This window comes from Tissierella creatinophila DSM 6911, assembly GCF_001940565.1.
Taxonomy (GTDB): domain Bacteria; phylum Bacillota; class Clostridia; order Tissierellales; family Tissierellaceae; genus Tissierella_A; species Tissierella_A creatinophila.
Genome location: NZ_LTDM01000053.1, coordinates 1 through 57,671 on the forward strand (window position 1 = coordinate 1; position 57,671 = coordinate 57,671).

53 protein-coding genes (1 of these 53 running past the window's edge) are annotated in these 57,671 nt (G+C 31.0%); 7 read left to right on the forward strand and 46 right to left on the reverse strand.

Annotated elements, in window-relative coordinates; translation table 11 throughout:
* Window positions 1–820: serine/threonine protein kinase (locus tag TICRE_RS10055; RefSeq protein ID WP_075727683.1), on the reverse strand; the 820-nt coding region annotated here is incomplete at its 3' end.
* A gap of 518 nt (window positions 821–1,338) precedes the next feature.
* Between TICRE_RS10055 and arcA the strand changes: the two genes are divergently transcribed.
* The 3 genes from arcA to codB all read left to right on the forward strand — a co-directional run bounded on the left by arcA (window position 1,339) and on the right by codB (window position 5,202).
* On the forward strand, window positions 1,339–2,559 hold the full coding sequence (gene arcA / locus TICRE_RS10060; RefSeq protein ID WP_075727685.1) for an arginine deiminase: 1,221 nt from the start codon (window positions 1,339–1,341) through the stop codon (window positions 2,557–2,559).
* A gap of 480 nt (window positions 2,560–3,039) precedes the next feature.
* Window positions 3,040–3,816, forward strand: coding sequence for a creatininase (locus TICRE_RS10065; protein WP_075727687.1), 777 nt, complete (start codon window positions 3,040–3,042; stop codon window positions 3,814–3,816).
* 57 nt (window positions 3,817–3,873) lie between these two features.
* Window positions 3,874–5,202 carry a cytosine permease gene (codB, locus tag TICRE_RS10070; protein WP_075727689.1) on the forward strand — a complete coding sequence of 443 codons (1,329 nt, stop codon included), beginning with the start codon at window positions 3,874–3,876 and terminating at the stop codon, window positions 5,200–5,202.
* Between the two features lie 77 nt (window positions 5,203–5,279).
* Here the strand turns inward: codB and TICRE_RS10075 are convergent, their stop codons facing one another.
* From TICRE_RS10075 to TICRE_RS10105, 7 genes are all read right to left on the reverse strand, one after another.
* A complete protein-coding gene (locus tag TICRE_RS10075; RefSeq protein WP_075727691.1) occupies window positions 5,280–5,987 on the reverse strand; it encodes an ABC transporter ATP-binding protein in 708 nt (235 codons plus the stop codon).
* Between the two features lie 4 nt (window positions 5,988–5,991).
* Window positions 5,992–6,735 carry an ABC transporter permease gene (locus TICRE_RS10080; RefSeq protein ID WP_233120192.1) on the reverse strand — a complete coding sequence of 248 codons (744 nt, stop codon included), beginning with the start codon at window positions 6,733–6,735 and terminating at the stop codon, window positions 5,992–5,994.
* On the reverse strand, window positions 6,725–7,723 hold the full coding sequence (locus TICRE_RS10085; RefSeq protein ID WP_075727695.1) for an ABC transporter substrate-binding protein: 999 nt from the start codon (window positions 7,721–7,723) through the stop codon (window positions 6,725–6,727). The genes TICRE_RS10080 and TICRE_RS10085 overlap by 11 nt, the downstream gene beginning before the upstream one ends.
* Before the next feature lie 36 nt (window positions 7,724–7,759).
* The gene (locus TICRE_RS10090) at window positions 7,760–9,475 is read right to left on the reverse strand and encodes an NADH-dependent [FeFe] hydrogenase, group A6 (protein ID WP_075727697.1); all 1,716 of its coding nucleotides are present in this window, start codon (window positions 9,473–9,475) and stop codon (window positions 7,760–7,762) included.
* Window positions 9,469–11,301 (reverse strand): NAD(P)-binding protein, encoded by a 1,833-nt coding sequence (locus tag TICRE_RS10095; RefSeq protein WP_075727889.1) that lies wholly within the window; start codon window positions 11,299–11,301, stop codon window positions 9,469–9,471. The genes TICRE_RS10090 and TICRE_RS10095 overlap by 7 nt, the downstream gene beginning before the upstream one ends.
* Window positions 11,302–11,602: 301 nt before the next feature.
* Window positions 11,603–12,067, reverse strand: coding sequence for a CBS domain-containing protein (locus TICRE_RS10100; protein WP_198927545.1), 465 nt, complete (start codon window positions 12,065–12,067; stop codon window positions 11,603–11,605).
* 231 nt (window positions 12,068–12,298) lie between these two features.
* Window positions 12,299–13,570 carry a RidA family protein gene (locus TICRE_RS10105; RefSeq protein ID WP_075727699.1) on the reverse strand — a complete coding sequence of 424 codons (1,272 nt, stop codon included), beginning with the start codon at window positions 13,568–13,570 and terminating at the stop codon, window positions 12,299–12,301.
* Between the two features lie 267 nt (window positions 13,571–13,837).
* Here TICRE_RS10105 and TICRE_RS10110 point away from each other — a divergent pair, with 267 nt between their 5' ends.
* Window positions 13,838–14,998: an L-lactate MFS transporter gene (locus TICRE_RS10110; RefSeq protein WP_075727701.1), complete on the forward strand. Its 1,161-nt coding sequence runs from the start codon at window positions 13,838–13,840 to the stop codon at window positions 14,996–14,998.
* A 4-nt stretch (window positions 14,999–15,002) separates the two neighbouring features.
* Window positions 15,003–16,742, forward strand: coding sequence for an ATP-binding cassette domain-containing protein (locus tag TICRE_RS10115; RefSeq protein ID WP_075727703.1), 1,740 nt, complete (start codon window positions 15,003–15,005; stop codon window positions 16,740–16,742).
* Between the two features lie 133 nt (window positions 16,743–16,875).
* On the opposite strand, the gene TICRE_RS10120 is transcribed toward TICRE_RS10115, so the two are convergent.
* The 9 genes from TICRE_RS10120 to TICRE_RS10160 form a co-directional block, all read right to left on the reverse strand.
* Window positions 16,876–20,079: a DEAD/DEAH box helicase gene (locus TICRE_RS10120; protein ID WP_075727705.1), complete on the reverse strand. Its 3,204-nt coding sequence runs from the start codon at window positions 20,077–20,079 to the stop codon at window positions 16,876–16,878.
* Window positions 20,080–20,287: 208 nt separating this feature from the next.
* On the reverse strand, window positions 20,288–21,400 hold the full coding sequence (locus tag TICRE_RS10125; RefSeq protein WP_075727707.1) for an ATP-NAD kinase family protein: 1,113 nt from the start codon (window positions 21,398–21,400) through the stop codon (window positions 20,288–20,290).
* A 162-nt stretch (window positions 21,401–21,562) separates the two neighbouring features.
* Window positions 21,563–21,958, reverse strand: coding sequence for a nucleoside-diphosphate kinase (gene ndk / locus TICRE_RS10130; protein ID WP_075727709.1), 396 nt, complete (start codon window positions 21,956–21,958; stop codon window positions 21,563–21,565).
* Window positions 21,959–22,365: 407 nt separating this feature from the next.
* Window positions 22,366–22,842: an HD domain-containing protein gene (locus TICRE_RS10135; protein WP_075727711.1), complete on the reverse strand. Its 477-nt coding sequence runs from the start codon at window positions 22,840–22,842 to the stop codon at window positions 22,366–22,368.
* Window positions 22,842–23,315 (reverse strand): 2-amino-4-hydroxy-6-hydroxymethyldihydropteridine diphosphokinase, encoded by a 474-nt coding sequence (gene folK, locus TICRE_RS10140; RefSeq protein ID WP_075727713.1) that lies wholly within the window; start codon window positions 23,313–23,315, stop codon window positions 22,842–22,844. Before folK ends, TICRE_RS10135 begins: the two co-directional genes overlap by 1 nt.
* A complete protein-coding gene (gene folB, locus TICRE_RS10145) occupies window positions 23,308–23,679 on the reverse strand; it encodes a dihydroneopterin aldolase (protein ID WP_075727715.1) in 372 nt (123 codons plus the stop codon). The genes folK and folB overlap by 8 nt, the downstream gene beginning before the upstream one ends.
* 1 nt (window position 23,680) lies before the next feature.
* Window positions 23,681–24,520 (reverse strand): dihydropteroate synthase, encoded by an 840-nt coding sequence (folP, locus tag TICRE_RS10150; RefSeq protein WP_075727717.1) that lies wholly within the window; start codon window positions 24,518–24,520, stop codon window positions 23,681–23,683.
* 21 nt (window positions 24,521–24,541) lie between these two features.
* Window positions 24,542–25,102 carry a GTP cyclohydrolase I FolE gene (folE, locus tag TICRE_RS10155; RefSeq protein WP_075727719.1) on the reverse strand — a complete coding sequence of 187 codons (561 nt, stop codon included), beginning with the start codon at window positions 25,100–25,102 and terminating at the stop codon, window positions 24,542–24,544.
* A gap of 202 nt (window positions 25,103–25,304) precedes the next feature.
* Entirely contained in the window at window positions 25,305–26,720 is a 1,416-nt protein-coding gene (locus tag TICRE_RS10160) for an SLC13 family permease (RefSeq protein WP_075727893.1), read from the reverse strand.
* A 307-nt stretch (window positions 26,721–27,027) separates the two neighbouring features.
* Between TICRE_RS10160 and TICRE_RS10165 the strand changes: the two genes are divergently transcribed.
* On the forward strand, window positions 27,028–28,728 hold the full coding sequence (locus TICRE_RS10165) for a methyl-accepting chemotaxis protein (protein ID WP_075727721.1): 1,701 nt from the start codon (window positions 27,028–27,030) through the stop codon (window positions 28,726–28,728).
* 134 nt (window positions 28,729–28,862) lie between these two features.
* On the opposite strand, the gene yeiL is transcribed toward TICRE_RS10165, so the two are convergent.
* Window positions 28,863–29,540 carry a transcriptional regulator YeiL gene (yeiL, locus tag TICRE_RS10170; protein ID WP_075727723.1) on the reverse strand — a complete coding sequence of 226 codons (678 nt, stop codon included), beginning with the start codon at window positions 29,538–29,540 and terminating at the stop codon, window positions 28,863–28,865.
* Window positions 29,541–29,639: 99 nt separating this feature from the next.
* Between yeiL and rihB the strand changes: the two genes are divergently transcribed.
* Entirely contained in the window at window positions 29,640–30,572 is a 933-nt protein-coding gene (gene rihB / locus TICRE_RS10175; RefSeq protein WP_075727725.1) for a ribosylpyrimidine nucleosidase, read from the forward strand.
* 89 nt (window positions 30,573–30,661) lie between these two features.
* Here the strand turns inward: rihB and TICRE_RS10180 are convergent, their stop codons facing one another.
* From TICRE_RS10180 to TICRE_RS10300, 28 genes are all read right to left on the reverse strand, one after another.
* The gene (locus TICRE_RS10180; protein ID WP_075727727.1) at window positions 30,662–31,642 is read right to left on the reverse strand and encodes an NAD(P)H-quinone oxidoreductase; all 981 of its coding nucleotides are present in this window, start codon (window positions 31,640–31,642) and stop codon (window positions 30,662–30,664) included.
* A gap of 19 nt (window positions 31,643–31,661) precedes the next feature.
* Complete coding sequence (locus TICRE_RS10185; RefSeq protein WP_075727729.1) at window positions 31,662–33,035, reverse strand: MATE family efflux transporter; 1,374 nt, start codon at window positions 33,033–33,035, stop codon at window positions 31,662–31,664.
* A 22-nt stretch (window positions 33,036–33,057) separates the two neighbouring features.
* Window positions 33,058–33,507: a MarR family winged helix-turn-helix transcriptional regulator gene (locus TICRE_RS10190; protein WP_075727731.1), complete on the reverse strand. Its 450-nt coding sequence runs from the start codon at window positions 33,505–33,507 to the stop codon at window positions 33,058–33,060.
* A gap of 369 nt (window positions 33,508–33,876) precedes the next feature.
* Window positions 33,877–34,785 (reverse strand): DUF4300 family protein, encoded by a 909-nt coding sequence (locus TICRE_RS10195; protein ID WP_075727733.1) that lies wholly within the window; start codon window positions 34,783–34,785, stop codon window positions 33,877–33,879.
* A 138-nt stretch (window positions 34,786–34,923) separates the two neighbouring features.
* On the reverse strand, window positions 34,924–36,339 hold the full coding sequence (locus TICRE_RS10200) for a cryptochrome/photolyase family protein (RefSeq protein WP_075727735.1): 1,416 nt from the start codon (window positions 36,337–36,339) through the stop codon (window positions 34,924–34,926).
* A gap of 298 nt (window positions 36,340–36,637) precedes the next feature.
* Window positions 36,638–38,068 (reverse strand): phospholipase D-like domain-containing protein, encoded by a 1,431-nt coding sequence (locus tag TICRE_RS10205; protein WP_075727737.1) that lies wholly within the window; start codon window positions 38,066–38,068, stop codon window positions 36,638–36,640.
* Between the two features lie 22 nt (window positions 38,069–38,090).
* Entirely contained in the window at window positions 38,091–39,461 is a 1,371-nt protein-coding gene (locus TICRE_RS10210; protein ID WP_075727739.1) for an aldehyde dehydrogenase, read from the reverse strand.
* 139 nt (window positions 39,462–39,600) lie between these two features.
* The gene (locus TICRE_RS10215; RefSeq protein WP_075727741.1) at window positions 39,601–39,870 is read right to left on the reverse strand and encodes a hypothetical protein; all 270 of its coding nucleotides are present in this window, start codon (window positions 39,868–39,870) and stop codon (window positions 39,601–39,603) included.
* A gap of 516 nt (window positions 39,871–40,386) precedes the next feature.
* Window positions 40,387–40,713, reverse strand: coding sequence for a hypothetical protein (locus tag TICRE_RS10220; protein ID WP_143583147.1), 327 nt, complete (start codon window positions 40,711–40,713; stop codon window positions 40,387–40,389).
* 139 nt (window positions 40,714–40,852) lie between these two features.
* On the reverse strand, window positions 40,853–41,725 hold the full coding sequence (locus tag TICRE_RS10225) for a DegV family protein (RefSeq protein ID WP_075727745.1): 873 nt from the start codon (window positions 41,723–41,725) through the stop codon (window positions 40,853–40,855).
* A gap of 65 nt (window positions 41,726–41,790) precedes the next feature.
* Window positions 41,791–42,114 (reverse strand): zinc metallopeptidase, encoded by a 324-nt coding sequence (locus TICRE_RS13885; protein ID WP_269843997.1) that lies wholly within the window; start codon window positions 42,112–42,114, stop codon window positions 41,791–41,793.
* The gene (locus TICRE_RS13890; RefSeq protein ID WP_269843998.1) at window positions 42,107–42,499 is read right to left on the reverse strand and encodes a zinc metallopeptidase; all 393 of its coding nucleotides are present in this window, start codon (window positions 42,497–42,499) and stop codon (window positions 42,107–42,109) included. Before TICRE_RS13890 ends, TICRE_RS13885 begins: the two co-directional genes overlap by 8 nt.
* Window positions 42,500–42,536: 37 nt before the next feature.
* Window positions 42,537–42,743 carry a hypothetical protein gene (locus TICRE_RS13085; RefSeq protein ID WP_143583149.1) on the reverse strand — a complete coding sequence of 69 codons (207 nt, stop codon included), beginning with the start codon at window positions 42,741–42,743 and terminating at the stop codon, window positions 42,537–42,539.
* A 25-nt stretch (window positions 42,744–42,768) separates the two neighbouring features.
* Window positions 42,769–43,260: a MarR family winged helix-turn-helix transcriptional regulator gene (locus TICRE_RS10235; protein ID WP_075727747.1), complete on the reverse strand. Its 492-nt coding sequence runs from the start codon at window positions 43,258–43,260 to the stop codon at window positions 42,769–42,771.
* 326 nt (window positions 43,261–43,586) lie between these two features.
* Window positions 43,587–43,811, reverse strand: coding sequence for an HD-GYP domain-containing protein (locus TICRE_RS10240; RefSeq protein ID WP_084191929.1), 225 nt, complete (start codon window positions 43,809–43,811; stop codon window positions 43,587–43,589).
* Between the two features lie 75 nt (window positions 43,812–43,886).
* Window positions 43,887–45,323: a GGDEF domain-containing protein gene (locus TICRE_RS10245; RefSeq protein WP_075727751.1), complete on the reverse strand. Its 1,437-nt coding sequence runs from the start codon at window positions 45,321–45,323 to the stop codon at window positions 43,887–43,889.
* 355 nt (window positions 45,324–45,678) lie between these two features.
* A complete protein-coding gene (locus TICRE_RS10250) occupies window positions 45,679–45,900 on the reverse strand; it encodes a hypothetical protein (protein WP_075727753.1) in 222 nt (73 codons plus the stop codon).
* Window positions 45,887–46,363 carry a PIN domain-containing protein gene (locus TICRE_RS10255; RefSeq protein WP_075727755.1) on the reverse strand — a complete coding sequence of 159 codons (477 nt, stop codon included), beginning with the start codon at window positions 46,361–46,363 and terminating at the stop codon, window positions 45,887–45,889. The genes TICRE_RS10250 and TICRE_RS10255 overlap by 14 nt, the downstream gene beginning before the upstream one ends.
* A 571-nt stretch (window positions 46,364–46,934) precedes the next feature.
* Window positions 46,935–47,855, reverse strand: coding sequence for a Fic family protein (locus tag TICRE_RS10260; RefSeq protein WP_075727757.1), 921 nt, complete (start codon window positions 47,853–47,855; stop codon window positions 46,935–46,937).
* Window positions 47,856–48,131: 276 nt separating this feature from the next.
* Window positions 48,132–48,416 carry a hypothetical protein gene (locus TICRE_RS10265; RefSeq protein ID WP_075727759.1) on the reverse strand — a complete coding sequence of 95 codons (285 nt, stop codon included), beginning with the start codon at window positions 48,414–48,416 and terminating at the stop codon, window positions 48,132–48,134.
* Between the two features lie 276 nt (window positions 48,417–48,692).
* A complete protein-coding gene (locus tag TICRE_RS10270; RefSeq protein WP_075727761.1) occupies window positions 48,693–49,592 on the reverse strand; it encodes a nucleotidyl transferase AbiEii/AbiGii toxin family protein in 900 nt (299 codons plus the stop codon).
* Window positions 49,592–50,185, reverse strand: a complete 594-nt coding sequence (locus TICRE_RS10275) for a type IV toxin-antitoxin system AbiEi family antitoxin domain-containing protein (RefSeq protein ID WP_075727763.1) — start codon at window positions 50,183–50,185, stop codon at window positions 49,592–49,594. The genes TICRE_RS10270 and TICRE_RS10275 overlap by 1 nt, the downstream gene beginning before the upstream one ends.
* A 470-nt stretch (window positions 50,186–50,655) precedes the next feature.
* A complete protein-coding gene (locus tag TICRE_RS13090) occupies window positions 50,656–50,829 on the reverse strand; it encodes a glycine zipper family protein (protein ID WP_143583151.1) in 174 nt (57 codons plus the stop codon).
* A 66-nt stretch (window positions 50,830–50,895) separates the two neighbouring features.
* Complete coding sequence (locus tag TICRE_RS10280; RefSeq protein ID WP_075727765.1) at window positions 50,896–51,480, reverse strand: helix-turn-helix domain-containing protein; 585 nt, start codon at window positions 51,478–51,480, stop codon at window positions 50,896–50,898.
* 802 nt (window positions 51,481–52,282) lie between these two features.
* Window positions 52,283–52,960 (reverse strand): hypothetical protein, encoded by a 678-nt coding sequence (locus tag TICRE_RS10285; protein ID WP_233120193.1) that lies wholly within the window; start codon window positions 52,958–52,960, stop codon window positions 52,283–52,285.
* A gap of 497 nt (window positions 52,961–53,457) precedes the next feature.
* Window positions 53,458–55,221: a hypothetical protein gene (locus TICRE_RS10290; RefSeq protein ID WP_075727769.1), complete on the reverse strand. Its 1,764-nt coding sequence runs from the start codon at window positions 55,219–55,221 to the stop codon at window positions 53,458–53,460.
* A gap of 121 nt (window positions 55,222–55,342) precedes the next feature.
* Complete coding sequence (locus TICRE_RS10295; RefSeq protein ID WP_075727771.1) at window positions 55,343–55,888, reverse strand: super-infection exclusion protein B; 546 nt, start codon at window positions 55,886–55,888, stop codon at window positions 55,343–55,345.
* Window positions 55,889–56,168: 280 nt separating this feature from the next.
* Window positions 56,169–57,671 carry the 3' end of a metallophosphoesterase gene (locus tag TICRE_RS10300; protein ID WP_075727773.1) on the reverse strand. Its footprint extends 1,515 nt past the window's final position, so the window shows 1,503 of its 3,018 coding nt (coding positions 1,516–3,018); its start codon lies off the right edge, out of view; it ends in the stop codon at window positions 56,169–56,171.

Sequence of the window (57,671 nt, forward strand, 5' to 3'; positions counted from 1 at the left end):
CAAAGATTGCTCTTTGTGCTTGTGGTAAACGTCTATGTGGGTTGTTGATTATAGTTCCTGGTTTTAATGGTGTAAATGTTGCATCTATGTGTATTGGGTATGGGTCTCCAGGGAAGTTTACAGCGTGTACTCTTAGTTCTGGATACATACGTCTAAACCAATCCATAGCTTTTCTGTTTGTAGTTAATCCGTGTTGTATAAATAAGTCTTTACCTAAACGTAATACATCCGCCGCATCAAATAGAATTTCATGCTCAGTTGTAACCATATCTAGGTTTGCAGTACGCTCTAATAGAGTTTCTTCAGTAACTTCTCCATCATAGTAGTCTTTTTTATAGCTTGCTTCTCCTAGTTCTGGACGAGGACCTGCAATCCATCTAAAGTCTGGATCTTGGTCAAAGTATTCACGTAGGTTTTTATTGTATGCTAGGTACTCGAAGAATCTTGATCTAAATGACATTGAAGCCATTATCATGTCGCTACCAATTGTTAATAGAACGTCTCTTGGTGGCATTGTTCCAAACATGCTTCCTGTCATGAAGTGTGGTGTAACAACTGCTTGATTCCATTGCATAACTTCTGGTCTATCAACTTTTACTCCACGATCTTCTAATATTTTTACTAGACCATCAAGTTGCTCATTAGCTGCTTCAACTGTATCTGTTGGACGAGGTCCAGTCATACCACGCATTGGACTATCTAAAGGAACTTTAGATTCAGATGCTGGTTCAGTTGGTGGTATACAAGTGTTATCTGCTCTACCAACTATTACGTGTTTTAACGGGTCAAAATCATTCCATGAATTTACTACTTTTGCCATTCATACCCCTCCTAAAATTTTGGTTTATAGTCAACTGCATTTATTTAAAGTTAATAAAACAATGCAGAGCTACAAAATAATTTAATGTTTAAATATGAAATTTATATAGGTAAGATGAGTTATGTATCAAATCACATTATTAATTATAATACATATCGATAATGTCTCAAAATAATACTGTGTGGTTTTTTATCGTTCCCTTACCTGCTTAATTCCATTATAAATCCAATAAACTAATAAGTCAAGCTCAAAATACAATATGTTTATAGTTGAAATACTTTGTTGTTTTGTGTATAATACTATGTAAAGGAATTATATTTTAATATATAAGTCCTTTTTATCAATAAAATAAAGTTGAATAATTATTTCAATATATGGTATAAATACTAATGTATTGAAACAGTAAGTTTTGGTTTATTTGGTTATAATGAGGCTTGCCTCAAACAAATAAAATAAATACAAAGTATAGACGTGTTTATAAAGTATTATATCTATACTAAATATTAGGAGGGTAAAATATGTCAGCAATTAATGTAACAAGTGAAATTGGTAAATTAAAAAAAGTTCTTGTTCACCGTCCAGGTAAAGAGATGGAAAACTTGATGCCAGACTATTTAGATAGACTATTATTTGACGATATACCATATCTTGAAGGAGCTCAACGCGAGCACGATAATTTCGTTAAAGAAATGGAAAAAGAAGGTGTTGAAGTAGTTTATTTAGAAAAATTAGCTACTGAAGCAATCGATGCAGGAGATGCAAAAGAAGAATTTGTTGATCAATGGATTTCAGAATCTGGTATTGTTTCAGAAAGTGTTAAAACTATTGTAAAAGAACAATTATTAGCAATGGATACTTTTGAAATGGTTCTTAAAACAATGGAAGGATTCAGAAGAACAGAAATTAACAGCGAAAACTTTGCTTCTTCATTAGCCGACTTAATGGAAAGTGACTATCCTTTCTTAGTTGATCCAATGCCTAACCTATATTTTTCACGTGATCCATTCGCAACAATGGGCAATGGCGTAAGTATTAACAAAATGTTTGCAGAAACACGTAACCGTGAAACTATTTACGGCCACTATATCTTTAAATATCACCCAGAATATAAAGAAAATGTAGACAAGTTTTATTCTCGTGATGATGAAAACCGTATTGAAGGTGGAGATGAGTTAGTACTTTCTAAAGACGTTCTTGCTATTGGTATTTCTGAACGTACAGACTCTCGTGCAATCGAAATATTAGCAAAACGTGTATTTGAAAAAGGTGCTTTCAAAGAAGTACTAGCATTTGATATAGGTGAGCACAGAAAATTCATGCACTTAGATACTGTATTTACAATGGTTGACTATGACAAATTTACTATTCACCCAGAAATCGAAGGAGGATTACGTGTGTTTTCATTAACTCCAGGTGAAAACGGTGAAGTTAAAATTGTTGAAAAAGAAAGCCATAAATTAAGTGAAGTCTTAGCACAATCATTAGGTTTAGATTCAGTAACATTAATTCCTTGTGCTGGTGGTGGACTTGTAGACTCTGCTCGTGAGCAATGGAACGATGGATCAAACACATTAACAATCGCACCTGGTGTTGTTGTAGTGTATGACCGTAACCCAATAACTAACGATTTATTAGAAAAACATGGATTAAGATTAATTAAAGTTCCAGGAAGTGAATTAGTACGTGGCCGTGGAGGCCCAAGATGTATGACAATGCCTCTTGTAAGAGAAGATTTATAAAAGAATTCTTCAATAAAAACAATTAAATAATTTGATTTTATCTTAGCCTAAGCTATTTAATTAAATAGCTTAGGCTATAATTTTAACCAATTGTTTAGGAATGATTTATGAAAAAATAGCCAGGGAATTATAGTTCCCTGGCTATTTTTTTATATTAATCTTTAAAATCTAAGACAGATTCTCTAATTAAACATAACTATCTTTTCTTACGATAATACCTCATTAAATTTATTTATAATTCTATAGTAAATAAAATATTATAAATAAATAAAAAAAGTTAGACTTATTTATAATATTGATTCATATGATTGTTATATATCGTTTATTGTGAAAACATTTTCCTAATTATAAAAAAGACATTATTTTAACTTATATTTTTAGATGGCATAGAGTCTATTTTAAAATCAAAATTTCACTATATTTATATTGAAATTTTAATTTAATATTATATAGCATTTTATAAATGAAAGGGGATTAAATATGAAAAGTCTATTTATTGAAAATCTAACTTGGGAAGAATATGCTGATATAACTGAGGATAACGTTCTCATAATTCCTATTGGTGCTACTGAACAACATAGTTTACATCTGCCACTTAGTGTGGACAATGTTATATCTGTAAACTTTGCTCAAAGGCTTGCAAAAGAATTAAATGGGTTTATAGCTCCTGCTCTCTCTTATGGATATAAGTCAAATCCAACTAGCGGTGGAGGTCCATTGTTTCCTGGAACAATTGATTTAAATGGTAACACTCTTACAATACTAGTTCAAGATATCTTAAATGAATTTTTAAAAGATGGTTGGAAAAAGATAATTTTATTAAATAGTCACTATGAAAATCAAGCCTTTTTATCAGAAGCAGCAGATTTAGTGATTAAAGATCAACAAGAAGAATTCCCTAAAATCGTTCTTGCAAGTTGGTGGGATAATATTTCAGAAGATGTTATGCCTCAAATCTTTAATGAAAGACCATTTAGAGGTTGGGACTTAGAGCATGCTGCTATAACTGAAACATCCCTAATGATGTATTTTGAGCCTCACTTAGTTAGATACGAATTGTTATCTGAGGAAGGTCTGGAAAACGTTCCCAAATACCAAAGATACCCAGTTTCTAAAACTTTAATTCCGAGTTCAGGCAACCTATATACTTCTATCTCAAGTAGCCCTGAAAAAGGTAAGATTATTGTAGATAATGTTATCGAGAACTTCTTAGTATTTTTTAAAGAAGAATTTATGATAGAACAGTTAGTTTTTTAAAGAAATGATTTTTATATTTTAACTGGTTTTAAATAAAAATAAAAAGGAGTGTTTTTCATGAGTGAAGACAAGACTAAAAAAACCATAGCATCAGATGATAACCCATTAGGGGAACTTCCCGAAGGCGATAAGCAAGGTATGTTTTCTATGATGGTAGTACTATTAGGTTTTACATTCTTTACCTCTACTATGTTTGCTGGAGGTCAAATAGGAGCTCATTATAAGTTTTTCCCAGATCTTATGTATGTTATAGTTATTGGTAACTTATTACTTGGGCTATATGTTGCAGCTCTAGGTTATATAGCACAAAGAACAGGCTATAATTCCGTAGTTTTATCTAGATATAGTTTTGGTGACAAAGGTAGTAAACTAGTAGATCTTCTCTTTGCATTTACTCAAATAGGTTGGTATGCTTGGGGAACAGCAACTATTGCTATGGTATTTGTTAAAATGATGAATCTTAATCCAGCTTGGACGATTCCATTGATGATTATATTTGGTTATGGATTTAGTTTAACTTCATATATTGGATATAAAGGAATTGCAATGCTATCTAATATAGCTGTTCCTGCCATGGCTTTACTTATATTTTGGAGCTTTGGAATTGGATTTAAAGATATAGGAGGATTTGCTGGATTTGCTAAAACTCCTGAAGTGCCTATGACCTTTACTGCCGCTTTAACTTTAGTATTTGGTACCTTTGTAAGTGGGGGTACTCAGTCTACAAACTGGACTCGTTTTGCTAAAACACCTAAGGTTGCTATTGTAGCTAGTATAGTTGCTTTCTTTTTAGGAAATGGTTTAATGGTATTAACAGGTGCTTTTGGAGGTTATGTTTATAATCAGCCAGATGTTGTTGAGGTATTGTTATTACAAGGATTGCAGATACCGGCTATAATAATGCTGTTTCTAAATATTTGGACCACTCAAGATAATACTATTTACAGTGTATCAGTTGCTGGATGTAACTTCTTTAGAACAGAGAAAAGACGTTTAATGAACTTCTTAGGTTGTACTGTAGCTACATTATTAGCTATAGCAGGAATGTACAATTGGTTAATACCTTTTGTAGTCCTAATGAGTACTATAATACCTCCTATAGGTGGAGTTATTATGGCAGATTACTATATAAAGCAGAAAAGAAAACTTCCTAAATTAGCAGAAGTAGAAATGAAAAGCTTTAACTACACAGGTTTAATTGCATATGCAATCGGTGCACTTTTAGCTTATGCCAGCCCAGGAGTAGCTCCAATAAATGGTATAGTAGCTTCTTTCATTGCATTTCCAATAATTGATAAGATATTTTCTTCTATAGGTAAGCCACAAGAAAATTTAGTTTTATCTGAGGCTACTTTATCTGATGCTGCTTTATCTAGTGAAAAATAATTTGAATAAGGCATAAAAATAAAAGTCTACCATAAACAAATCCTAAGATTATAATAATCTTAGGATTTGTTTTAAATTTATATATTTCTTATCATTTTTCCTTCAATAACTTTTTTTAGTTTACTCTTGTTCTCATCATTTTCATCTAAAATAGATGAATTATCAATAATAACATTTACTCTTGTTGGTTTATTTGAAAGAATAACAATTTTATCTCCCAATGTAATAGCTTCTTCTACATCATGTGTTACTAGGATACATGTTTTTTTTTCAACAGTTTTAAGTTTTTTAAATAGTTCTATTACTATTTGTTTATTGTTGATATCTAGAGATTTAAAGGGTTCATCCATAATAAGTATCCTTGAAGGATAGATAAAAGCTCTCAATATACTAATTCTTTGTCTCATTCCCCCACTAAGATCCTTAGGATAGAAATATTTATATTCTTCTAGATTTACTAATTTTAAATATTTATCTATAAGATTTTCTATCTCTATCTTTTTAATTTTCTTTTGTAGAACAAAGCTTATATTGTCTTTTACATTTTTCCATTCAATAAGTCTGTCTTCTTGAAAGACAAAACTACTAACTTCATCTCCAAATCCAATTATATCACCAGTATCTTTATCTGTAATTCCAGCTATTATATTTAATAACGTGGTTTTACCTACTCCTGATTCTCCTAAAATACATGTAGTTTTATATTCTTCAAAATCAATACTTATATTATCCAAAATTTTTAAATCTTTATAGCTTTTGTTTATATTTTTAACTCCATACTTCAAATCATCACTTCCATTTATTTATCCCAAAAAGATATCTTAAAGCCTTAACCATATAGTCAAACATCGCCGAAATAAATAATATTATTATAATCCATGCAAAAACTCCAGAAGTATTTAGATACATTCTTTCTAGCTGAATTTTACTTCCAATAGAATATTTAGGTTGCGCTAGCACTTCACCTGCAATTACCATTTTTAAATTGATTCCCAAGGCACTGTTAAATATCGTACTTAGGTTATAAAAAATATTTGGAATATAAATATTTTTTATAATTTCTATCTTGTTTACCCTATATAGATAGGCCATTTGTATAATATTCTTATCTATATTTAATATACTCTGTAAAACTGTTTCATACAATACTGGAAAAACCATTAGAAATCCAACAAATATAGGAACAATTTCGTTATTAAGCCATATTAAAGCAAGTACAATTATAGCAATAGTAGGTACAGAATTTAAGAATTTTAATATAGGTTGCATCAAATTATGTACTATTTTAGAAATACTAGATAAAATCCCAAGGATTATAGCTAAAAATAAAGATATTAAGAACCCTAATAGGGTTCTTAATATCGTAGAACTAATTATATTTAAAAACCCTGGATCCTTTATTAGCTCTATCATGCTAATAAAAGTACTTTTAATTGATGGAACTATCACATCATTATTTATAGTTTGTGATAAAAGTATCCATATAATGATAAGATATATTTTTGAAATTATAGATAGTTTTCTATTTTTCAAAATATAACTCTTCACTTGGAACTTTTCCTCCTATAAACTTAGGTTCAAAATCTAGTATAGCTTTATAATAAGTTTCATATTCTGGGATACTATCTTTAATATTAAAGTTTTCAGGATTTGTCCATCTAATCCCTTTCTTTACTATCTCTTTTGCAACACTAATTTCTAACTCTTCAACATACTCCCCTAGTTCACTTGGGTTTTCTATTGCCCATTTACGACTAGCTTCATATTCTTTTATAAACTTTTCTACAAACTCTTTATCCTCTTCTATTAAGTCTGTTTTAATTATCAAACTTGACTGAGGAAATCCTTTTTCAGCGCCAGAAGCATTGCTCCACTCTTCGTTTAAATCAAATATTATTTTAGCATCTTCTTTTTTTGTTGTAACAACACTTAGTAATGGCTCTGGTAAGACAGCTAAATTAGTTTTTCCACTTAAAAATGCAGGGCCCATTTCTGCAGCACTATTTAGATAGGTAATCTTTACATCACTATCAGGTTCTACACCATTTTTTGAAAGAATGTATCTAAGAACTAAATCTGGAGTAAGACCTTTACCAAAAGTATATATTTCTTTTCCCTTTAAATCTTGAAAACTCTTTATATCTTCTGTACTAGTTAAATACATAGATCCCCATGTAGCAGTACCTATCACTTTATATGAAAGATCTTTATTAAATGCTTGTGCTGCTAGATTAGATGGAACAATTGCAATATCAGCTCCTTCTTTAAGTATCTCGGAGACCAATAAATCTGGTGATTTTTGCATTTGATAGTCAATGGTTATGTTCTTATCTATATCAGGATTTTCCTTAGCAAGTTTTGCTACTGTCAAAGCTGGCGTGCCATCTTGATAGTAAAACTTAACAGTTTTAGGTTCTATAGGTTCTATAGGTTTTTTTGTTGGAGTAGTTTCTTTTTGACAACCAATAGCCATTATAGAAATAATAGCTATTGATACAAATAATAAAATTTTTCTTTTCATCTCGTCACACTTTCTATAAGTTCTTATAATATCTTATTACCAATCTCTCTGCGTAGTATGAAGTAATTTATGTGATTTATGTGATAGTGGTTTTTCTAAATAATCTTCATAGCACTTTAAAACCGATGGGTTCTCATGTGAGAAGCGTAGATTATTTACCTTATCTAAACCATATAGTACCTCTGCTCTTTCTTCAGCTAGCTCCTTACCATCCTCAATAGGTTGGCCTCCACCGCCTGCACATCCACCAGGACATGCCATGATTTCAACAAAGTCATAATTTGACTCTCCTGATCTAATGGATTCCATTAGCTTTCTAGTATTTCCAAGCCCACTTGCAACAGCAACTCTAAGTTTTGAACCCGCTAAATCAAAGCTTGCTTCTCTCCATCCTTCTCTTCCTCTAACTTCCTTGAATGCATCAGGATCTGGATTTTCTCCCATAACTAAATAATAAGCTGATCTAAGGGCTGCTTCCATAACTCCACCAGTTGCACCAAATATAACTCCAGCTCCAGTACCAGCACCTAGCGGCATATCAAATTCTTCTTCTTCTAATAATTCTAGATTGATATGTTCTGCACGAATCATTCTAGAGATTTCTCTAGTTGTAAGAACAAGGTCTACATCTTGCCCTACACCTGCATCACTTAGAACTGAAACTCCCGCTTCATATTTTTTAGCAGTACATGGCATTATTGAAATATTAAATATTCTCGATGGATCTACATCCAATAAATCTGCATAGTAAGTTTTTGAAATTGCCCCAAACATTTGTTGAGGTGATTTTGCAGTTGAGAGTTGATCTACCATATCTGGATATTGCGATTTCATAAAACGTACCCATCCAGGACAACAAGAAGTAAACATCGGCAAGTTTTTATCTTCTGCTCTTCCAAGTCTCTCTAAAAATTCACTACCCTCTTCCATGATTGTAAGATCTGCTGCAAAATTGGTGTCAAAGATAAAATCAAATCCCATTTGTCTTAATGCTGAAACCAATCTTTTAACAGTTGCAAATTCTCTATCTATTCCTAAGTTTTCTCCCCAAGCTGCTCTAACAGCTGGAGCTATTTGAACAACGGTAATCTTATCTTTTTGAGCTAAAGCATCAAATGCCTTATCTACATCATTTCTCTCTCTCAATGCGCCAACTGGACAATGAGTTATACACTGACCGCAAAGTGAACAATCTGACTGGTCAATCGTTCTATTATGAGAAACATTCACATTAGTTCTAGATCCTGTATTGGTTATATCCCATACATTTAAATCTTGTATTTTATCACAAACTTGAATGCATCTCATACATTTAATACATTTTTCTTCATCTCTAATCAAAGGAAAATCCTTTGGCCAATTATCATGTGTTAGTTTTTCTTCGTAAGGAACATCAACTATTCCTAAATCATTTGACACTGTTTGTAGTCCACAATTTCCACTTCTAACACATACAGCACATGTTGCATCATGTTGAGAGAGAATTAACTCGACATTTGTTTGTCTTGCCTCTCTTACCTTTGGACTATTTGTATGGATTACTATTCCTTCTTTTACTGTATTATTACAAGATGTGATAAGTCTACTAGTTCCCTCTACTTCGACCAAACAAACTCTGCAGGCACCAATCTCATTTAAATCTTTTAAATAACAAAGATTTGGAATAAGTATTCCATTTTGTACTGCTGCATCAAGGATAGTTGTGTGTTCAGGCACACTTATCTCTTTATTATCAATAATTAAATTTACCATCTTACAGTCCTCCCTCCTTTAAGTGCTCCCAGTCCAAAATGATCACATCTTAAACATCTATTTGATTCTTGTTTAGCTTCCTCTTCAGTCATACCTAGTTCTATTAAATCAAAATCTTCGATTCTATCTAGAGCATCTCTTTCCCTTAAATTTACACGACCACAAGCTATTCTATCCCATAGTACAGGCTCTGGCACATCTACATCTGACTCTATAATATGGTGGAAACCTAGATATTCATCTATATTTGCAGCTGCTACTTTCCCTGCTGCTATTGCCATTATTACAGTTGCTGGGCCAGATACACAGTCTCCACCTGCGTAAACTCCTGGTACATCTTTTACACCACTCCAATTTAATGCATCAATTACTCCTTGTGTTACAGGAATACCATCTTTTTCAAAATCCTTAGATTCTACCCCTTGACCTACCGCAGTAATTAATATATCACATTCGATTCTTCTAGGTTCTATAGCAGCATCTACAGGAACTGGTCTATCATAAGGTATTTTTCCAATTATTTGAGGTTGTATCCATAGAGCTTTTATATTATTGTTTTCATCTTTTTCAATTTTTACAGGGGTGTGTAAATCTAATATTTCACAGCCTTCAGCTATAGCTCCCTCTACTTCATCTTCTAGAGCTGTCATATCTATTTTACGTCTACGATATACAACACTTACTGTTTTAGCGCCAAATCTAACGGAAGAGCGTGCAACATCCATTGCTACATTTCCTCCACCTATAACTACAATGTTCTTACCTTCAAAATTAAGAGGTTGATGGTCTCCAGTCTTTCTAAGTACTTCAACAGCTGAAATGATTCCTTTTGTTTCTCCATCTCCAATATTTATTTTCTTGTCAGTATGAGCTCCAATAGATATATAAACTGCATCAAATTTTGATTTAAGTTCTTCAAGTGATATATCTTTACCTATAGAAACCTCTTTATGAACTTTAATTCCATTAGATAGCATTGTATCGATTTCTTTTTGTAGTGTTTCTCTAGGAAGTCTATAATTAGGTATTCCATATCTTAACATCCCACCTAAATGTCTTCTCTGTTCAAATATCTCTACCTCATGACCCATTAAAGACAAATAATATGCAGCGCTTAATCCACTTGGTCCTGCACCTATAATAGCTACCTTTTTCCCTGTAGAAGGTGCACTTTTAGGAACTGGAACTTCCCCTGCATGGTCTACTGCAAAACGTTTTAAACCTTTTATATTAATAGCATCATCAATCATATTTCTTCTACATCTAGTTTCACAAGGATGTTCACAAATTAACGCACATACAACAGGCATAGGATTATCTTTTCTAATCAGCCTAACCGCATCACTATATCTGCCCTCTGATACCAATGCAACGTAACCTGGCACATCTACCCCAGCTGGACAAAGAGATACACAAGGAACCGTTTGATCTAGTTCAGATTTGCATCTACCACGCAATACATGTTCTTCAAAGTCCTCTCTAAAACCTTCAATTCCCTTTAAAACCATATTTGCTGCCTCATAGCCTATTGCGCAATCCGCTGAATAGTAGATAGATCTTGCTGTTTTTTCAATAAGATCTATTGTGGTTAAATCAGCTTTACCATCTAATACGTTTTCTAACAATGTTATCATTTGACCTAAACCAACTCTACACGGAACACATTTTCCACAAGTTTGTGCATGGCACATCTTTAAAAATGATGATGTTAAGTCTATAGGACATAGTCCTGGTGGACTTGCTACAATTCGTCTTTCTAAGTCTTTATAAAGAATTTCAATAGTTTGTTGTGCTCTATCTCTTGTAATGATACTAAGTCTACTCATTAATACTTCCCCCTTCATATTTTATTCTCCCATTTAAGTAAATAAATTTTTTCGTATAATAACTTATGTATGAATATTGAGTATTTTTTAAATATTCATATATGCGTAAATTATACTATACTTTTTCACAAAATAAAACAAATATTAAAAAATTAACAATCTTTTTAATATTTGTTTTATTTTATTTTAAAAACAAAAAAACAGATGAGTTTTTTACTTACATCTGTTTTTGTTTAAATATTAAATTGTCCTCATTTTTTATCATCTAAATTTTGTTATGACTTTCTTTTAGAGAAAAGTCCTATTTTAAATAATCTGGATTAAATAAATAATTCATAATATCTTTTCTTGAAACAATACCTATAAGATTTCCTTCTTTATCTACAACAGGGAGTCTTTTAATCTTTTCTTGAACTAATAAAGTTGCTGCATCTTCTATTTCTTTATCTGGCCCAACAGTTATTACATTTTCAGTCATAATCTCCCTGGCTATACTTCCCATAGACTTTTTTAACTTATCAATAAACTTTTTTGGACTCTCTAGATAAAATAATCCTCCTAATACTTCTAAAACTGGTGGTCCTTCTATCCTAGAAGCACGCCTTATAAGATCTCCTTCTGTAACTATTCCTTTAACCTTGCCTTTGTCATCTACAACAGGTATACCACTTAAGTCATGTGTAATAAGTAAATTTGCACATTTTTCAACTGTATCTTCTTCATGTACTGTTATTACATCTTTAGTCATAATATCTTTAATGTACACAATAATGCCCCCTTTTTAAGTCCTATAATCTATATAATAATAATACCCAAAATAGAACCAGAACAACAAAATATATACTTTATAAAAAGTTACTTTATTTTTATATAAAAAAGAACTTATAAAATAGACACTTGTTGCTAGTGTCAGTTCTATAAGTTCAAGTTTACTTTAAGATAGTCTCTTTTTATACAAGTAACTTTGATAGTTCTTATATTTAAAAATAAATTCTTATTATACTATTGGAGGTGTTCCTTCAGCGTTAGATACAACTGCATCAATTTGAATTAAAGCATCTTCAAGTAAAGCTGATACTCCAACTGTTCTTCTTGCAGGGATACCGTTTTGGAAGAATGTTTTGTAAACTTCATCTACAGCATCCATATCTTCGATATTTTTAAGGAAGATATTTACTTTAACAATATCATCCATAACGTGGTCGATACTTTCTACAATTGCCTTGATATTTTTTAAGCACTGTTCAGTCTGCTCTTTTACACCACCAGCTACCATTTTACCAGTTTTTGCGTCTAAAGGTAATTGAGCTGAAAGATGATTGTAATGAGAGAAAGTTACAGTTTGCGTAGATAGAGGACATTTTGGTGCATTTTCCGTATTATTTGCTTCAATAATAAGTCCATGTCTGTCTTCAACAGCTTGTGGAGGTGTACCATCTCCGTGTGATACTACTGCTTCAATTTGTACTAAAGAATTCATAGGTAAAGCTGAAGCTGAAACTACTGTACGTGCAGGGAAATAAGCTGCCGCTCTAGCAATACCAGAATCTGGGAAAAATGTTGTATAAACTTCATTTACTGCTTCAATATCTGAAAGGTCTTTAAGGAAGATATTAATTTTAACAATATCATCCAAAGGAACGTCTATACTTTCTAAAATTGCCTTGACATTCTTTAAGCACTGTGCAGTCTGCTCTTTTACTCCACCCTCTACCACTCTACCAGTTTTTGGATCGATAGGTAATTGAGCTGAAAGATTATTATAATGAGAAAAAGATACTGTTTGTGTAGATAGAGGACATGTTGGCGCATTTACTGTGTTATTAGTAAGTTTTATAAGGTCGCCTGCTTGTGGTGCGTTTGGAATTGTACCTTCACCGTTTGAAATAAGTGCTTCTATTTGCACTAAAGCATCCATAGGTAAAGCTGCTACTGCTACTACTGTCTGTGCAGGAACATATGTTGGAAAAAATGTTTTATAAACTTCGTTCACAACATCAACATCTTGGATATCTTTAACAAATACAGTGATTCTAACAACATCACTCATAACGTGGTCGATACTTTCTACAATTGCCTTGATGTTTTTTAAGCACTGTTCAGCCTGCTCTTTTACACCACCAGCTACTAATTTACCAGATTTTGGATCAATAGGTAATTGAGCTGAAAGATTATTGTAATGAGAGAAAGCTACAGTTTGTGAATATAGACCCGTACCTTTTGGAGCATTTTCCGTATTTCTTGCTAATACTGCATTATAACTGTTCATGATAGTACTCTCCTTTTAGATAAATTTATTAATAACCAAATTCCCCAATTTTAAACATTAGTAACCACTGAGGATTACCATAGATACAATTATAACAGGCTTTTTTCGTATTGACAACATGTTTTATGATTAATTGATAGTAAGAATTAATATCTCTAAAAATGAAGAGAAGTATAAAAAAACATTGACCTTGAGTTACTCCAAAGGATATACTTAATTATTGGTTAATATTTAGTTTAAAATAATTATGAAAAGGAGCATTTGATTATGTTTACTGTTAAGAATAAATACATTGTACTAATTGGAGCATTACTTGCACAAATTACTATTGCTGGACTTTATGCATGGAGTATCTTTGGTACTGCTTTACAGACTGAACGAGGGTGGAGTGGTGATGCTACTTTCTTTCCTTATGCTCTAGCACAATTTATATTTGCTTTTAGTACACTACTTTCTGGGAGAATTGTTGATAAAAGAGGTCCTAGAATCGCACTAATAATTGGAGGAGTTTTATATGGTGGTGGACTTATATTATCATCATTTGTTACTTCAGCTGCTATGTTATACTTAACTTATGGGGTTATAGCTGGAGCAGGAGTTGGCTTTGTATATGTATGTCCTTTGTCAACACTTATCAAATGGTTCCCTAATAACAAAGGTACTATAACTGGTTTATCAGTAGCAATATTTGGTGGTGGTAGTATTATTTTTAAAGAAGTTATTTCTGGCTTTTTAGAAACTACTGATGTATCTGGAGCTTTTCTTAAACTTGGCATAATTTCTATGATATTAATTTTAACAGGTGCAATATTTACAAACAATCCTGAAAGTTATGAAAAAAAATCATTAGAAAAAGGCGTAGATGATTATACTACTTCTGAAATGATGAAAACATCAAAATTCAAAATTACATGGGTTATGTACTGGTTGGCAGTAATTCCTGGTCTTTTAGTTTTAGGAGCTGCAAAAGATATTGGAATGGAAGTAGCTGGACTTGAAGCTTCAGTTGCCGCAGGACTAATTACAGTTCTTGCCGTATCTAACGCAGGTAGTAGATTAGTTTCTGGTACGCTATCTGATAAATTCGGCACTTTAAAAGTTTTAAAGATTATATTTGTTATTACAATAGCATCACTTCTAGGACTTAGTTTACTTACAGAAAACACTCTAATGTTTTACTTAAGTATTGGTGGTGTAGCGGTTGGATATGGTGGATTCTTATCCCTTTTCCCTGTTTTTACAAATCAAGAGTTTGGATCTTTTAGATATGGTTCTAACTACGGAGTTATCTACCAAGCTTATGGTCTGGCAGCACTTACAGGGATTTTAATAAAGAGGATTGCAGGAACATATTCAACTACATTTATTATATCAGCCATAGCCGCTACTATTGGACTTGGATTAGCTTCTATGCTTAAAGAAAGGTGATAATATGATAAAAGTTGATAATTTATCCTACTCGTTTCCCCAAAAGGATCTATATAATAAAATTTCATTCACATTAGAAGATGGAGTGCACTGTGCTTTTATAGGAATAAGTGGAAGTGGAAAAAGTACATTAATAGATTTGATTATGGATCCAGAAAGATATATGTTTGATGGCAAGTTAGAAATAGCCCCTGATTGTAAAATTGGTTATGTAAGCCAATTTTATAAAATGGATAAAACAAAAAAACTTACAGTATTTCAATACATTGGAGAAGAATGTATTGAGCTCCAAAATGAATTAATATCTATTTGTTCCCAAATGGAAACATCTTCAGATATCGATCACTTGCTAGAAAAGTATCAAGAAATTTCAGATGCATTTGATGCACTTGGTGGTAATGATTTTGAAAGTAGAATTAATAAGAAATTAAATTTAGCAAATTTAATCAAGCATAAAGATTTGATGGTAACTGAACTTAGTGGTGGCGAATTCAAACTTATTCAAGTTATTAAAGAAATGCTAAGTACACCAGATTTAATGATTATGGATGAACCTGATGTATTTTTAGATTTTGAAAATCTCAATGCTCTTAAAAATCTAATTAACTCATACAAAGGAACATTGCTAATTATTACACATAATAGATATCTCCTGAATCATTGTTTTAATAAGATTCTCCATCTTGAAAACATGGAGCTCCAGGAATTTGATGGAAGATATATAGATTATAACTTCTCACTACTTCAAAACAAAATTGAATTACAAGAGTTAGCTCATGCTGATACTGAAGAAATTAAAAGAAATGATCTTTTAATCGATAGATTTAGAGCAGCAGCCGCAGAAAATGCTGAAGCTTCTATAGGTCAACATGTAAATTCTAGAGTTAAAATTCAAGAACGATTAAAAATGCGTAGAATTAAAGCACCCTTTGTATATATCAATCAGCCAAATATACATTTATCTACAGATGAGGTCATAGAAGAGGCTATAGCCTTAAAGGTAAGTGACTATAGTCTTGCTTTTGATGATGTTTTACTAGAAAATATTAACTTTGAAATTAAATCTACGGATAAAGTAGTCCTTATCGGTCCAAATGGTACTGGGAAAACTACTTTACTACGAGAAATCTTTCAAAATAATAATAATTCTATTAAAGTCAATGAAGATATTAAAATGGCTTATTTATCTCAAGTTCAAGATGAAATGTTAAATGATTCCAACACTATACTTGAAGAGTTCTTTGATGCTGGGTTTAAAACTTCTGGTGATATTATATCCTGTATTTTAAGTCATGGTTTTGATGAAGAAATCGTTAATCAAAAGATAGGTTCTTTATCTGGTGGCGAAAAAAATATCCTTCAATTAGCCAAACTATCAATTAGCAAGGCAAACATGTTGCTTCTTGATGAACCTACAAGTCACTTAGACACCTACTCACAAATAGCCCTAGAGAAAGCGATAGAAAACTATAACGGTGCTATTTTAATGATTTCTCATGATTTCTATTCTATAGTAAACTGTATGGATTATGTTTTAATCATTGAAGATAAGACAATTCGAAAAATGAGTATGCGAAAGTTTAGAAAGATGATTTATGCTAGTCATTTTGATAAAGACTATTTAGAAATTGAACAAAAGAAAAAGTCACTTGAAATAAAAATAGCTTTATCATTAAAAGATAATAATTTTGAATTAGCTAAGGTTTTATGTGAAGATTTAGAATCACTTATTAAGTTGTTATAATCTTTATATTTTTATAACTATGATTTTCATAAGCACTTTAATAAAAAAGGTGGAGAAGATTTTTAAATCTTCTCCACCTTTTTTATTATTCTTCTATAGATCTCTCATAAAAATATCAAATTGTAATTTAATTTTAGACGTCAAATAATGACATTATTTCTTCTTCACTTAATTTAGATATAAGAGTTTCACCTTCTCTTATTACTTTATCTATCATCTCTTTTTTCTTTTCTTGAAGTTTAAATATTTTTTCTTCTATCGTTCCTTTTGTAATTAACTTAATTACTTGCACTTTATTTTCCTGCCCTATTCTGTGTGCTCTATCTGTTGCTTGATCTTCCACTGCTGGATTCCACCATGGATCAAAATGTATTACCATATCAGCTGAGGTAAGGTTTAATCCTGTACCACCAGCCTTTAAAGATATTAAAAATACATCTGATTGTCCTTTGTTGAACTGTTTTACAAGTTTTCCCCTATCTTCCATTGAGGTTTTACCATCTAAATACATCATATCTATATTTATTTTCTCTAATCTTTTTCTTATTTCACTTAGCATAGTTGTAAACTGGGAAAATATTAAAATTCTGTGTCCACCAGAAACTGCCTCAGATACTATTTCTTCTAAAAAATCTAATTTCCCACTCCCACCATTATACTCTTCTAAAAATACACTTGGATCGCAACTGAGTTGCCTTAGTCTAGTAAGACCTGCAAGAATCTTTATATGACTTTTATTGTATCCTTTTTCATTTATCTCTTCCCCCAAATCTCCTTTTATAGCTTGAAGATAAGCCAGATACATCTTCTTTTGTTCATCCGTCATATCTACCAATATCTTTTGCTCAATTTTATCTGGGAGTTCTTTTAGTACTTCTTTTTTAAGCCTTCTAAGTATAAATGGTTTAATATAATTATTTAATTCTCTTAGTTTTTTACTGTCATTTTCTTTTACAATTGGCTTTTCAAACTTCTCAGTAAACTTCTTACTATTTAAAAGATATCCAGGCATTAAAAAATCAAATATTGACCATAATTCTGAAAGAGAATTCTCCATCGGTGTTCCCGTTAATGCAAAGTAGTTTTTAGCCTTTATCTTTTTAACAGATTTGGCACTCAGTGAACCTTTGTTTTTTATATGTTGAGCTTCATCTAATATAAGATATCTAAAATCTATATCTTTATAATCATCTATGTCTTTTCTTATAAGTGGATAAGATGTAATTACTATATCATATCTACTACAAGTCTTGATGAGATTTATTCTATCTGATTTCATCCCTGCTATTATAATTGTACTTAAATCTGGTGCAAATTTATTTACCTCGTCCTCCCAATTATATACCAGAGATGTAGGCACTACAATCAAACTTACCCCTTGCCCTTTTTCTTCCTTCTCAGACATTAGAAAGCATATCATCTGTACTGTCTTGCCAAGTCCCATTTCATCTGCTAATATTCCTCCAAATCCATAGTTTGAAAGTGATTTGATCCATTTAAATCCATTTTTTTGATAGTCCCTTAATTCTGCATTTAATTTTTTGGGTAATCTATATTCTATATCATCTGGTTCTTTTATATCCATTACAAGCTTTTTAAAATTAGCATTTTTCTTTATAAATCCTATATCTCTATCTTCTAAAAACTTATCTAAATACATTGTTCTATATTTTGGAAGTTCTAGCTTTCCATTGTTAAATTCTTTTACATCCACATCCAAATAATCCATCATTTCAAACACATTATTTAAATCCTTGTTTTCTAAAGACAAAAAAGCTCCATTCTTAAGCTTATAATATTTCTTTTTTTCTCTTAAAGCATGAAATACATTTCCTAGTTCTAACATATCTATCCCTTCTATATTAAAGTCAAACTCTAACATATCTAAACCACTATCTATCTTAAAAACTCCTGAAAAACTATCTCCTCCTATTAGTTGTATATCTCTAAAGCTATCCGTGTAGTAAACTTCAGAGTAATGTTGGAGTTTAGGTATAACGTTGTTTATAAAATCAAATATTTTCTCTTCATCCTCTAAATAAAATCCTCCATCTTCTACCTTAAAGTCTCCTTGTTCTAGTAAACCTAAAATCTTTCTTTCCTTTTCCATATCTCTTAAAAGAATTTGTCCTTCATTAATTTCTTGTTTTTTCTTTGAAGAAAATGGGTTTATCTTTATACCACCATAGTTAAATTCTACTTTTCCATTAATAACTTCACCTTTTCTATCAAAGTAGATAAGGCTTTCAAGATTTTCACTATAAATGGAATCTTTAACCTTTTCATCTATTTCAAGCTTTGTATGTTTCTTTATATTTAAAAGAACTTCAGATACAAAAACTTCCTTTAAATCTTCTTCCACTCTAATAGTTTTTATATCCTTGTCTTTTATTTCATTTATTATTGGTCTTATAAATCTTGATTGATTTATAGGGATTTTATATACATTATCCTTATAGAAAATATATCTACAGTCATCACTAAGCGGAATGAATGTTTCTTCATCTATTAAACTTACTAATAAATCTTTACCTTCTTCTTCTATTTTAAACTTTAAATCTATCTTTTCTTCAATCACTGTAGCATTGTTAAGTCTATAACCATTTATATCAATATTAAAATTTCGATCTATCATTAAATTAAAAAACTTTTCAAGTGATTTAGCACTTAGTGCCATATTTTTCCCATTAAATGTTCTTTCATATCTACTACCATAGTTACTTCCGCTATTCATATCATAGTTTTCATACAATATAGTCAAAAAATCTATTAATTCTAAGTCTTTAGCATTAAAACAGTGAACTTGTGGATCAAAAGTAAATTTTTGACCAAATTCTATTACCTCATCATAACTTACTTGTGAAATAAACTCACTTAGTTTTTTCACTACATATAGTCTTTCTTCCCCTATTCTAAAGTTTATATTTGAACCATACTCTCTCCATTCATAATTTACCTCCAAATTTACTTCTTTCTTATCTTCTTCTGCCACTTCTTCATAGAATTGAAGAATGTTTTTTATACTTCCCTCTGTTTTTTCCTTTTGTTTTTGGAGGTTCTTTATAAAAAGTAATAAAGCTACAATATGTTTGCAATCTCCACTATATTTTGTATACGCCTTACAATTACATTTTGTCATTTGTATATATCCATCAACATCAAATTTTGCTTCTGTATGATAAACTTCACTTCCATATATATTTGCAACAAAATAATCATGATTGGGATTAGTTCTAATATTTTTCACATTACCCTGTTTATAATAGTCATTTCCTTTAAAATAAGTCGTACTTATATTTACTCTATTTATCATTTGTGTTTTAGTGATATTATGCATATCTTCACCACCTCGTAAAATCTTATTTTTATTTTACTATCCAATCCTTTTATTATACTACAAATCATTATATTTTTTTGACAACTTATGTAGATAATAAAAATATGCTCCTACTTGTCATAAACAGTTTTTATTATTTTAACTGTCTACTACAAGTGGAGCATATCATTTTAATTTGAAGGCTTTGTATGCTATTAAAAATATTAAATTATAATCCTTTTACTTTCTCAAAAGACTCTATCTGATAACTGGTTAATACTCTAATATACCCACTAAGCATACTATTTACTTCTTCATTTCCTGTATCTACTAAAAGTGGTCTCCTATCTAAAGATAGAAGTTTATTTTTAGAAGCAACAACACGTATATTGTCTTTTCCTACTCTCTTAATAACCTCAGCACTTATTTGTTGGTTACCTCTTCCAAATATATAACCTTGACCTCCAATAACAGTAACTATTATTTTAGCACTATTATCTCCAATTATATCTAAAATTTGATTTTCATTTACATCACTTGCCACTAGCTGCTTATTTTTTATAATATCTATTCCTAAAAGAGTATTAGGTAGGTTTAATTTTTCCATAATGGCTCTTATGGACGTACCAGATCCCATTATATAAAATACTTCTGGCTCCATTTCTTCAATAATCGCATTAGAAATTCCTTCTAATGCATCTTCTTCTGATCCTAATGCTCCAGACTTAGTGTTTTGTACTAAATCTTCTTCTAATGGAATTTTAACATATCCATATAGTCTTGCTGTTACTTCACCTTTTCTAAAAGCTTCTTCATCTATATCCATTACCTCTGCTTCTTTTGTTTTTTTCTCATCATCTTGAAGATAATTAAGAGCTACATCTCCCGCGGCTTTAGGATAGTTTGCATATACCCCTGAATGAATTTTAACTCCTGCAGGTATACCTATAACTGGTACACTTGTACCAACGGCATTAAAGATGTTTCGTGCAGTTCCATCTCCACCTGCAAAAAGGATTAAATCTACTCCCTCTTGAACCATTTTCCTTGCAGCTTCTTCCGTATTTTCAGGCTTGAGTTGATCTCCTATTTGACCAATAACTATTGGATTAAACCCAACTTCAATAGCCTCTTTTTCACCCATATTTCCTGGATAGGTAAATATTTGTAATTTATCTTTAAGAGGCAATAAACTCTCCAAAGCCTTCTTTGCTTTATTTGGAGATTCAGGTATCGCTCCCAAGCTACGAGCCTGTTCTAAAATCTCTGGTCCATCAGTCCCCTTAAGTCCTACTTTACCACCCATGCCTGCAATAGGATTAACTATAAACCCAAGTTTCACAAAGTATCCCCCCTATATTTAAAAATATTTTAACTACTATAATTTTATTTGTGTACTTCTTAAACTGGAGATGACATATTTATCTCCTCCAGTGAACTATATACCCATTATAATTATATATCAACGTAAGTTAAATCTATATTTATAAATTCAAAGAATATGTTAAAACCATAAACTTATTTCTCTATTTGCATTTTCTATCGAATCAGAACCGTGGATTACATTTTGAGTCTTTTCATTAGAAAAGTCACCTCTTATAGTACCTGGAGCTGCAAGCTTTGGATCCTTATTTCCTATCATAAGACGCATTACTTCAACAGCAGATTCTCCTTCTACCTCCATTATCATAACCGATTCTCCTGATATATAGTCTATTAATTCATGAAAAAATTCTTTTTCTCTATGTTCTTGATAATGTTCTTCAATTAAGCTTTTACTTGGTTTAAATAATTTAGCTCGTAGTATTTTAAAGCCCTTATTTTCTATTCTAGATATAACTTCCCCCATAATTCTTCTTTGTATTCCATCAGGTTTAATCATTATAAATGTTCTTTCCAATATAATCCCTCCTATAATTTTTATATTATATCTTTTAATAATATTATCTGTTTATCATTTATTCCCCATTTTTCACTTTCTTCACTTGTGATTATTTACCTTATTCGTATTATCTTATAGAAATTATATACTTTTTTCAGAATATTGTCAAAGCTTTATACCCTTGTATAAACAAACAAACATAACACTATATCTCACATACAAGTTCAGTATTATAAGAGTTTAGTTTCTAAATTCTTATTCTGCAATAAAAAAGGCTTAAACTAGATAAAAAAAGTTTCTTATCTAGTTTAAGCCTTTTAGTTTCCGAATTAAATTTACCATCAGTTGATATCTGTATATTATTTAATGTTAAAAATCATAGCTACAATAAATCTTTCTTTTCTTTCTAAAATCTAATAAATCAATCAATATTTTAAATAATAAATTTCTCCATTTAAAAATCTCTTGCATTTATTCTTAGCATTACAATTAAAGCATGGCCTAGATGCTTTATCTGCTTCGTATAATAGGCTGCTCAAATCTGTTATATGTTCTTTATCTCTATGAGAAATTATAGCTAAAGTAATCTCTTTAATTTCAATATCAGTAAATTGACATCTCTTAAGAATAGCCTCTGCTAATTGCGCACTTGCTATAGCATGGTCTTTTCCTGTAGTATATTCTACCCATCTACCAATATCATGAAGTAAACCTGCTGCATATATTAGTTCTTTATCTATATTAAGTTCTCTTTCACAATTAATTATCATAGCTATTCTACAAACATCAAGAAAGTGAGTAATATCATGGTGACAAAAAACCCTCTCCACTTCCAATTCTTCATTTTTCTTTAAAAACATCAGGAATTCTGCATCTTCTAAAAGACAATTAATTCTATCCATCAATCTACCACCTTCCTGATTTCCTCACCTTTAAAGTTTTTCATTATATCTCCGATAGGTATATTATTAATTACAAGTTTAGGGGCTAATTCAAACATTGGCACCATTACAAATGCCCTTTCATGCATACGAGGATGAGGTATAATGAGGTTTTCTGATTCCATCTTAATATCACCATATATCAATATATCTACATCTATGATTCTTGGACCGTTAACAATAGTTTTGACTCTTTTCATGTCTCTTTCAATACTTTGAGTAAAATCTAATAGTTCTCTAGGATTTAAACTTGTTTCACCTTCAATTACCATATTTAAAAACCAAGGTTGATCTTTAAATCCTACAGGCTCTGTTTCATAATAGGAAGATTTATTCAGTATATTTACTTTTTTACTCAACAACAATAGGGCTGATTCAATATTTCTTTTACTATCGCCAATATTACTTCCCAGCCCAAGATATACTTTATTCATAATCCTTTCTACTCCTTTTGATCTGTACTGCAAAATAATCAAAATTACCTGCTACAGGTGCACTAGGCTTTTTAATCATTAGTCTAACAGTTTCCACCTTTTCAAAAGCTAATAAGATTTGACCACAAATCTTATTAGCTAGTGCTTCTAATAAATCAAACTTTTCTTTGGTCATAATACTTGCTATAGTTTCATAGACACTTGCATAACTAACAGTATGATTTAAATCATCAGTTTGACCTGCTTGTTTTAGATCTAAATACAACTGGACATCTATATAAAATTTTTGACCTAGAACTTTTTCTTCTTGTAATACACCATGATAACCATAGAAAACCATATTCTCCATAATAATTTTGTCCATACTATTTACCCCTAATTATTGCATCAGTAACTTTTGCAGCTCTTAAGTTTTCCCCTACATCATGGACTCTAACTATATCTACCCCTTGAGCTATGCCCAATACAGTAGTTGCTAATGTTCCTTCCATTCTCTCTTTTGGTGGCAAGTCTAGAACTTTACCTATCATGGATTTTCTTGATGTGCCAAGTAAAATTGGGTATCCTAATGATTTCAATTCATCTAGTTGGCTCATTAATTCAATATTTTGTTCAGGGGTCTTCCCAAATCCAATGCCGGGGTCTAATATTATCATATCATCTTTAATTCCAGCCTCTTTGGCAATATCTATAGACTTCTTAAAAAATTCTTTTATATCTTCAACCATGTTCTTATAATCAGTTCCATCTTGATTGTGCATAATTACTACTGGTACCTTATACTTTGCAACTACCTTTGCCATATTTAAATCTCTTTGTAATCCCCATATATCATTGATTATATGTGCTCCATTCTTTAAGCCTTCCTCAGCAACTTCTGCCCTTATAGTATCTAAAGATATTATCGCATCTGTCTCAGCTGATAATCTTTTAATAACTGAAATCACTCGATTTTTCTCTTCTTCTGTAGTGATGTTTTGGTGACCTGGTCTGGAAGATTCCCCGCCAATATCTATGATATCAGCTCCTAAAGCAATCATCTCTTTGGCATGATTAATTGCATTATCTATATCAACAAAATCACCACCATCTGAAAATGAATCTGGAGTTACATTTAATATCCCCATAATATGAGTTCTCTCACCAAAGCTTAAACTTTTATCTAGAAATTTAATAGTTTTTATTTCATATTTTATCTTTTTCATATTTCCTCCTGATGTCTATGATTATTTGTTTATCATTGATAATACTTCTGCTCTAGATTTAGAATCAGATGTAAACACTCCTCTTATAGCAGAAGTTATAGTCTTAGAACCTGGCTTTTTAACGCCTCTCATTGTCATACACATATGTTCAGCTTCTATAACCACAATAACTCCATAAGGATCAAGCTTTTCTGTTATTACATTGGCTATAGTAGCTGTAAGTCTCTCTTGAAGTTGAGGCTTTTTGGAAACAGAATCTACTACTCTAGCTAATTTGCTAAGTCCTGTTAATCTACCTTCCTTAGGTAAATATCCTATATGGGCTTTACCAAAAAAAGGTACCAAATGATGCTCACAAACGGAATGAAATGGAATATCCTTAATTAAAACTAATTCCTCATATTGTTCTTCTTGGAAATATACTTCTAAATGTTTTTTTGGATCCTCATTTAGTCCTGAAAAAATTTCTTCATACATTCTTGCCACCCTGTTTGGTGTATCTAATAATCCTTCCCTATCTGGATCTTCACCTATTGCATAAAGTATTTCTCTAACAGCCTTTTCAATTCTTGCCTTATCCATTAGTAGTAGTCCTCCTTAAAAAATATTCCCTAAACTTATTATCTAGGGGAACAAAACAGTCATCAATACTCCTCTTTGTATAAAGATAAGTCTATATAATTTGGACATTTCTGTCAATATAGTTATTGACATTATAACATAATATTTTGATAAAAAAACTTACTTCAGTTGGAGAGTTGACTCCATTTGAAGTAAGTTTTCTTTATCCAAACATACCAATTGAAATCCAATATGGGATCGCAACAAGCATAGTGATCATACTTGCCACAAAGTAGACTGTTCCATATTGGGCTAAATGCTTAGGTGTCCAACCTTCTCCTGCCATATTTGCTTCTGCAACTAGAGCAAACATATTCTGATAGCTAAGAAAAAAAGAATTCACAGCAATACATAAAAGAGGTACCCAAACTAAAGGATGAATCCCATAAGCTTCTGAAACCTGAGGAAGAATAGCTACTATAATTGCCTTAGTAGGAACAAATACAGCAATATCAACAAATCTCCAAATGAACATTAGTATCAATACAACATAAACAAATACCCACGGGCTACCAGCTATTGGTTTAAGTGCATCTACTAGAATTGAAGACATCCATTTTGATACTCCGGAATATTCAAAAATTGCACCAAAACCCATACCAGTACCAACAAAAATAACTAAATCCCAGTTTATTCCTGTGCTTACTTCATTACCTTTGATAATTCCAGCTAGTGATAATAAAAACCAGGCAGTAAGGCATGTTGCAGCATCAGGAATGCCATGCCAGGAATTAGTAACAAACATGGTAAAAGTACCAACTAGTATAGCTACAGTAATTTTCTCCTCGTTGCTCATTGCTCCCAATTTTTTATATTCTTCAATAAAAACATCTCTAGATAAATTAAGAGGCTCGGAAGGTCTTAGTACTATGTAACCACCTACAACTGTAAGAAAACTGATTATAGTCATTGGTAGTAGGGATACTTTTGCCCAATCACTAAATTCAATTGCCCCAAGTCCTGGGGTAGATGCAAAAAACCCTGAAAGTATAGGCCCAACCAATGATCCTGTTAACCACCCTGTTCCAGGAATAAGAGCCATAGCCCAGGCTGTGAGCAGTACCAATGATCTGCCTTTGGATCCTTTAGGTAGTTTGCAAATATTAACACAGTTTAAGGCGATAGGTATAACAATTACAACTCTAACCGTAATGGAAGGTGTTAATATTGAAAGAACTACACCTATTATAGCCCACATGGTTAAAAGGCCTGCATAGGATAGTCTGGTATTCTTAATACCAAAGTAGGCAATACGTTTACCTAAACCTGTTTTAGCCAGTACAAAACCAAAAAATAAAGCTGATATCAAGGTCCATACAGCGTTTCCTGAAAAACCGGCAAAAACAATATTAGCAGGTACTTTCAAAGCTAATAAAGAAGCCATAAATAAACCACTACTAATTGAAAATGGAATCTCTCTAGGTTTAAAAATCCAAAGCCCAATTGTTATTATAAGCATCATTAGAATAAAGTTACCCTGTGAGCTTAATTCAGGCTGAAATGGTCTTAATAGACCAATAAAAACCCCCAAAATAAAAAAAAGTATAAATCCTATAAGGTTAATTTTCTTCTTACTCATTTTTTTCTCTTTTCCTCCCTTGTCTTGTAGTTTAATGTAGTTCCAATATAGCAAATAAAGCCACATTTGTCTATGTCTATTCTACTATTATCCTTAGCGTAAATTCATATCCTGGTATTTACGTACTTTTTCTAAATATTTATTATACTAATTGTTGTATTGAGATAACTCTTTTCATTTATCTGGTCTTTAAAACCTTATGTTAAAACTTGACATAAGGTTGTCATTCAACTAATATGTATATGATAAGAAGCTTGAAATAAACGGGAAAGACCTGTATTAAGAAATTTTAAAAGGAGGAGTATTTATGAAGTTAACAGTAAGAAAAAAATTATTGCTTGGATTTAGTAGTTTAATCATTCTAATTGCTATTCTTAGTGGATTTAGTATCTATAACCTTGCAAAGATTAATGATGATGTAAATACATTATACAATATGCATCTTAAAGGTATTGAGTACATAAAGGATACACAAGTTAATCTAATCTCTTTAGGACGTGCTAGAAACAATATGATTTTATCGACAACTGATGCAGAAGAAGTAAGGCACGCTGATAATATGAAGTTGTTATTTGAACAGTTCGAACAAAGTTTAGAAGACTTCAATAAGACAATAGTTGTAGATGAAGCTAGAGAAAAATTTGATGAAATATCAATACTATGGGAAGAGCTAAAGCCCAATGAAGAAAAGATTATCGATATAGTTTCAAGAGGAGATGATACACAAGCCTATACTCAAGCCATAAACAATCGTATTATTTCTGATAAAATAGAAGTAGAAATTGAGGCACTTGTTAATTTAAAAGACAAGCAAGCACTACAAGCTTATAATAATGTTGATAAAGTATTTGCTAGAACTACAAAATCATCTATATTACTTCTTTTCCTTAGTATATTAGGAGGAATTGGAATTGCATTTTCTCTCTCTAGAGTAATTGCCATACCTATAGCCCAAATGTCAAATACTGCCAAAAGGATAGCAGATGGAGATTTATCAGTTAAGCCCTTGTTAATAAAAAATAATGATGAAATAGGAGAGTTGGCCACATCATTTAATACTATGACCGAAGGCTTGAGATCTGTAATAAGTAATGTATTGGATGCGTCTCAACAGGTTGCAGCTTCTAGTCAAGAGCTCTCTGCTTCTTCTGAAGAAACTACTGCTGCAACTGAAGAAGTCGCAAGTACCATTAATCAACTAGCCATAGGAGCAAGTAAACAAGCCATGGATTCTACCGAAGCTAGCAGGATTGTTGGTGAAATGGCATTAAGCATTCAAAATGTCGCTGAGAATGCAAACTCAGTGTCTATATCAAGTCAAAACGTGTCCGAAAAGTCAACTAGTGGGCTAAATGAATCAAAAAAGGCGATGGAAAAAATTGAACGAATAAAACGTGTAACAGAAGAGTCTGCAGATGTTGTTAGAGTATTAGGAAATGAATCTATTAAAATTGGTGAAATAGTAGAAGTTATACAAGGTATTGCTGATCAAACTAATCTATTGGCATTAAATGCAGCAATTGAAGCAGCCCGTGCTGGAGAAGATGGAAGGGGTTTTGCAGTAGTAGCAGAAGAAATCAGAAAACTGGCAGAACAATCTTCAGTCTCTGCCTTAGAGATATCTGAGCTTATCTCTAGAATACAAAGTGAAACAAAAAGTATTGTTGATGTAATGGATGTGAGTACTCAAGAAGTTTTAGAAGGAGTAAAAGCCGTTAATGAAACAGGAAAATATTTTGGTATGATTTTTAATGATATCAACGATATTACTAGTGAAGTACAGCAGGTAAGTGCTGAAGTGCAGGAGATTGTTTCAGGAAGTCAATCTGTAAATGAGGCTATGGAAAGTATTGCATCAATTGCTGAAGAAACAGCAGCATCTAGTGAAGAAGTAAGTGCAGCATCTGAAGAACAAGCTGCTGCCATGGTACAAGTATCTAATTCATCACAAGATTTAGCTAAGTTAGCTGAAGAATTGCAATTAAATGTTTCAACTTTTAGACTATAAAAACAATTAATTTGGTATTAGATAAAAAATAGGATTGCATAATTATGATATGCAGTCCTTTTTTTATAGCTTGAAATTTAGTTACACTACTAATCTTTATAGTTTGAGTCGCTAAAAGGCTTGCTTAACCACATCTATTCCACATTCAATTCATCGGCCAGCAGTTTCAGCGCCTGTTCATTTGTGATGATATATCCACCTTGCACTCTTTTTAAATAGCCGTATTGTGTAAATTCACCAAGTACTTGAGTCAAGTGGCGATAGGATACTCCCAAATAGGCGCTGGCATCGGTGTTGAGTTCGGTATAGCTTCCATCAATTGCAGCAAAAAGCACAAAATGCGCAAGACGGTTTGCCAAGGGAAACCCCTGTGTGCTTGAAATAGCATGTATTCGCTTCTCCTCTTTTTTGGCTAGGGTCATACATAATATTTGCAGAAAGCAAGCATCAGATAATAGGCGACTGCGATATTTCTCGATTGGCATTGCCAGCAAAAAGCAGGGGGAAAGTGCTTTTACTCCCATGGTGGTTTTCCGCACACTTAGAAGTTCTAACTCACCGATAAAACTGTCCTTGTGTAAAAAATCCAAAAGAGAGGTTTTCCCATTTGACAGACTGCAGAACAACTTTGCCCGCCCTGAAACCATATAGTAAAGAAAGCCATCGGATTTCTCTCCTTCTTTCAGAATATTGTCCCCCTTATCTGCAAAATACAGACGGACATCTTCTTTTATAGAAAATGAAAAGCAACTTTCAAAATCCGATTCTGCAAGACAACGACGGATTTCCTCTTTATCAAAAATTTGTTTCAATATGATCACCTCAAAACTCGGAGATTTCTCCTAACATACCAAGATGTTTTTGGTTTATACTCAAAAGCATAAACCCACTTATGTTGAAAGGAGCAAAATATGAAAAAAACAAAAATTATCATCGACTGTGACCCTGGTCACGATGACGCCATTGCCATTATGGTCGCAGGCAATCACCCCGCCATTGATCTGCTGGCTTTGACCACCGTTGCCGGAAACCAGACCCTTAACAAAACAACGGTTAACGCACTGCATGTCTGCGAGCATTTAGAACTAGAGATCCCTGTATATGAAGGTATGTCGCTTCCTCTGGTGCGTGAACAAGTTGTCGCTGACAATGTGCATGGAGAATCAGGACTTGACGGACCTGTCTTTGAACCACTCCATACCAAAATACAGTCTCAACATGCGGTAAATTATCTTATAGAAACCCTACTAGCAAGCGATGGGGATATTACACTTGTTCCTATTGGTCCGCTTACAAACATTGCAACAGCGATGCGAATGGAGCCACAAATTCTGCCAAAAATCCAGGAAATTGTTCTTATGGGCGGCGCTTACGGCACCGGGAATTTCACTCCATCAGCAGAATTTAATATTTTTGCCGACCCCGAAGCTGCTAGCATTGTCTTTCAAAGCGGTGTAAAACTCACTATGATGGGATTGGATTTGACAAACCAAACCATTTGTACGCCTGACATCATTGAACGCATGGAATCCATTGGCAACAAAGCTGGCAGTTTGTTTGCCGACATCATGCGCTTTACACTAAACTCTCAAAAAGTTGCCTTTGGACTTGACGGAGGACCTGTGCACGATGTCACCTGTATTGCTTATCTCGTGGCACCTGAGTTATTTACAACACAGGAAATGAATGTGGTTGTAGATATCAACCGCGGCCCCTGCTACGGCAGAACAGTTTGTGACACCATCAACTGTTTGAAACAACCTGCCAACTGCACTGTTGGTACCGGCATTGATCTTCCAAGGTTTTGGGATCTGGTTGCCGAAGCTGTTGCACGCTATAATTAATAAGTTCTGTAAAATTTTAAAAGCGGGGGCGGATGCTCTCGCTTTTTGTATATTTCTCAAATGAGATATATCCCTAGTTGTATTATCTATTACTCACACACATTAATAATAATCTTTCCTATATTATTATTACTTTCCATATGCAAATGCGCCTTTCCAATATCCTCTAAAGAAAACTTAGTATCAATAATAGCTTTTATTTTTTTATTTTCAAAGTATGGTATTATATTTTCAGAAAACTCTTTTGTTAAAAGCGCTTTATATTCATCACTTCTTGGAGTTAATAAAGTTCCTGTAAATTGAATACACTTTGACATAATTGATAATAAATTTACTTTTTCCACTTCTGCTCCACCTAGTATACCAATTAGAACCCATCTTCCTTCTTTTTTAATACTGGCTAAGTTTTTATTCCAATAATCAGCTCCAACAAAATCCAAAATTACATCTACACCTTCACCATTTGTTGCTTTTAAAACTTCTTCATCAAATGACTGCTCTTTATAATTTATAAGAACATCTGCTCCAAGCTCCCTACAAAAATCTAGCTTTCTTTTAGATCCAGCAGTAACAATAATCTTTGCATCACTAATATGTCTTGCTAATTGAATTGCTGCTGTTCCAACACCACTTGCAGCTGCATGAATTAAAACAGTTTCATGTTTTTTAAGTTTACCAAGCCAAAACAATGTCTGATAAGCAGTTAAAAACACCTCTGGAATTGCAGCTGCTTCATCAAATGATAAAGAATCAGGAATTTTTATAGCTCTATCTGATTGTATTATAGCGAATTCAGCATAACCACCACCATTAACTAATCCCATCACCCTATCTCCTATAGAAAAAGAGCTTTCACCACATTTTTCAGTAACTATACCTGAAACTTCTACTCCTAAAATAGGATTTTTAAGATAACCTACCTTTCCCTCTCTTGTTATAATATCTGTACGGTTAACTGAGGTAGAATATACTTTTATAAGTAGTTCTCCTTCCTTTAATTTAGGTATGTCCATATCAACAACCTCAAGTTGGTCGTAACCTCCTGGTTTTTTTACAATCACGCTTTTCATAAATAACACTTCCTTTGCTTTAAATCTTTTCTAAATCTAATTCCCTTAATACGCCTTTAAACTGAATAGTAAATAGTGTACCCGTTACTGTAACAGCAATAATATCTGCTATTGGCTCTGCTAAAAATACTGCATTTACCTTGTTTTGCAAAAATAAAGGTAAAATATATATTAGTGGGATTAAAAGGATTATTTTACGTAAAATAGCTAAAAATACAGATGTCTTTGCATTTCCTAGTGCAATAAAAGTTTGTTGACAACTGATTTGAATTCCAAATAACAAAGAAGCAGCCATATAAATTCTCAGTGTTTTAATAGTAATATTAATAAGCTCAATGTCTTTTGTAAACATTTTAGCAAATAATTGAGGCCATATCATTGTAATTGCCCACAATCCTATTGAATAAGCTAAAGATATTTTAAGTAATAATAAAAATGCGTCTTTAACTCTATCACCATTACCTGCTCCATAATTAAAACTAATAATCGGGGTAGCTCCCTGTGTTAACCCAACTAATGGGAGCATGGAAAATTGCATAACACTTGATAGAATTGTCATTGACCCAACTGCTAAATCTCCACCGTATTTAAGTAAAGATGTATTAAACGCTATAGCTAAAATGCTTTCTGTTGATTGCATAATAAATGGTGCTAATCCAAGTGCAATACAAGGTAATAATACTTTAAAATCTATCTTTAAATATTTTCTTTTAATTTTTAATAAAGTCTTATCTCCCGTAAGAAACTTCATAACCCACAATGCAGAAACTCCTTGTGATATTATAGTTGCTAGGGCTGCACCTTTTACTCCCATTTTAAATCCAAAAATAAAAATAGGATCTAGTATAATGTTTAATATTGCTCCAACTAATACTGTAAGCATACTTATTTTAGCAAATCCTTGTGCAGTAATAAATGCATTAAGACCTAGAGCAAGTTGTACAAATAGTGTTCCAAAAGCGTAGATATTTAAATAATCCAATGCATATTTTATAGTGTTTTCACTTGCACCAAAGGCCATTAACATTTTGTCCCCAAATATAAGGACTATAGCTGTTAATGTTATTGAAATAAATACTAATGCAGTTGTACAGTTTCCAAGTATTTTCTGGGCAGTATCCTTATCTCCTTTTCCCATCATAATTGAAGCACGTGGCGCACCACCCATACTAACTAAAGCAGCAAATGCTGATATAACCATAATGATTGGCATAGTCACACCTACTGCAGTTAAGGCGGTAGCGCCTACTTCTGGAATATGTCCAATATACATTCTATCTACCATATTGTACAAAAGGTTGATAATCTGAGCTGCAATTGCAGGAATTGCCATACTAAAAAGTAATTTAGTTATATTTTTAGTCCCTAATTCACTTTGTTGTTTATTTTCCATCTTTTCCATCTCCTTTTCATTCTTAAAGTTGATCAATTATGTTTTGATACATTTTATTTAATACTGTTTCCATGGTTTTATATTCTTCTTTAGTGATATTATAAGTAAGACTATCAAAAAACTCTTTTTGAACTTCATATAATTTTTCTACAATTGGAATAGCAACTGGTTTTATTTTTAGATGAATACATCTTTTATCTGTTTCATCTGTCTCATATGATAAAAAACCTCTTTTATATAAAGAATCTACAGATTTTGATATCATAGACTTTGACATAGCACGATATCTCGCTATATCCCTTGCAGTGTCAAGAGGACTATTATTATACAAAAATAAAAGCACATCTATTTCATTTTGTGTCAGCTCAAATTCTTTTGTTAAGCTATAAAACATTTTTTCATATACCTTTTTTAGCTTCCAATTAAATATTAAAAAAAGACTGTTTTTATTATTAAGGATTTCACTTTCCATTTATATTCACCTCGTTTATATTACAGTTCACTATTGAACTATATTAGCATATTTCTTTCCCTTTTTCAATGAAAAAACACAAAATAATAGAGAATGAATAGCATTAACTCTCCATCCTCTGATAATATATTTTTTAAGTTCTATATTCTCTCTATAAATCACAGAACCTTGTATTCGAACCGAAATTGTAACCCTTTTTATTTCATATGGATCTAAGTCTGTCCGCTGAATCCATATCTTGTTTATGAATTGCTGCTCTTTATTCTTCTAAAGTTTCACCACTATTTAATAAATTTTAAGAATTAATTTACTAATATTTAACTTCTATCTTGATTATATCATATATTCATTATTTATAAATATTGATTATTATTTGGAATCACTTTCAGAGTTATTTGGATTTTCTCTATATCCTTCTAAAAGTTCATCATTTTCCATAATAAAGGGCTTAGCAGTTGGTTGATCCCAGGACACATCATATTGATTCATCAGATAATCATTCAAATCAGTACGATTATCAAACTTTACCACTTGATAAGGTGCTTGAAAACTTAGCTTCTCTATAAATAAAAGTTTTCCATCTTCAGTTGGTATTAAAACTCCCATATGCCCAATAAATAGATAACCTTCTTCATCGTGAAAGAAAACAGAAATGATGGATTTCTTATCTTTATTAGGGAATTTTATCTCTTTACTCTTCCAGTCTTCTTTTATATTTTTGACATGAACGGATATATCTTTTGTGTTTTCTGTAGGGATAAAAGAATATAAAGTTTTAAACTCTTCTAGTTGATCTTCATTAAAAAGCTTTTTAGGACTATTTTCTAAAGCATCCTCATCAAAGATGAGCCAACTAGAATTTTTTGTATCAGGTTTACCAATAGAAATCGAATCTTTCATCAAATCATATGATGTAATTCTACAATTATAGCCCATAAACTCAAGGTTTTTAGAATCCCACATTTCCTGCATTGCAGGTAAATCATACTCAGGTTCAAGACTATCAATAGTAATAAATCCATCTTCTACCAAACTTTTTTCTTCAATTGTACTATTAAAACTATTAACATCTTCAAAAAAAGAATCAATACTTTCATTTGTGATTCCAGCTAATTTCATAGCTTTTCTTACCTCATCTTGACTTAAAGAATCAGTCAGATTTGAGTATGTTAAAGTCTTTTTATATTCTTCTTTCTTGTTTACCGGCTGTTTAGAGCAAGCTGTTAATGATATCAAGAAAAATAAAGTAATTAGTAAAATATTAAGCGATTTTTTCATAATGGTGTTTCACATCTCCTTTTATAATATATGCTTATCTATTCTAACATGAAAGCATAAAGAGAGATTTACAATTCTATTACAATAACTCTAGCTTGATATTTAGATAGTTTAGTTTCATCAAATTATCCCAAGGACTTATATATTAAACATTTCTATAGCCCTTAATCTTTGCATTTTATGGTCTACAATAGGTTTGGGATATAATCTTTCTATCTCAATTCCATATTGGTTATTTAGTTGTTTTATATATCTATAAGGCTCATGTATATATGTATTTGGAATACTGATTAATTCTTTAACATATTTTTTAATAAATTGGCCTTCTGGGTCAAATTTTTGACTTTGGGTAGTTGGATTAAAAACTCTAAAATAAGGTGCTGCATCAAGACCTACTGATGAAGCCCATTGCCATCCGCCAATATTAGAAGCACTATCATAATCTATAAGCATTTCAGAAAAGTATTTTTCACCCATCCTCCAGTCAATAAGTAAGTCTTTCACTAAGAAAGACGCCACAATCATTCTAAGACGATTGTGCATCCATCCTTCTTCTTTAAGTTGTCTCATCGCAGCATCCACTATTGGAAATCCAGTATGCCCTTCTTTCCACTTTTTAAAATTCTCCTCGTCATAGCTCCAAGAAATATTTCTATATTTTTCAATTATTTCCTCATTATGCTGATTAGGATAGAAATGATATATCATATTATAAAAATCTCGCCATGCAAGTTCCTTTAAAAAGACTTCTTTTCCATTAGAAGGAGGCATCTTGATTATATTATTGTATACCTCTCTAATTGAAATTTGTCCAGTACTTAAAAAACAAGATAAACGACTTGTCCCGTCAATACTAGGATAATCTCTGTTATTATCATATTTTGATAGTTTTAAGTTTAAAAAATCTTTCAGAACTTTTCTAGCTTTTTCTTCTCCTGTAAATAGAGAAAAGTCTCTTTTTATATTATCGATTAACTCATAAAACTTATCCTTTCCCAAAGCATCATTATCTTTAAAATCATTAAATATAATTTTCATTAGTTTATCATAGTCAACCTCAAGCTCTTCCTCTTTAAATCCTTCTCTCCATTTATTATAATAAGGAGTAAATATCTTATAATGTGAATTATCATTTTTTCTTATATCTTTTGCCGAGTGTAGATAATGGTCATGATAAGATAAAACTTCGATATCTCTTTCTTTTAGAAAGTTAGTTACCTTTTTATCCCTCATCTCTCCATAACCATACTCATCAACATTAAAATATATTTTTTTTATATTTTTAAAGTTATTAAGTAATTCATCAAAACAATTTAAAATATCTCCATACAAGAAATAAATATTTATACCTTTTTCTAAACAATTTTTATAGAAACTATTTAGGGAAGAAAAAAAATAATCGTGGCTATTACTTCCAATTTTAAATTGTTTTGGATCTAAATAGAAAGCAAATACTAATCTATCATTTTCTTGTGCATCGTTTATAGCTTGCACTAGAGCTGTATTGTCGTGAAATCTTAAATCGTTTCTTATCCATACAATAGAAATCTGCATATTCACACTCCCCATATTTATCCCCATATTTAAAAAAGGTCTTAATGGTGTACTAGCTATTATATCATTTAAGACCTTTTATTTATATTCTATATTAAGTAAAAATTTCTCTTATTAAGTGAACCTAGATACTTAATTACCTACTACCCATAACTCACTTGCTTAAACATTTTAAAATAAATTTTCTTGTCTTTTTTATATTTAGTTTTGATATAGAATAAAAATGAAATGAATTTATAATAATGTAGTTATTATTTGACCCTATCTCTATTCTTTAATTTAAAATCTAATCATTTCTTTACAAAAGGTATTGTAAGAAAAAGCTAATTTTAGATAAAAAACCGACAATTATCTTTTTATATTCAGAAACTTTACCTTCCTGAACCTTATCATCATATATATAAGAATAATCTTTATCTACAATTAAACTATTATTTAAATCTACCTGAACATTTTCCTTTAACTGTTGTGTAAATTCCTTACTTGAAATGACTACCATAGACTCACTATTTATGTAGCTACTTCTTGCATCAAAATTAAAAGATCCTATCACACTAATAGTATCATCAAATATATATGTTTTACTATGGATAGATTCTGGTCCTTGAAATTCATAGATCTGCCCCACTTTATCTACCATTTCTTTTCTATTATTATAGTATCCTGCTATAGCAAAAGGATTAGGGCTTGACGATAGTGAATTGGTTAATATATTAACCTTTTCTAGATCTATATCATAATTATTAAGTTTAGATTTCATATTTCTAGACGGTATAATATAGGGACTTTGGATAAATATGGATTTTTCTGTTTGAGATGCTAGGTTTACTAACTCTCTTAAGCACCAAGGATCTTGATTGAGTCTCCCAATTGGGTTGTAGACAAACTTTATGCTGTCTGTTTCTAAGGTATAATCATACCAATCTATTTCATTTATCTCTTTTAAATACTCTCCTTTAAATTCTTTATATATAGACCTCAAATTCTCATTAAAAAGGTTTCCTTTTTTCTTTTGTCTTGATTTAATTTTTTTAATTGGCTCATTGGAATGTTTATAATTCCATAGACTATTATAGTAATTTTTCATATCCATTACAGTACTTGGAACATCCTCTGCAGAATCTTCTTTAAAAAGAACAACATCTCTATCTTTTACAAACTGTTCTTTCATAATTTCTATTAAAAAATACTTATCACCTATATTTCTTCCTCCGATCAAGGCTAATCGTTTATCCGATATAATAAGTTTATCATGAAGCCTATTATTCCAAGTCCAAGGTGATAGTAGATTAAAAGATTCATATAATTTGAGATCTATATTAGGGTGTAATTTAAAGCCATATATGGCATCTTTGAGATTTCCTTTTAGATTATGAAAAATTCCATCTAATAATATTCTTACCTTTACTCCCCTATCGGCTGCATCTAAAACACTTCCTAGTAGTAGTTGAGTAGACTTTCCATCAATTAAAGTGTAGTAGGAAATGTCTAGGGTTTCTTCGGCGCTTTCTATAAGATTTAATCTTACTAATAAAGCATCTTCTGCCGATTCTATTAATGCAACTCTATCCTTTTTTCGGCTCTCTAAGTCCATGTAATTTTTTGAAGGGGCTTCTATATGTTTTTTTTCTATGGGCTTTTGAATTGCAAATAATAAAATTGCAAATATAAATATATATACTAAATAAAATTTTAGCCCTCTAAAAAAAATTTCCTTTGGCAGCTTCATCTTACTAACCTCCTTCTTTACACTATTTCATAATCTTTTTTAACAAATTTAACTTTTTACCATAAGGCGGATAACGTACTGGTATATCTATAAAATTACTTTTTTTCAAAACACTCTTACTATGTGAAAATGTATCTATACTCGCTTTTCCGTGATAGCTACCCATGCCACTTTCACCAACTCCACCAAACCCCATATAAGATGTAGCTAAATGTACTATAGTATCATTTATACATCCTCCACCATAAGATACCTCCTCAATAATTTTCCTCTCAATTTCCTTAGATTTAGTAAATAAATACAAGGCCAATGGTTTAGGTCTCCTATTTATCAAGGAAATAATCTCATTTAAATCTTCATAAACTATAATCGGCAATATAGGTCCAAATATTTCTTCTTGCATAATTGGATCATCCCAACCAACATTATCCATTAATGTTAACCCAATCTGATTAGTTTTTGCATTGGCTTTGCCTCCGTATATAATTTCACCTGTTTCTATCAATCCATTTAATCTATTAAAATGCTTTTTATTAATTATTTTAGGAAATTCTAAGTTTTCTTCTGGTCTACTTCCAAATAGTACTTCACTATTTTTCTTAAGTTCATTTATAAGTTCTACTTTTATATCTTTATGCACCAATAAGTAGTCTGGGGCTACACAAGTTTGTCCAGCATTAATACCTTTTCCCCATATAATTCGTTTTCCAGCCATTTTTATACCTGCTGTTTTATCAATAATACAAGGACTTTTACCACCCAATTCAAGTGCTACTGGAGTCAGATTCTGTGCTGCTTTTTCCATTACAATTTTACCCACATGTTTACTACCTGTAAAAAATATAAAATCAAATTTATTATCTAATAAAGATTGATTAGCTTCTCTTCCTCCTTCAATTACCGTAATATAAGCTTCATCAAAAGTATTTGCTATAATTTTTTTTATCAATGATGATGTAGCCCGTGCTGCGTTTGAGGGTTTAACAATCGCACAATTACCACATGCAATTGCCCCTACTAATGGAGAAATTGATAAAAGAAATGGATAGTTCCATGGAGCAATAATCAGAACATTGCCATATGGTTCTTTGTATATTTTACTAACTGACGGGAATTGAGCTAAGGGTGTTCTCACTTTTTTGACTCTTAAAAGACCTTCCATATATTTTAGCATAAAACTTATTTCTTCTAGGACCATCCCTATTTCAGTTGCATATCCTTCAAAAAATGCTTTGTTCAAGTCTAACTTCAGGGCTTCCATAATCTCATTTTCGTACTTTTGGATCGCTTTGTATAGTAACTTAAGGTTTTCAATTCGATAATTCATTTCTTTTGTTTTGCCAGTTTCATAAAATAACCTTTGCTTATCTAAAACCTCTTTTACATTACTCATTTCATTTTATCTCCTTCAAAATTATTAATAGGCTTTCTGTAGAACCTCAATAACACGCTCAAATGTAACTTCTACTGGATGGAAAATAATCTTTCTCACTTTAATCTAAGTTACTTAAGAAAAAATTACTTCAATACATTTAAAGATCTTCCATACCTAAATCTCGTAGTTCTTGTGCCCTCTTAATCGCTTTATATTCCTCCAAAGTTGCTTGACGAATAACGGTCCAACCACCAAAAACTCCATATACAGCAAGATATCCTTTTGATCTCTTGATATTTCTGCCATTACAAATCTTTCTATCACAATACAACCCTTCATTATTTATTAATTGCTCATACGTATCTCTATCAATTCTCTTTTTGACAACTTGCTGAAACCCACAGCATTTACATTTTAAAACAAACATATATACTCACTTCCTTAATATTTCTAACTATATATTTATATTAATTATTGAGTGGATAATAATGATTTCATAAATAGATGATATACCAGTGGTAGAAAATTCCTTGGTAAAATTAGTCTTGAAAATTTATTCTTTAATTATTGGCAATTCACCTACTACTTCACCTTCTGATGGAGTCTTCAATCTTCTAGTATTGTAAATAGCATATTCCTTTAACACCTTTCGTTTTTTTGATTTATATCCAAAACTAAACCTCCCTAATGTTTATTATCTTCAGACAAAAGTTATCTCCTACTTTTATCTTATTATATAACATTTTCTTATCTAATTCATCAAACTATTAGAATCATCTTACTAACAGTGACCTGTCTTTCTTCGGTTTCTCCCAATTAAATATCTACTCAAAACATAAAGCCACCAAATGTCATCTACACACTCAATGGCTTAAACTATTAATATCACACTATATTTTATTGTTTTTCAATCAAGCAAACTACTTCAACATGCCTTGAGAGGTCAATTCAAATTATTCTTAATCATTTCTTTAATGGTATTTAATGCATGGGTAGTTCCAATTCCCATAGCATCTTCTGGATAATCTCTTTTATCTGTCCTTATTAAATCATGAAAACTTTCTTTTGTACCGTTATAAAAATCAATAAGCTTATAAACATCTGTAAGCTGAGTAAATAAAGATCCTGTGAATTCTTTTCTATCTTTAAATACTAATTTATCAATGCCTTGGAATATTGCAAATTTTATAGAGTGCCTACATTGGTCTGAAACGAGTAACCCCATATTTGTATAAATCTTATCTGATGTCATGATTCGTAAGTTCTCCATTTGTACCTCTGCAAACTCAAGATTTCTTTTTCTAACTCCTCAGACAATGAATTGAATTTTAATGGTTCTCTATCCAGTATATATATTTAGTATTATACATAATCACATAAGGCTAAATTCATATTTTTACTTATATTGACTATTTATATTTTATTTTTTTGATGCAGCCAACACCTAGCACACCCGATCCAAGATGGCATGAAATACTTAATGGCAAATGATCAACATAAATTGGATACTCAGGAAAAGCAATCTGTAGTTCCTTTCTTAAGATTTTAGCCTCCTTATCCCTGTTGGTATGTGCAATCTGAAGTAAAATCTTGTTTCCTTTGTTATTACCACCAAAACGATTGAAAATATCATTCTTTATAGCGTTTATCATTGTTTTTTTTGCACTGTTTATAGTTCTTGCTTTTGCAAAAGACTCTAATTTCTCACCTTGAATTTGTAAAATTGGTTTTATCTTTAAAAGACAACCGAGAGTTGCTGCTGTCGGATTAATTCTTCCACCTTTTTTCAAGTATTCAAGAGTTTCTACTGCAATATAGATACTTGAATTATACTTATCTTTTTCCAAAGTTTCCTTTATTTTTAGTGCAGGCATTCCTAGACTTATCATTTCTAAAGCATCAAGTACAGACTGTCTTTGAGAAACAGAGATTCTCTGGTTATTAACCACATGAAATTTCCCATCAAATTCATTTGATAGCATTACTGAAGTCTGATAGCTTCCACTTAGGCTACTTGACATTGGTATGTAAACTATAGCATCATAATTTGTCAATAAATCACTCCATAACTTCATTATATCAGCCGGTGAAGGCTGTGAAGTTGAAATATTTATATTTTCTAAAAGCTTTTCATAGAACTGCTTTCTATCTATATCAATACCTTCATAATATATTTCATCGCCCACAACTACAGGCATTGGAATAACAAAAACTCCTAATTTATCAGCCTGTTCCTGCGTAATACCACTATTTGAATCAGTAACAATTACAATTTTACTCATAAATATGTCCTCCATAGAAAATATAAATTAACTTATATGTCCCCTCTATAAAAATTAGAATTTTTTTAGTCTTGATTATTTCTATTTCTTATCAAAATAAGTCTTATTAATTGTGCTATAGCACTTGCCATAGCTGCTATATAAGTTAAGGCTGCAGCATTTAGTACCTTCTTTGCTCCCTCGATTTCATTTTCTACTACAAAACCATTAGTATCAAGTAGTTCTAGAGCTCTACTACTTGCATTAAATTCTACTGGTAGTGTAATAATTTGAAATAAAACTGCTGTTCCAAAAAGTAATATGCCTATATTCATAAGACTACCTAAGCTAGGAATAAGTAAACCTATCATAATAAATAACCAAGCTGCTGATGACCCAAATCTAGCCAATGGAAAAACCATATTTCTTAAAGATAATGGAATATATCCAATTAGCATGCTGAATTGCATGGCCTACCTCATGAGCTGCAACACTTACTGCAGCTACAGAATGTCCTTCATATACTTCCCCGGATAGTCTTAAAATTCCTTTTGTTGGATCGTAATGATCACTTAACTTACCTCTTGAAAGTTCAATTGGTATATTGTTCAAACCATTTTGATCTAATAATCTTCTTGCAACTTGGACTCCCGTATATCCCTTTTGTATGGGTACTCTCAAGTATTTAGCAAAATTTGATTGTACTTTGCTTTGGGCGTAGATAGTTAGAATAACTGCTGGAATTAAAATAATCATAGTTGGATCAAATCTAAAATAACTAAACGGATAAAACATTGTCATCACTCCTTAATTTAAATTTATAAAAATTATTTTATGAACAAACTGATTTATATACTTTAGAATTATCTAGGCATCTAATTCTCTTAATACGTTTTTGAATTGAATAGTAAACATTATACCAGTTATTGTAACAGCAATAATATCTACTAAGATTTGCTATCTTTTCAAAAATCTCTTCTGAGTCTTGTGGTAAAATTGTTTCAGATAAAATCATTTCTTTAGTGCTGTAATTCTCCATTTGAATTCACCTCATTTTTATTTGTCTACTTATTCAGATGTTGTTCATTGTCATATTTTTTATCATTTTGTACTATTTCACTTTTAAGATCTTCAAATGTATCTGATGCTTGATTTAAAAGTACAGTTAGCTGTTTTGTGTTTTCACTTCCCAAACGAGAAATAGCTTCCTCCAATATTTGATTGACAAACTCTTTTATTTCGTTTAAGGAGTTTTCTCCTGTTTGTGTGAGTGTGACTATTATTTTTCTACGATCAGCTGTATCTATCTTGCGTTCAATATATCCTTTCTTTTCAAGTGAATTTATAGCCTGCGAAATTGCAGATTTTGTAATATGAAGTTTGCTTTGGATTTCAGATGTGCTAATATTGTTGTCCGTGAAGGAAGAATTTTCTGCTACACCTTTCATTATAATAAGCTCAGTCATATTTAAGTCTGATTTCTGAGGTAAAATCATACCAACTTTTGTAAAACGAAACATTGCATATAAATATTGTTCTTTCAAAACCTTATCCATTTAATTTCCTCCTTTTTCTTATAGATAAACAGTTATTAAATTCTAGTAAGTAAAGCCTTATTTATACTCAATTACAAATCTGAAAAGATGAACTATCATCTAATTACAATCTACTATAACAGTTTCGTGTCAATACTCGTTGAGGATTTATACCTCCTAAAATTACTATGATAATAATTCTAAATTGCTAACCTCTCAATCCTTAAGTTCTTAATTGTTAAGTTCTTAATATTATAGTAGTTAACTAAATGATTGTCAATAAAATTTTTTTCTTTCTATTTTTGGGCACAAAAAATAGTGAAGTTTACTTGGTATTTTGTCACAACCTAAAACTTCGCTATTTCGTAAGCGGTCAATAATATCAAAGTAATCCCATAAAATGGTGAAGGACTTTCAATTGCGACCAAAGGAACTTCTTCTCCTGATAAACTTTTAGGATAACCTCTTCCATCCCATCTTTCATGGTGATATAGAATATATTCTGCTATGTGTTCTAGCTGGGGAGTTGACACGGCAATCCTGTAGCCTATTTCAGGGTGTTGCTTAATAATATTTCATTCCCCATCTGTTAATTTTCCTGGCTTATTAAGTATATTATTATCTATTCCGATTTTCTCATTTCGACTTTACATCATATTTACTTTGTTTTTACCCTTCAATTTGGACTGATACATGGCATTGTCAGCTCTATTGATTACTTCTATGTAAGCATAGTCTTCATCAAAAAAATAGGAAATTCCAATAGATATTGTTGGTCTAATAATGCCTTTATCAGCTGTAATTTCTAAGCTCGATATTTCTGCTAGAAGTTTTTGGGCTAATTTAAGTGAATTCTCTTCACTTATTCTATGAAAGATTCCTATAAATTCGTCTCCCCCCCAACGGAATATTATATCTTCGTGACGTATGCTATCTTCTAATTTTTTTGATACAGCCTGAATAGCTAAGTCACCTACTAAATGACCATGTTCATCATTTATCTTTTTTAACCCATCGATATCTATTACAAAAATGGCAGGGGAGTCTCTGTTTCTTTTGAATGCTTCAAATTCTAAAATTAAAAATTCTTCTCCACATCTTCTTGAACATAGATTGGTCAAGGGATCAGTATTAGCCTTGTTTATGGCTACATTTAAGTCAATACAACTATTATCCAATTCATTTTTTGCATATCTAATTATAAAGAAGTAAATTCCTAAGGTATAAACTATTAATACACCTATAGTAATAAATAAGACATGACTACCTGTACGGTATATAGGCTCCAATAAGTGTTCTTTTCCTTGTCTTACAATCAGACTGTTTGTATCCTTCATATGAAAGGCCTTATAAAAATCTCCCCCATTATATAATAGGATATTAGAACCATTACTTTTTAATATTTTTGCATCTTTAATTATATTTGCCATTTCCTCTTGGCTAATAATCTCAGATTTTATCTCATCAGTACATAGGTTATGGATTTGTTCTTTTAGATTAAATAGGAGCATATCATAGCCTATGATCTTGTCTTCTGCATAAATTGTTGAAAGTACTTTTAGGTACTCATTTCTTTCTTCCAAGCATATTTCATAAGATATTTGGCTATTTTTATCTAAATTCACCCAGCTTCCACAATCTATTTTCTCGTAGTTATCTACGGGATAACTGGCTATTAGATTATCTTCTACATATCTCTCAGCTAGTATAAGATTGTCAAGAACCTTAGCGCCATCTTCATATTTTTTTTGGTTGGAAACTTTTAATTCCTCTAAGGTAATTTCTTTGTCCATATAATCAAGAATAGAATCCCGGATGACGCTCCTACTTGACATGCTCCTAGCCCCTTCTAAACCCTTATTAATATTATTTTCTAATGATATATACCTGATATTAGCAAGCTCTTGGAAACTGTTCACTAAGCTCTTTTCCAGTTCCACCTTTAGGGGTCTATATATAAATAGAACTATTATTACTACGGACAGTAAGACAAATGTTATTAGAATTAGAACTACCCTTTTGGCAAATACTTGTCTGCTTATATCCAAGTCTGGTGTTCTATTTATTTTTGAATTGCCTGCCATTGCTCTACCTCCAGTTTTTACTTTATTCCATAATTGTGAAGAGTGTTTATACCTCAAATTTTAGAATATATAATGTATTATGTCATATTATAACCTTATTTAGGACATTTTTCCATAATAACCCATTTAAGTTTCTGGTCTTTTACAGTTAAATAATAAAAAAGTCGCTGAAGCCATTAAAAAAGTTTTTTTTCAAATTTTACAAATTTATATATTTATTGTTAATTTAAAAATCATAAAAAACAAAACTCTCGAACAATAATTAGTCCGAAAGCTTTGTTTTTTATAATCTACATAACTTATTATTTACATTCTCTAAAACTTTTCTATAGGATACATATTTTCCTATTAATTATTATCTACTTTCCCAGTGTTTCTTTGCATTATCAAATATTTCATCTAAAGACAGGTTTTCAAATATTTCATCTTCTAATTTCAAATAATCTTCTTTGCTTATTCCCTCGGAGTGGCGGATAAACCGTAAGAATCCAGAATAGCCCAGTTCCTTTATTAATGCCCTAGAACCTTTTTCTATTATTTCTTTATCTGTGAATTTGCTTTTTTCATTCAATAACATCAATATCCATCTCCTTTCTAAGAAAATCTATAGGATTATATAGTTTAATATCTTTAATTATATCCTTCAAGTTGTCTCTATTTCTTTCTATTGTCTTTATAAATTTATCATCACAAGTTATAAAGTATTTGCAGCCTCCATATACGGCTGATGCAAGGTGTAGTGCATCTTTATCTTTAGTACTTGATTTCATAACTATATCTCTAGCTATTTCTTTAATACTATCATTAGGCTCTATTATTTTATTACATAAGGTAGAAATAGATATGATATTGAGTTTTCTTTCTATAAAAGGATTTCTACTATTTTCATATTCTAGGATAAAAGACCATACTAATTCATATTTTTTCTTTTCAACCAGTTCAAATAAGATATCTATTGCCATAGACTCAAATCTTATTCTCATTTGTGTTTGATCATCAAATACTCTGTTATATATATTCATATCAAAATATATCTCCATCTACTTTCCCCCTGCCTATATATACTCTATATTTATTATACCATCAATTGCTAACTTTTATAGCCGAATTTTTTTACAAATCCTCAGATTAATTATAAATTTACTTCTATTTTTTATTGCTTTTACTTTCTAAATTTTTTCATTTTGCCAGTTTATGTTTATATTCATAAAAGCAACTCCTGTTTAATGATATTATACCCAATTGATTAGTATAGGTTCAACCTAATTAATTATTCTTTCAAAACATTCTCTGGCTAGATCCTTATATCTAAAACTATCCACATTATCTTTCAAACCTGAATGTATATATCCATATTTATTCTAGTCTTTGTTGATATTATTATGATTGCAATCGCATTCCTTAACACCTCCTTCACAATTAAAATAATTATTCATGACCATACCACTTCTTCTTGGTTGGAAATTAGAAACCCTAAACATTGAAGCCTACCCCTATTTATGAAATAAAATCGGGGATTTTGGTGATTCCTAGCATGAGATGTACCTGGAGATGTCAATCATGATGTCGTAAGTACCTAGTATCCCCTTTGTGGATCCTATTATTTTATTATTAATCCAATACAGATAACCAAAGTTTTTCAGATTCTATCACCAATTCTGTTACCAATTTTATGAAAGGTTCATAATTCATTGTTGTGTGTGCAATATCTAATACTTCATAATATTTTGCTCTATTTTCATTTTTAATAATGATTGGAGTATATCCATTCCTCATTAACTCAAAATTCAGTAAAAGCCTTGAAGTTCTCCCATTTCCATCAATGAAAGGATGAATTTTCACAAATTCACCATGTAGTAATGTTGCCCTTACTACTGGATGATAATCTTTCCAATTATTATTATATTCTTCAATAAGTTCTTGCATTAAATCAGTTATTCCATAATGTTTAGGGGGGATATGTTTTGCACCACTAATTACAACATTTTCCGTTCTATATTTCTCAGCATTTTTATTGTCAATTTCTTTTAGTATTAAAGAATGAATATTTTTTATATTCCATTCTGAAATTGGCTCTTTGTTAGAAACTAAATCTTCTATGAATAAAATAGCATCACGATGATTTATTGTCTCTAAATGCTCAATCATAGTTTTACCACCAACAGTAATCCCTTCAAGTACAACTTTTGTTTCGGACATCGTCAAAGTGTTTCCTTCAATTGCATTACTGTTATATGTCCATTCCACAACTAGTTTTTCATGAAGTGAGTCTGCAAGTTGTTTTGGAAATGGTCTATACTTATCAATTCTTTTCTTTAGAGAATCAATAATACTAAAATCATATTTTAAACCAAGGTATTCCTTGTTAATACTTTCTCTTCCGTCAATTGGTTTTACTGCATCTAAAGGGATTGCCCAATTTCTCCCTATTTTCATAGCTCCTTCTATTCTACCTTCACGACATAGTAGTCGGATCCTACTATCGCTTATTCCCCATTTTTCACTTGCTTCTTTTATACTTATATAATCCATGAATATCACCTCACAATAATTTTATACCCATATCGGAACGATGCCAAAATTATTAATTGTTTATTAATAATATCCCACTTCTTGTTGGCTAGAAATTTGGAGCTAGGGCTAATTTAAATTTATAAAATAAAAAAGGTAGAGTTTAAAAACATACTCTACCCTAGTAAAATCAACTACTTAATAAGATATTTTGAGTTTGTCAGAATTATAAATGAGTAAAACTCACAATTATTAAAAGTCATCCTTGAGACATTTAATATAAAGATTACTTAACTATTACCCTTGTAAAATATATCCTATAGAATACCCTATAGACATAATTATAGAAAAGCTGAATATAAGTATTATATTTAAGACAAGATATAACCACTGTTTCTTTACTAAACTAAAGATACTTCCTATTATCCCTAAAACCGGATTAATAAATACACTTATAAGTCCTAATGGCCTTACCGCTTGACCTAATAAAAACTCCATGCTGTCATGTGGAATCAGATAAGCTATAACTAATAAAACTATTCCTAATAAAAATGTTATTTTTGAAATGTTATTTGCACCCATATTTTCTCCTCCAACTACTCTATATCGTGGTTATTCCCTGTCATTGCGCCTCTAATCCACAACAATACGTCAACAGAATTATACTCTCAGCCGTAGAATGTACCCAATCAGCCGACCCTATCGCTCGTCTTCTTGGACATTCCTTACATGAGACGTACATATACTTTTTCAGTCGCTTTACTCCTTCACAAGTAGTGTTACGACTTCAACGTGCCTTGAGAGTTCAATAAAGATGTCGTAGGTTGATATTATCCCCTTGGTGGAAAATTATATTTCTTATTTATTATAATTTCTTTTTTTAGAATTCCAATTACCAAAGAACTCATCTTCTTTAAGAATTGATTCAAAAGGTGGCGATATAAAATCAATAATTATATGAATTACATCTACAAAATCTAATTCATAATTTAATACCTTATTACAGAAATTATCCCATCTTTTTTGAATTTCTGAATCTGAGCTTAGTCTAAGAATATCGGTAATGGAATCCTTCTCATAAGTTCTTCCTCTATTTGATAAAGTTTCATATATTGCTTCTTGCAATTTCCTTCCCTCTAAATCAAATGTTGTTGCTATATAGTAAATATCATAAAAATCCTTCATCCTACCTGTTAGTTCCATAAGTGAAATAATCGCATCAATTTTTTCTGCTATTGTTGATTCCAAGGAATATGTAAAAATCTTAGGTTGTTCAAAGCCTGAAAGTAAAACTGGCAAAATCCTTTCAACTGGTGAAGGAATTATAATATCTCCAACACCAAAGTCTATGCTAAAGGGAGTTCTAGTTCTTCCAATAATCCCAATGAGGTTAACCCTAACACCACTATATTCTTTAAGTTCACTAATGACTTCCAGGTTTCTAATCTGAAGCTCAATAAAATCATTCTGGGTTTCTACAGATAGAACTTCAATAATAAGCTTTTCTATGGTATTTATATCATTAGAATAATTTTTCAGTAAATAATCTGCATCAATTGTCGGTCTTGAGGTGAATTCACTAATTGAATATAAAAAATAACCACCCTTTAGGATTAAATTGTCTTTATAATTTGATATTGCAAGCCTTCTAATAAATTCTTCCTGACAAAATAAGTTTAATAATTGCTGTAGTGAAATACCCTTTTTCTTCGATTCATTTTTAAGTCTTGCTAATATTGATTCTGATTTATCTTTCATTATAACCACACCCCGATATATGTTTGGACTTTATTCTTTAGATTTAACAAATTGGAGTATTCTAGAAGTTTTTTGATATCCTTTTTAGGATCCTTTACATATCTTTGAATAGCATTACTAAATACTTCCCTTTCTATTTTATTTTCATGTCGCAAAACATCACATATGGTACGATCTCTATTAAATACTTTAACATCAACATTTTCTATTTGATTTTTATCTACTCCCACATCTAAAATCTTTGGTTCCATATAAAATACATTTATTAATGGATAATCTATTTTGTATTGACCTTTTTCACTATTTCTATCTACAGCTATTTGCCATGATAGAGGTATCTTATCGGTATATCCATAAATCATCAAAGCAGATTCTAGAAAAATTACTGCATCAGGAAATAATCTCGCTATTATAACTTCTTCTGGGTATATATTACTTCTAAGTTCATAAAATCCCCTTTTTATCCTTGCAATATCACCATTTTCTATTAATTTATTTATTTGTCTACTATAAAACCCTAGTTCATTAAGTTGGTAAGTTCTTAATATACCACCGTTGTTTTCAAAAGCTTGATAAAGATCTTTTTTAACCATCTTGCACCTCCACATCCACATTCCACTTAGGTTTGTGGGTTATTTGGTGCAATTATATCACAAGACATTATTTTAAGTAAAGCTTTTATTCCTTATAAAACAAATACTTATTGGTGACTATACTACTTCTTCTTTTCATAACCATTGAAGCCCTAACTCTATTTCCGAAATAAATAATGGCAGGTCTCATCTCAGGAATTCCGAAGAATGCAACTGTAAGGAAGCATAATCAGTGAATTCTATAGCCATTTATTCTATTCCTTCCAAGGATCTTCCATACATAAATAATTTTGACATTGTTCTCAATCCTTTCTTTTCTGTTTTTAAACATAAAAAAATGGAAAAGTTTACTTGGTCTTGACTGACCTCAACTTCGCTAGCTTATTCTCTATATTCAATTTCTTTACATCTTATTAGTTGTGCATAAAATAAAGAATACCTATAAAATATTTCTAGAACTTTATACATACTTATTTTTTATTTATACTAGAACCTATTCCTACTCCAAGTGCGAGGCCTACCCCAACTCCAATAGGAATATTTTTAACTATTACCCCAATGGCAGTACCTAAGGCTAATCCGATTCCTATCCAAGTTCCAACAGGATTATCCCTATTGTCACTATTATCATTTTTATTTGTCATATCAACACCCCCAATATATAAGTTATTCATGGTTTATATAATTCTACTATTTTTCCACTACTATATTTAGAAGAATTTCGTTAGCAAATACATAGTTCCCAGTGATAATATTACAGTAGCTATAGCAGCCAAAAGTGCTAGTGATACTTTTTGGTACAGACGCTTCCCTTCTTCTCTTGCTTTTGAAATTTCATCTAAATTTTTTCCTTCGTTAAAAGCTATAATTTCTTTGTATGTTTGAATATCAAATTCTTTTTTCTTCTTTTCTACTAAAAAGGCTACATACATTGAAACTATAGCTAATACAGCCCAAAAAACCATTCCAATCTTATCCAAAAAGTACAACAAAGGCATTGGGGTTAATACTAGCAAACCAAACAGAATAGCATAAATATTACTCACCTTTTCAAAATATTTTCTGTCTTTCTCACTTATCTCTTTTTTCATCTTTTCCACATCTCCTTTAATTAAGATATCAAGAGAGATATGAAAGACTTCACTTAAACGGATCAGACTATTTATATCTGGATAATTTTTATCATTTTCCCAATTAGAAATAGATTGTCTGGAAACATAAATCTTTTCAGCTAATTTTTCTTGAGAAATTTCTAATTCATTTCGATACTTTTTAATCTGATTTCCTAACTCCATCTTTCCTCATCTCCTTTCTTCTTATCTTAGTCAAAGAAACATTATAGTGCTATCAAATACCTTTGCCAATGGCATATTTTCAACTGTCAAATGTATTTTACAGATAGCTTTCATGTGGTATTTCTCGAATTATAATTCTGTTATTTATTAAAAATAAACACGGTGATTTAATAGGAATTAATACTTAAAATTTATGTAACCAAAATAATATGCTGACTAAAAAGGTTAAATCTTAAAAGACTTAATGCTATAAATATTCTTGCATATAGTATATAATTCGCCCACCATTTTATCAACCAAATTTAACCATTTCTTCCTGAAACATCTCCAAACATCCAATGTCATCTGTCAAATGCCCTATTTAAAAGGGTCAAAAAAGGGTGTTTTTCCCCGATTTTTGACCCGAATTTCATCTACAAACCACCATATGTTGTGGTTGCACCCTATTATTCCTTATCCAAACCACAATACGTCATCAGAATTGCTACTTCAACATGCCTTGAGAGGTCAATAATGATGTCGTAAGTATCTGGTACCCCCTTGGTGGTTGGGTTTATTTTCAAAATTTTCGGCATGTAATGATTCATTTTTGATTAATTACTATTTCAATTATAGTATGGCAACTATATATATTGATATTTAATTTAGTAATGATAAAAGTTGCCAACAATAAAACCCCCAGTATACTGAAGGCTTTAGTCTTAGCAATTTTTAAAAGAATACATTATGCAAGTCATTTCTATATAAATTAAATTTGTCACTTATTGCTTTATAGTTAAATGTTTATCGAGAACTCTAAATACTATTCTAAAATAATCGTTTCCACATTAGATGCGCTCAACGCTGTAAGTAACACTGTGTTTTCAAGTATCCCATTTCCTTGTGCTATATCAACTAAATCCACGAGATCAATATCCTCATTTATTAGCCCATATACAATAGGATAATAGTCTCTTACTTCTTCAAATGCATCGTAATCATATGCCCTAATATCCACCAAATCTTCTCCTACACGAATACCTCGATAATCTCCAGTTTCAACATCGAAAACATATGCTCTCTGTTCTTTTACAAGCCGATCAATAACTTTCTCGAAATCATTGTTGATTGGGAAGTACAGCATTGGAACTTCGTATCTATTTCGAGTCAAATCATCTACAATATATCCAATTCCATACAGGCTAACTTTTACTTGAATCCCTGCTTCTATACCAGCTATATCAGAACTACCAGACATTAAAGCAGGAATTCCTTCATCATCAACCCAAATAATGTCTCGCTGTGGGTCCGAAGGATTATATCGTTTTGTGAAGTTTCTCTGTGTAGTTTTTAACCCAGTACCAATCGCCTTGAATCTTCTGGCAGTAGATTTCCATGCATTTTTACGCCTTGAAAGCTGAAATAACCGCCTATTCAACTGTTCATCTTCCTGACAACGTCTTACAAGGACAGCCTCTGCAATTTTTCCAGGCAAAGTCATAGCTGTGATATTTACGTTAGAAGCAAATATCTGCTTTAGAATTAAACGATTATCTTGGTATGAAATATTTCCAATCTCATCTTGTAAAATCTGTATTAATCTCCTACCTCGCATGGGAATAATAATATCTGTAGAGCGTCACCCATATTGAAACTCATTGTAAGGCTGTGATGATATGAGATTCCCATTCCCATCTACTAGCCCTACGATTAATCTATTATGCATCAAACCTGCCTCCTCTCATGGATATGAAGGTAAATGCTCAAATTTCTCCACATACTAATCATATATATTATCGAATATCTGACCCTCTATATTCATGATTTCCTCAATATGAATCTATATTCCATCAGTCATAACAACAATTCGATTATAAACATCTATCTTCTTTACCATAGCACTAGAAGTAAAATAAGCACCGTAATTCTTATTTTAATCCAGTTGAAAATAGGTAATTATAACTTCAGGTTAGATTACTTCTTTTATATTTAGTATCGTCATTGTGATTCAAAATAATCCAGGCAATTATCACAAAAAACAGGTTCTTCTTCATTGGAATTGCCTTCAAATAAGCATTCGCAGCGACTACAAATTGCAATTTCATTCATTTCACCACAATTTAAGCACTGTCCAAATATTCCATAGTTTTCATCAACGCAAATATAATCTTCACCACATTCCCAACAAGGTATCTCAGCTAATGGATTTTGTCCGCCATCTTTTATTATTGAAAACATTTCTGAATCGATACATTCACGCATATTTTCAAAATGTGTTTCAATAAAATCCATAAGTCCTTCTGTCAACTCATCCACATCTGATATATAAAATTCATCTTGTCTTTCGGGCATATAATTTCCCTGATATGAGTTAAAGGATACTTCACCATTTATATATCTTATTTGTTTAGAATAAGATTCTTTGCCCAGTTGAACTAAAATATTTATAGAACTTTCATCACCCTGCGACTCAGTTATAGATTCAATTGAATAGCTTACAATAGCGATTTCATCATTAATCTTATATTTGACTTCAAAAAGAATACCTATGTCAGAAGAAGAAATAATATTTTGGTAATCACTAATTTCAATATCATTGCGGAACCTTAAATTAGCTTGAAATTCCGAATGAAAATTGTATAAATATTCATCAAATAAGTCCAAAATTTCTTCTGAACTGCGTATTTCAACACCAGCTTCCGAGACCATTATTTCATGAAGTGCTGCTTCTTGTTCTTGTCTTTCCATTTCCAACTGTTCAGAAATTATTCCACGCTGCTCAGAAGAAATAATATGTTCAGAAACCTTTTTCAATCCAAATTTCAATTCTTCTTCGACTGTATGAATAGAACTTAAAATAGTCGTATATGCGGCGCGGTCAATTAGCTTGTTGTGAACAACATGATTTCGATTTAATTCAAATTCTTTCAAATTCTCAATAAAACTATTAGAAAGATATTTTGAAAATTGATCTGTCCATAAATCTTTTGTAGTATGCATTTGTTCAGACAGTATTTTCTTTAGTTTTTCAAGTTTAATCTCAGAATGTCCATTCAATAACTGACTAACCTCATTATTAAATATAGGTTTCCACTTTTTTTCTTGTAACATGAAAATAGAGATTAGATCACCTATATCAATGGACATCAAGCGTTCATCGACGTTTGCAAACCCAGGAACAACAGATTTATATCCCCTTAGCCGTGAACGGTGCTTGTCTCGTATATAGGCTGGAACATAAACATTCCACCATTCAATGCCATATTCTTTAATCATTACCTCATTTATCAATTGACGCGCAAGATTTTCGACACGATATATAGATGGATAAAGTTCAATTGATAGCATTTCAGAATCTTTATCCATAAGCCAAACAATTTTTTCCCAATCAGATTTTATAATTTTTTTAATGAAAAGCTTTAACTGTTCTAAATAATTATCATTTATCCCTAGCTTGTAGTCATTAGAATATATTGTAATTTGAAGCTGATTTGACGAATTAAATGTTCCAAATTCAAACTCTAATTTCCAATGAGTATCATGACCATCCTTTGAGTAAATAAAATTAATTATAAAAATATTCTCTTCAATAGACATAATTGGTGAACTGCTGGCAAAATCTAAACTTGATTGATTTGTTACTAGTTGAGTTATTAACTTTTTATCAAGCAAGTTATTTATAATATTTTTTGTATAAGCAAACCAATCATTATCCCCTGATTGAGTATTGTTTACTACTAAAAAGTCAACTAATGCTGTCATTTAAACACCCCCATGAATATTATAAGTACTATTAAAAATCTAATTTATTATTTTAAATATTGTAATTATACCAGCCAATCAACCTCATATCTAAGCTATCTCCAAGTTAATCTATCAAAAATTACATAAGCTTATACGTAAATGAATCTGTCAAAATCTCAATATTTCCTGCATTTAAGTTTTTATTTAAGAATTCAAGTGCATAAGGTTGTAAATTATACGCAAACGAATAACCCCATTCACTTATAGTTGATGCTCTATATAAAATAAATTTACTCTCCAAAGCTGCCTTTCTACCATCACTAAATTCAATCATTGCTGTACTTCTAAACCTATTATTATTTGAATCATAATATTTCTCAATAAGTAATGCCATCTCATCAAGAGACATTGATCCTTTCATGTACTTAATTGCAGTCTTCTTAGCATTATAAAATTTACTCCAGATTATGTTTTTAATCCAACAAAATATTATAAACAAATAATATGAACCTATAATAATAATAGAAAGGCTTATATAAGTCTGATATGATAGTCTGATTTCCTCAATTTGTATTTTTATTGCCCATTCAATGGGCATAAACGTTATAATTAATGCTGTTATAAATACTATTGCAAACAGTTCTTTCAACTTTAATCTTTCAATAATTGTTTTAATAACGCCCATATTTCACCCCTAATTCACAATGATTTCATACTAATTATTGGACACCTTTTTTTTAGATTTAATATATAGAGGAGCTTTTTTTGTATCCTAAGATATATACTACATCCAATATAAATAATTAATACTAGTTTTATATTTATACGGTATAGCATAGTTAATAGTAACATATACTAAAATAAGATAAATACCCAAGCATTGTGGAAAACTAAGAACTCACTTTACTAGTTCGGTCATAATCTGTAAAGTGAAAATGACCAATCAAGCCAATGTAATGAGGTATTTATCTTGCTTTTTTCTTGCTTTGAAAAGATGATAATAATATTTGTTTCTTGGATGATTCAGGAAAACCTTCTAATAATTTAGAACGCTGACTATGATTTAATGCATCCCTAGTCATTATGTGTTTTCTTGCAACAAGTTGTACAAGCTGCTTTAAAAACAAGTCTCCAGAATTATCCATCAACCTTTTAAAGTTTTCTATAAATCCATCCGTTGTGTCTCCATTTTCTATCATCATTAAATTCATAATTAAATAATTTGAATTATCCATTTCAAATTCATTTAACAGTCCAAGTGTTTTTCTATCAGAACCATTAAACGCAATATTATCATATAGACTCAGGCACAATGCAATAGAAAAAGAAACAAAAAACTTTTCAATTTTTTCTTTTTCTATATCAGGTGAACCTTCCATAACATCCAATAAGCCTTTAATTTCCTCAATTATTTGATCATAATTATCATCATATTTCTTTAAAATGGCATATAATATTTTATTTGGAATTTTATAAATACAATCAATAATTTCAGTTTTTTCAGTAGAATTTAAAATACTGAATTGACTAACAAGAGATTTGGAAATAATCTCCATGTATTTAATGGCTCTATTTATATTATTTGGAAACCTTTCTATTTCACTTTCATCATAATCGTAAATACTTACATATCTTATCTCTTCTTCTTGCTTTTGAAGATGCCTCTCTCGCTCAGTTGCATGTTCTTTATAGACCTTTCTATCAGTACTGTTAGGTGCCGATATGTTATCTAGCTGAGCTTTTTTAAGAAAACTAATGTTAGATTTATCAAAGTTTAATTCTTCAAAAGGGTCAAGAATCTTGTTCACCTGTTTACAAAGGTTTAATACCATTTTTGTGTTACTTCTTAAATAAGACAGAAATAGTAAGATTGTATCATTAATTCCAAAACAAATGTTATTTAATATATAATGCAATTCTTCTATATCAGGACCATTCCGTTCTATTAGTTTATTTATCTTTTTTGCTATGAAATAAGATAATAAATTTCTATTAGAAAACTCATAATTTAGACTTCCACTGGAACTTTGAATAATTTTAGATTTTAACGAGGACTCCATAAATCTTTGAATATCAATTTTAATAGCATAATCTTTACAATATTGATTTATTATTTCTTCAATCTTTGTTGAAGAGATATTTTCAGTTTTATTGAAGTGCATATAAAACGCTATTTCTTCAAGTGAAATCATAAAATCTTCCACTTCACTTTTATGTGAATTTTTTATGATTGAATTTCTAATATTGGTCTCAAATATTAAGTTAAATACACCCTCTCCTCTTCTTTCCTGTGCATGTTGCCCTAAAAAGAACTTTATGTATTGTATTATGAAGTCAGGAGTAAGGTTAAATAATCCAAATTTTTTCAAAACAAAAGCATCAACTACCCTTATCAGATTATCGATATCATCCCTACAAATTTCAGGAGAATTTAATTCACAGACTTTTATTATTAGCTCTTCTCTTTT

Excerpts from the sequence above, each read along its gene's own strand:
- arcA (WP_075727685.1), top strand. The coding sequence starts at position 1,339 with ATGTCAGCAATTAATGTAACAAGTGAAATTGGTAAATTAAAAAAAGTT.
- TICRE_RS10065 (WP_075727687.1), top strand. The coding sequence starts at position 3,040 with ATGAAAAGTCTATTTATTGAAAATCTAACTTGGGAAGAATATGCTGAT.
- codB (WP_075727689.1), top strand. The coding sequence starts at position 3,874 with ATGAGTGAAGACAAGACTAAAAAAACCATAGCATCAGATGATAACCCA.
- TICRE_RS10085 (WP_075727695.1), bottom strand. The coding sequence starts at position 7,723 with ATGAAAAGAAAAATTTTATTATTTGTATCAATAGCTATTATTTCTATA.
- TICRE_RS10090 (WP_075727697.1), bottom strand. The coding sequence starts at position 9,475 with ATGGTAAATTTAATTATTGATAATAAAGAGATAAGTGTGCCTGAACAC.
- TICRE_RS10095 (WP_075727889.1), bottom strand. The coding sequence starts at position 11,301 with ATGAGTAGACTTAGTATCATTACAAGAGATAGAGCACAACAAACTATT.
- TICRE_RS10105 (WP_075727699.1), bottom strand. The coding sequence starts at position 13,570 with ATGAACAGTTATAATGCAGTATTAGCAAGAAATACGGAAAATGCTCCA.
- TICRE_RS10110 (WP_075727701.1), top strand. The coding sequence starts at position 13,838 with ATGTTTACTGTTAAGAATAAATACATTGTACTAATTGGAGCATTACTT.
- TICRE_RS10115 (WP_075727703.1), top strand. The coding sequence starts at position 15,003 with ATGATAAAAGTTGATAATTTATCCTACTCGTTTCCCCAAAAGGATCTA.
- TICRE_RS10120 (WP_075727705.1), bottom strand. The coding sequence starts at position 20,079 with ATGCATAATATCACTAAAACACAAATGATAAATAGAGTAAATATAAGT.
- TICRE_RS10135 (WP_075727711.1), bottom strand. The coding sequence starts at position 22,842 with ATGGATAGAATTAATTGTCTTTTAGAAGATGCAGAATTCCTGATGTTT.
- folK (WP_075727713.1), bottom strand. The coding sequence starts at position 23,315 with ATGAATAAAGTATATCTTGGGCTGGGAAGTAATATTGGCGATAGTAAA.
- folB (WP_075727715.1), bottom strand. The coding sequence starts at position 23,679 with ATGGACAAAATTATTATGGAGAATATGGTTTTCTATGGTTATCATGGT.
- folP (WP_075727717.1), bottom strand. The coding sequence starts at position 24,520 with ATGAAAAAGATAAAATATGAAATAAAAACTATTAAATTTCTAGATAAA.
- folE (WP_075727719.1), bottom strand. The coding sequence starts at position 25,102 with ATGGATAAGGCAAGAATTGAAAAGGCTGTTAGAGAAATACTTTATGCA.
- TICRE_RS10160 (WP_075727893.1), bottom strand. The coding sequence starts at position 26,720 with ATGAGTAAGAAGAAAATTAACCTTATAGGATTTATACTTTTTTTTATT.
- TICRE_RS10165 (WP_075727721.1), top strand. The coding sequence starts at position 27,028 with ATGAAGTTAACAGTAAGAAAAAAATTATTGCTTGGATTTAGTAGTTTA.
- rihB (WP_075727725.1), top strand. The coding sequence starts at position 29,640 with ATGAAAAAAACAAAAATTATCATCGACTGTGACCCTGGTCACGATGAC.
- TICRE_RS10180 (WP_075727727.1), bottom strand. The coding sequence starts at position 31,642 with ATGAAAAGCGTGATTGTAAAAAAACCAGGAGGTTACGACCAACTTGAG.
- TICRE_RS10185 (WP_075727729.1), bottom strand. The coding sequence starts at position 33,035 with ATGGAAAATAAACAACAAAGTGAATTAGGGACTAAAAATATAACTAAA.
- TICRE_RS10190 (WP_075727731.1), bottom strand. The coding sequence starts at position 33,507 with ATGGAAAGTGAAATCCTTAATAATAAAAACAGTCTTTTTTTAATATTT.
- TICRE_RS10195 (WP_075727733.1), bottom strand. The coding sequence starts at position 34,785 with ATGAAAAAATCGCTTAATATTTTACTAATTACTTTATTTTTCTTGATA.
- TICRE_RS10200 (WP_075727735.1), bottom strand. The coding sequence starts at position 36,339 with ATGCAGATTTCTATTGTATGGATAAGAAACGATTTAAGATTTCACGAC.
- TICRE_RS10205 (WP_075727737.1), bottom strand. The coding sequence starts at position 38,068 with ATGAAGCTGCCAAAGGAAATTTTTTTTAGAGGGCTAAAATTTTATTTA.
- TICRE_RS10210 (WP_075727739.1), bottom strand. The coding sequence starts at position 39,461 with ATGAGTAATGTAAAAGAGGTTTTAGATAAGCAAAGGTTATTTTATGAA.
- TICRE_RS10215 (WP_075727741.1), bottom strand. The coding sequence starts at position 39,870 with ATGTTTGTTTTAAAATGTAAATGCTGTGGGTTTCAGCAAGTTGTCAAA.
- TICRE_RS10220 (WP_143583147.1), bottom strand. The coding sequence starts at position 40,713 with ATGGAGAACTTACGAATCATGACATCAGATAAGATTTATACAAATATG.
- TICRE_RS10225 (WP_075727745.1), bottom strand. The coding sequence starts at position 41,725 with ATGAGTAAAATTGTAATTGTTACTGATTCAAATAGTGGTATTACGCAG.
- TICRE_RS13890 (WP_269843998.1), bottom strand. The coding sequence starts at position 42,499 with ATGTTTTATCCGTTTAGTTATTTTAGATTTGATCCAACTATGATTATT.
- TICRE_RS13085 (WP_143583149.1), bottom strand. The coding sequence starts at position 42,743 with ATGGAGAATTACAGCACTAAAGAAATGATTTTATCTGAAACAATTTTA.
- TICRE_RS10235 (WP_075727747.1), bottom strand. The coding sequence starts at position 43,260 with ATGGATAAGGTTTTGAAAGAACAATATTTATATGCAATGTTTCGTTTT.
- TICRE_RS10245 (WP_075727751.1), bottom strand. The coding sequence starts at position 45,323 with ATGGCAGGCAATTCAAAAATAAATAGAACACCAGACTTGGATATAAGC.
- TICRE_RS10250 (WP_075727753.1), bottom strand. The coding sequence starts at position 45,900 with ATGTTATTGAATGAAAAAAGCAAATTCACAGATAAAGAAATAATAGAA.
- TICRE_RS10255 (WP_075727755.1), bottom strand. The coding sequence starts at position 46,363 with ATGGAGATATATTTTGATATGAATATATATAACAGAGTATTTGATGAT.
- TICRE_RS10260 (WP_075727757.1), bottom strand. The coding sequence starts at position 47,855 with ATGGATTATATAAGTATAAAAGAAGCAAGTGAAAAATGGGGAATAAGC.
- TICRE_RS10265 (WP_075727759.1), bottom strand. The coding sequence starts at position 48,416 with ATGGGTGCAAATAACATTTCAAAAATAACATTTTTATTAGGAATAGTT.
- TICRE_RS10270 (WP_075727761.1), bottom strand. The coding sequence starts at position 49,592 with ATGAAAGATAAATCAGAATCAATATTAGCAAGACTTAAAAATGAATCG.
- TICRE_RS10275 (WP_075727763.1), bottom strand. The coding sequence starts at position 50,185 with ATGGTTAAAAAAGATCTTTATCAAGCTTTTGAAAACAACGGTGGTATA.
- TICRE_RS13090 (WP_143583151.1), bottom strand. The coding sequence starts at position 50,829 with ATGACAAATAAAAATGATAATAGTGACAATAGGGATAATCCTGTTGGA.
- TICRE_RS10280 (WP_075727765.1), bottom strand. The coding sequence starts at position 51,480 with ATGGAGTTAGGAAATCAGATTAAAAAGTATCGAAATGAATTAGAAATT.
- TICRE_RS10285 (WP_233120193.1), bottom strand. The coding sequence starts at position 52,960 with ATGACTTTGCCTGGAAAAATTGCAGAGGCTGTCCTTGTAAGACGTTGT.
- TICRE_RS10290 (WP_075727769.1), bottom strand. The coding sequence starts at position 55,221 with ATGACAGCATTAGTTGACTTTTTAGTAGTAAACAATACTCAATCAGGG.
- TICRE_RS10295 (WP_075727771.1), bottom strand. The coding sequence starts at position 55,888 with ATGGGCGTTATTAAAACAATTATTGAAAGATTAAAGTTGAAAGAACTG.